At 35.7% G+C, this 57,671-nt stretch carries 57 protein-coding genes and 1 other RNA gene (2 of these 58 only partly in view); 53 read left to right on the plus strand and 5 right to left on the minus strand.

Translation table 11 applies throughout. The features are described 5' to 3' along the window. Nucleotides 1–445, minus strand: the 5' portion of a protein-coding gene (locus OTK00_RS05450) for a GNAT family N-acetyltransferase (RefSeq protein WP_045169383.1). Its footprint begins 44 nt before the window's first position; 445 of the gene's 489 nt are visible here — the first part of the coding sequence; its start codon is at nucleotides 443–445; the stop codon falls past the left edge of the window. Nucleotides 446–505: 60 nt separating this feature from the next. Here OTK00_RS05450 and nth point away from each other — a divergent pair, with 60 nt between their 5' ends. The 29 genes from nth (at nucleotide 506) to uvrA (ending at nucleotide 31,531) form a co-directional block, all read left to right on the plus strand. After that, nucleotides 506–1,147, plus strand: coding sequence for an endonuclease III (gene nth / locus OTK00_RS05455; protein ID WP_045169384.1), 642 nt, complete (start codon nucleotides 506–508; stop codon nucleotides 1,145–1,147). A 192-nt stretch (nucleotides 1,148–1,339) separates the two neighbouring features. Then, a non-coding RNA gene (gene ssrS, locus OTK00_RS05460) (6S RNA) lies at nucleotides 1,340–1,549 on the plus strand. A 118-nt stretch (nucleotides 1,550–1,667) separates the two neighbouring features. Further along, nucleotides 1,668–2,357, plus strand: a complete 690-nt coding sequence (locus OTK00_RS05465) for a tRNA threonylcarbamoyladenosine dehydratase (protein WP_045170161.1) — start codon at nucleotides 1,668–1,670, stop codon at nucleotides 2,355–2,357. 78 nt (nucleotides 2,358–2,435) lie between these two features. Next, entirely contained in the window at nucleotides 2,436–2,864 is a 429-nt protein-coding gene (locus OTK00_RS05470) for a DivIVA domain-containing protein (protein ID WP_045170162.1), read from the plus strand. Between the two features lie 289 nt (nucleotides 2,865–3,153). Beyond that, nucleotides 3,154–3,513: a hypothetical protein gene (locus OTK00_RS05475; protein ID WP_052670884.1), complete on the plus strand. Its 360-nt coding sequence runs from the start codon at nucleotides 3,154–3,156 to the stop codon at nucleotides 3,511–3,513. Between the two features lie 69 nt (nucleotides 3,514–3,582). Then, nucleotides 3,583–4,227 carry a single-stranded DNA-binding protein gene (locus tag OTK00_RS05480; RefSeq protein WP_045169385.1) on the plus strand — a complete coding sequence of 215 codons (645 nt, stop codon included), beginning with the start codon at nucleotides 3,583–3,585 and terminating at the stop codon, nucleotides 4,225–4,227. Between the two features lie 92 nt (nucleotides 4,228–4,319). Then, nucleotides 4,320–4,856: a CDP-diacylglycerol--glycerol-3-phosphate 3-phosphatidyltransferase gene (pgsA, locus tag OTK00_RS05485; protein WP_045169386.1), complete on the plus strand. Its 537-nt coding sequence runs from the start codon at nucleotides 4,320–4,322 to the stop codon at nucleotides 4,854–4,856. 45 nt (nucleotides 4,857–4,901) lie between these two features. After that, nucleotides 4,902–5,264 carry a phage holin family protein gene (locus tag OTK00_RS05490; RefSeq protein WP_045169387.1) on the plus strand — a complete coding sequence of 121 codons (363 nt, stop codon included), beginning with the start codon at nucleotides 4,902–4,904 and terminating at the stop codon, nucleotides 5,262–5,264. A gap of 26 nt (nucleotides 5,265–5,290) precedes the next feature. Continuing rightward, on the plus strand, nucleotides 5,291–6,268 hold the full coding sequence (locus OTK00_RS05495) for an AIR synthase family protein (protein WP_045169388.1): 978 nt from the start codon (nucleotides 5,291–5,293) through the stop codon (nucleotides 6,266–6,268). An 18-nt stretch (nucleotides 6,269–6,286) separates the two neighbouring features. Beyond that, nucleotides 6,287–6,958 (plus strand): response regulator transcription factor, encoded by a 672-nt coding sequence (locus OTK00_RS05500; protein WP_045169389.1) that lies wholly within the window; start codon nucleotides 6,287–6,289, stop codon nucleotides 6,956–6,958. A 28-nt stretch (nucleotides 6,959–6,986) separates the two neighbouring features. Then, a complete protein-coding gene (locus tag OTK00_RS05505) occupies nucleotides 6,987–8,390 on the plus strand; it encodes a sensor histidine kinase (protein ID WP_045169390.1) in 1,404 nt (467 codons plus the stop codon). Between the two features lie 92 nt (nucleotides 8,391–8,482). Beyond that, a complete protein-coding gene (locus OTK00_RS05510) occupies nucleotides 8,483–9,706 on the plus strand; it encodes a S1C family serine protease (protein WP_045169391.1) in 1,224 nt (407 codons plus the stop codon). A 237-nt stretch (nucleotides 9,707–9,943) separates the two neighbouring features. Beyond that, complete coding sequence (locus tag OTK00_RS05515; protein WP_045169392.1) at nucleotides 9,944–11,332, plus strand: NCS2 family permease; 1,389 nt, start codon at nucleotides 9,944–9,946, stop codon at nucleotides 11,330–11,332. A gap of 130 nt (nucleotides 11,333–11,462) precedes the next feature. Next, nucleotides 11,463–12,173: a phosphoribosylaminoimidazolesuccinocarboxamide synthase gene (purC, locus tag OTK00_RS05520; RefSeq protein WP_045169393.1), complete on the plus strand. Its 711-nt coding sequence runs from the start codon at nucleotides 11,463–11,465 to the stop codon at nucleotides 12,171–12,173. A 39-nt stretch (nucleotides 12,174–12,212) separates the two neighbouring features. After that, on the plus strand, nucleotides 12,213–12,461 hold the full coding sequence (gene purS, locus OTK00_RS05525; protein WP_045169394.1) for a phosphoribosylformylglycinamidine synthase subunit PurS: 249 nt from the start codon (nucleotides 12,213–12,215) through the stop codon (nucleotides 12,459–12,461). A 3-nt stretch (nucleotides 12,462–12,464) separates the two neighbouring features. Continuing rightward, a complete protein-coding gene (gene purQ / locus OTK00_RS05530; protein ID WP_045169395.1) occupies nucleotides 12,465–13,160 on the plus strand; it encodes a phosphoribosylformylglycinamidine synthase subunit PurQ in 696 nt (231 codons plus the stop codon). Between the two features lie 6 nt (nucleotides 13,161–13,166). Beyond that, complete coding sequence (gene purL, locus OTK00_RS05535; RefSeq protein WP_082054625.1) at nucleotides 13,167–15,359, plus strand: phosphoribosylformylglycinamidine synthase subunit PurL; 2,193 nt, start codon at nucleotides 13,167–13,169, stop codon at nucleotides 15,357–15,359. Further along, the gene (purF, locus tag OTK00_RS05540; protein ID WP_045169396.1) at nucleotides 15,341–16,765 is read left to right on the plus strand and encodes an amidophosphoribosyltransferase; all 1,425 of its coding nucleotides are present in this window, start codon (nucleotides 15,341–15,343) and stop codon (nucleotides 16,763–16,765) included. Before purL ends, purF begins: the two co-directional genes overlap by 19 nt. A 2-nt stretch (nucleotides 16,766–16,767) precedes the next feature. After that, nucleotides 16,768–17,793 carry a phosphoribosylformylglycinamidine cyclo-ligase gene (gene purM / locus OTK00_RS05545; RefSeq protein ID WP_045169397.1) on the plus strand — a complete coding sequence of 342 codons (1,026 nt, stop codon included), beginning with the start codon at nucleotides 16,768–16,770 and terminating at the stop codon, nucleotides 17,791–17,793. Further along, nucleotides 17,790–18,446: a phosphoribosylglycinamide formyltransferase gene (purN, locus tag OTK00_RS05550; RefSeq protein WP_045169398.1), complete on the plus strand. Its 657-nt coding sequence runs from the start codon at nucleotides 17,790–17,792 to the stop codon at nucleotides 18,444–18,446. The genes purM and purN overlap by 4 nt, the downstream gene beginning before the upstream one ends. Beyond that, on the plus strand, nucleotides 18,443–19,984 hold the full coding sequence (gene purH / locus OTK00_RS05555; RefSeq protein WP_045169399.1) for a bifunctional phosphoribosylaminoimidazolecarboxamide formyltransferase/IMP cyclohydrolase: 1,542 nt from the start codon (nucleotides 18,443–18,445) through the stop codon (nucleotides 19,982–19,984). The genes purN and purH overlap by 4 nt, the downstream gene beginning before the upstream one ends. Nucleotides 19,985–20,002: 18 nt before the next feature. Continuing rightward, nucleotides 20,003–21,268, plus strand: a complete 1,266-nt coding sequence (gene purD / locus OTK00_RS05560) for a phosphoribosylamine--glycine ligase (protein ID WP_045169400.1) — start codon at nucleotides 20,003–20,005, stop codon at nucleotides 21,266–21,268. A 79-nt stretch (nucleotides 21,269–21,347) separates the two neighbouring features. Continuing rightward, nucleotides 21,348–21,506 carry a rubredoxin gene (gene rd, locus OTK00_RS05565; RefSeq protein WP_082054626.1) on the plus strand — a complete coding sequence of 53 codons (159 nt, stop codon included), beginning with the start codon at nucleotides 21,348–21,350 and terminating at the stop codon, nucleotides 21,504–21,506. 109 nt (nucleotides 21,507–21,615) lie between these two features. Next, the gene (locus OTK00_RS05570) at nucleotides 21,616–22,917 is read left to right on the plus strand and encodes a hypothetical protein (RefSeq protein WP_045169402.1); all 1,302 of its coding nucleotides are present in this window, start codon (nucleotides 21,616–21,618) and stop codon (nucleotides 22,915–22,917) included. Next, entirely contained in the window at nucleotides 22,914–25,463 is a 2,550-nt protein-coding gene (gene polA / locus OTK00_RS05575) for a DNA polymerase I (RefSeq protein ID WP_045169403.1), read from the plus strand. The genes OTK00_RS05570 and polA overlap by 4 nt, the downstream gene beginning before the upstream one ends. Continuing rightward, the gene (gene coaE, locus OTK00_RS05580; RefSeq protein ID WP_045169404.1) at nucleotides 25,450–26,049 is read left to right on the plus strand and encodes a dephospho-CoA kinase; all 600 of its coding nucleotides are present in this window, start codon (nucleotides 25,450–25,452) and stop codon (nucleotides 26,047–26,049) included. Before polA ends, coaE begins: the two co-directional genes overlap by 14 nt. Next, entirely contained in the window at nucleotides 26,046–26,609 is a 564-nt protein-coding gene (locus OTK00_RS05585) for a lytic transglycosylase domain-containing protein (protein WP_045169405.1), read from the plus strand. The genes coaE and OTK00_RS05585 overlap by 4 nt, the downstream gene beginning before the upstream one ends. 81 nt (nucleotides 26,610–26,690) lie before the next feature. After that, complete coding sequence (uvrB, locus tag OTK00_RS05590; protein ID WP_045169406.1) at nucleotides 26,691–28,676, plus strand: excinuclease ABC subunit UvrB; 1,986 nt, start codon at nucleotides 26,691–26,693, stop codon at nucleotides 28,674–28,676. A gap of 26 nt (nucleotides 28,677–28,702) precedes the next feature. Continuing rightward, complete coding sequence (uvrA, locus tag OTK00_RS05595) at nucleotides 28,703–31,531, plus strand: excinuclease ABC subunit UvrA (protein ID WP_045169408.1); 2,829 nt, start codon at nucleotides 28,703–28,705, stop codon at nucleotides 31,529–31,531. A 43-nt stretch (nucleotides 31,532–31,574) separates the two neighbouring features. Here the strand turns inward: uvrA and OTK00_RS05600 are convergent, their stop codons facing one another. Further along, complete coding sequence (locus OTK00_RS05600; RefSeq protein ID WP_045169409.1) at nucleotides 31,575–32,759, minus strand: NAD(P)/FAD-dependent oxidoreductase; 1,185 nt, start codon at nucleotides 32,757–32,759, stop codon at nucleotides 31,575–31,577. 15 nt (nucleotides 32,760–32,774) lie between these two features. Continuing rightward, nucleotides 32,775–33,977, minus strand: a complete 1,203-nt coding sequence (locus tag OTK00_RS05605; RefSeq protein WP_045169410.1) for an FprA family A-type flavoprotein — start codon at nucleotides 33,975–33,977, stop codon at nucleotides 32,775–32,777. 150 nt (nucleotides 33,978–34,127) lie between these two features. Here OTK00_RS05605 and OTK00_RS05610 point away from each other — a divergent pair, with 150 nt between their 5' ends. The 11 genes from OTK00_RS05610 (at nucleotide 34,128) to atpC (ending at nucleotide 44,177) form a co-directional block, all read left to right on the plus strand. Further along, complete coding sequence (locus OTK00_RS05610; protein ID WP_045169411.1) at nucleotides 34,128–34,742, plus strand: hypothetical protein; 615 nt, start codon at nucleotides 34,128–34,130, stop codon at nucleotides 34,740–34,742. 81 nt (nucleotides 34,743–34,823) lie between these two features. Continuing rightward, nucleotides 34,824–35,786 carry an AEC family transporter gene (locus tag OTK00_RS05615; RefSeq protein ID WP_045169412.1) on the plus strand — a complete coding sequence of 321 codons (963 nt, stop codon included), beginning with the start codon at nucleotides 34,824–34,826 and terminating at the stop codon, nucleotides 35,784–35,786. Between the two features lie 26 nt (nucleotides 35,787–35,812). Further along, on the plus strand, nucleotides 35,813–37,348 hold the full coding sequence (guaA, locus tag OTK00_RS05620; RefSeq protein WP_045169413.1) for a glutamine-hydrolyzing GMP synthase: 1,536 nt from the start codon (nucleotides 35,813–35,815) through the stop codon (nucleotides 37,346–37,348). 459 nt (nucleotides 37,349–37,807) lie between these two features. Then, the gene (locus OTK00_RS05625) at nucleotides 37,808–38,488 is read left to right on the plus strand and encodes a F0F1 ATP synthase subunit A (protein ID WP_045169415.1); all 681 of its coding nucleotides are present in this window, start codon (nucleotides 37,808–37,810) and stop codon (nucleotides 38,486–38,488) included. Between the two features lie 21 nt (nucleotides 38,489–38,509). After that, nucleotides 38,510–38,722 (plus strand): ATP synthase F0 subunit C, encoded by a 213-nt coding sequence (atpE, locus tag OTK00_RS05630; protein ID WP_045169416.1) that lies wholly within the window; start codon nucleotides 38,510–38,512, stop codon nucleotides 38,720–38,722. Between the two features lie 107 nt (nucleotides 38,723–38,829). After that, nucleotides 38,830–39,321, plus strand: a complete 492-nt coding sequence (atpF, locus tag OTK00_RS05635; protein ID WP_045169417.1) for a F0F1 ATP synthase subunit B — start codon at nucleotides 38,830–38,832, stop codon at nucleotides 39,319–39,321. A gap of 2 nt (nucleotides 39,322–39,323) precedes the next feature. After that, a complete protein-coding gene (gene atpH / locus OTK00_RS05640; protein WP_045169418.1) occupies nucleotides 39,324–39,863 on the plus strand; it encodes an ATP synthase F1 subunit delta in 540 nt (179 codons plus the stop codon). A gap of 15 nt (nucleotides 39,864–39,878) precedes the next feature. Further along, nucleotides 39,879–41,402, plus strand: a complete 1,524-nt coding sequence (gene atpA / locus OTK00_RS05645) for a F0F1 ATP synthase subunit alpha (RefSeq protein WP_045169419.1) — start codon at nucleotides 39,879–39,881, stop codon at nucleotides 41,400–41,402. A 12-nt stretch (nucleotides 41,403–41,414) separates the two neighbouring features. After that, nucleotides 41,415–42,293 carry an ATP synthase F1 subunit gamma gene (gene atpG, locus OTK00_RS05650; protein ID WP_045169420.1) on the plus strand — a complete coding sequence of 293 codons (879 nt, stop codon included), beginning with the start codon at nucleotides 41,415–41,417 and terminating at the stop codon, nucleotides 42,291–42,293. Nucleotides 42,294–42,335: 42 nt separating this feature from the next. Further along, nucleotides 42,336–43,739, plus strand: a complete 1,404-nt coding sequence (gene atpD, locus OTK00_RS05655; protein ID WP_045169421.1) for a F0F1 ATP synthase subunit beta — start codon at nucleotides 42,336–42,338, stop codon at nucleotides 43,737–43,739. Between the two features lie 21 nt (nucleotides 43,740–43,760). After that, complete coding sequence (gene atpC / locus OTK00_RS05660) at nucleotides 43,761–44,177, plus strand: ATP synthase F1 subunit epsilon (RefSeq protein WP_045169422.1); 417 nt, start codon at nucleotides 43,761–43,763, stop codon at nucleotides 44,175–44,177. Between the two features lie 44 nt (nucleotides 44,178–44,221). Here the strand turns inward: atpC and OTK00_RS05665 are convergent, their stop codons facing one another. Continuing rightward, on the minus strand, nucleotides 44,222–44,737 hold the full coding sequence (locus tag OTK00_RS05665) for a hypothetical protein (protein WP_045169423.1): 516 nt from the start codon (nucleotides 44,735–44,737) through the stop codon (nucleotides 44,222–44,224). Nucleotides 44,738–44,893: 156 nt separating this feature from the next. Between OTK00_RS05665 and OTK00_RS05670 the strand changes: the two genes are divergently transcribed. From OTK00_RS05670 to OTK00_RS05705, 8 genes are read left to right on the plus strand one after another with little or no spacing between them, the layout of a single operon-like run. After that, nucleotides 44,894–45,748, plus strand: a complete 855-nt coding sequence (locus tag OTK00_RS05670; protein WP_045169424.1) for a DUF5685 family protein — start codon at nucleotides 44,894–44,896, stop codon at nucleotides 45,746–45,748. Continuing rightward, nucleotides 45,745–46,320: a J domain-containing protein gene (locus OTK00_RS12090; protein ID WP_045169425.1), complete on the plus strand. Its 576-nt coding sequence runs from the start codon at nucleotides 45,745–45,747 to the stop codon at nucleotides 46,318–46,320. The genes OTK00_RS05670 and OTK00_RS12090 overlap by 4 nt, the downstream gene beginning before the upstream one ends. A 15-nt stretch (nucleotides 46,321–46,335) precedes the next feature. Continuing rightward, nucleotides 46,336–47,604, plus strand: a complete 1,269-nt coding sequence (locus OTK00_RS05680) for a M16 family metallopeptidase (RefSeq protein ID WP_045169426.1) — start codon at nucleotides 46,336–46,338, stop codon at nucleotides 47,602–47,604. Nucleotides 47,605–47,627: 23 nt separating this feature from the next. Next, nucleotides 47,628–48,068 carry a dUTP diphosphatase gene (gene dut / locus OTK00_RS05685; RefSeq protein WP_045169427.1) on the plus strand — a complete coding sequence of 147 codons (441 nt, stop codon included), beginning with the start codon at nucleotides 47,628–47,630 and terminating at the stop codon, nucleotides 48,066–48,068. Nucleotides 48,069–48,105: 37 nt separating this feature from the next. Next, the gene (locus OTK00_RS05690; protein WP_241765484.1) at nucleotides 48,106–48,336 is read left to right on the plus strand and encodes a PRC-barrel domain containing protein; all 231 of its coding nucleotides are present in this window, start codon (nucleotides 48,106–48,108) and stop codon (nucleotides 48,334–48,336) included. After that, nucleotides 48,333–48,923 carry a hypothetical protein gene (locus OTK00_RS05695; protein ID WP_045169429.1) on the plus strand — a complete coding sequence of 197 codons (591 nt, stop codon included), beginning with the start codon at nucleotides 48,333–48,335 and terminating at the stop codon, nucleotides 48,921–48,923. Before OTK00_RS05690 ends, OTK00_RS05695 begins: the two co-directional genes overlap by 4 nt. Then, complete coding sequence (locus OTK00_RS05700) at nucleotides 48,920–49,408, plus strand: Lrp/AsnC family transcriptional regulator (RefSeq protein WP_045169430.1); 489 nt, start codon at nucleotides 48,920–48,922, stop codon at nucleotides 49,406–49,408. The genes OTK00_RS05695 and OTK00_RS05700 overlap by 4 nt, the downstream gene beginning before the upstream one ends. Beyond that, a complete protein-coding gene (locus tag OTK00_RS05705; protein ID WP_045169431.1) occupies nucleotides 49,405–50,628 on the plus strand; it encodes an aminotransferase class I/II-fold pyridoxal phosphate-dependent enzyme in 1,224 nt (407 codons plus the stop codon). Before OTK00_RS05700 ends, OTK00_RS05705 begins: the two co-directional genes overlap by 4 nt. Here the strand turns inward: OTK00_RS05705 and OTK00_RS05710 are convergent. After that, on the minus strand, nucleotides 50,570–51,448 hold the full coding sequence (locus tag OTK00_RS05710) for an RluA family pseudouridine synthase (RefSeq protein WP_045169432.1): 879 nt from the start codon (nucleotides 51,446–51,448) through the stop codon (nucleotides 50,570–50,572). The two genes, OTK00_RS05705 and OTK00_RS05710, sit on opposite strands and share 59 nt — an antisense overlap. Before the next feature lie 122 nt (nucleotides 51,449–51,570). Here OTK00_RS05710 and era point away from each other — a divergent pair, with 122 nt between their 5' ends. The 5 genes from era to OTK00_RS05735 all read left to right on the plus strand — a co-directional run. Continuing rightward, nucleotides 51,571–52,473: a GTPase Era gene (era, locus tag OTK00_RS05715; protein ID WP_045169433.1), complete on the plus strand. Its 903-nt coding sequence runs from the start codon at nucleotides 51,571–51,573 to the stop codon at nucleotides 52,471–52,473. Between the two features lie 6 nt (nucleotides 52,474–52,479). Next, nucleotides 52,480–53,214 carry a DNA repair protein RecO gene (gene recO / locus OTK00_RS05720; protein WP_045169434.1) on the plus strand — a complete coding sequence of 245 codons (735 nt, stop codon included), beginning with the start codon at nucleotides 52,480–52,482 and terminating at the stop codon, nucleotides 53,212–53,214. A gap of 54 nt (nucleotides 53,215–53,268) precedes the next feature. Next, a complete protein-coding gene (locus OTK00_RS05725; RefSeq protein WP_307188838.1) occupies nucleotides 53,269–54,564 on the plus strand; it encodes a glycine--tRNA ligase in 1,296 nt (431 codons plus the stop codon). 113 nt (nucleotides 54,565–54,677) lie between these two features. After that, entirely contained in the window at nucleotides 54,678–57,329 is a 2,652-nt protein-coding gene (gene ppdK / locus OTK00_RS05730) for a pyruvate, phosphate dikinase (protein ID WP_082054627.1), read from the plus strand. 165 nt (nucleotides 57,330–57,494) lie between these two features. After that, nucleotides 57,495–57,671, plus strand: partial view of a sugar-binding transcriptional regulator gene (locus OTK00_RS05735; protein WP_045169436.1) — the beginning only. Its footprint extends 846 nt past the window's final position; 177 of the gene's 1,023 nt are visible here — the first part of the coding sequence; it begins with the start codon at nucleotides 57,495–57,497; its stop codon lies beyond the right edge, outside the window.

Raw genomic sequence — 57,671 nt, forward strand, 5'->3', positions numbered from 1 at the left:
ATTTATAGCCCACATGTTTCAGCATTCCAACTTCTGTAAATCCTAAAGATTTGTGAAGATTGAGGCTTGGCTGGTTTTCTGCACAGATTTTGGCAATTATATTTTTGATTTGGTCTTCTTTTGCTTTTTCAATTAAAAATTTCAAAAGCATTTTTCCTATACCTCTTCCTCTGTAAAGATAGTGTATATAAAGAGAATCTTCAACAGTAAGGGAATATCCTTCTTTTTCTGAAAAGGGGGAAAGGTATCCGTATCCAATTATAAGTTTTGAATTGTTCTCAACTACATAAATTGGATTTTTAGGACCGTGCCTATCGAAAATTTTTAAAAAATCTTCGGTGGATTTGGGTCTTATGTCAAATGTTGAAGTTGAGTTTAAGACCTCATAATTATAGATTGATAAAATTTGCGGTATGTCAGAAATTGTAGCTTTTCTTATAACCATTTAAGATCAATGCCTCCTTTGCGATTATTTTAATTTTTTTAAAAAAGGAGTGAGTAAAAGATTACAAAAACACAAAAGGCGATATATGTAGTAGAGAAACTTTTAAAGTTGTACCCTGACCCAAAGTGTACTTTAAAATATAATAAACCATATGAGCTTTTAATAGCAACAATTTTAGCCGCGCAAAGTACAGATGAACGTGTGAATAAGATAACTCCCAAACTCTTTAAAAAATATCCTTCTCTTGAACATATCGCCAATGCTGATTTGGAAGAGTTAGAAGAAGATATAAAATCTGTAGGATTTTATAAGAATAAAGCAAAGAATATAAAAGAAACAGCAAAGCTTCTTCTTGAAAAGTACAATGGTATGTTGCCGGATAATATTGAGGAATTAACAACCCTAAAAGGTGTTGGGAGAAAAACTGCAAATGTTGTAATGGCTAACATCTATGGAGTACCCTCTGTAATTGTTGATACTCATTGTATGAGACTTTCAAACAGAATTGGTTTTGTAAGCAGTAAAGATCCTGATAAAATAGAAATTGAACTAAGAAAAATAGTTCCCCGGGATATGTACACTGTATTTAGTAATCTCATGGTTTATCATGGGAGAGCTGTATGCAAAGCAAGAAAACCAAAGTGCAATGAGTGCGTTATAAATAATGTGTGTGACTTTTACAGTTCTCAAAGTGATTTATGAACCGTTTTTTGAAATTTGTGAGGTAATATTGGAAATAATGAATAATAAGTTAGAATCAAAATGCAATAAGTGAGGAATTTTTTAACAAAATTTTCCTATAAACTCTTGACACTATCCAAAAAAAAAGTTAATATGTTGAAAACTCAAGTAATCTGTGATATACTTAAATTAGAAAATGAAGTAGCCCGAAAAGGAACTCTGCCGTGTACGTTACGAGATGGTGAAGTTCCAGGCCAACACCATCATAAAAGGGAATCCGGAGTCCAATAGTGGCGCATAGGCTTCCCACCCAGGGCTTTTGCTTGGGTGATAAACAGGAAGTAATGCAAAGCTATTGGCAGGATACCCACCTGCTGAGGCAGGGTCTGGGAAACTCCCTGAGGACGGCATGGTGGAGTTCCTGGTAAAAAGACTGCAAAAGGCCCATAAAGTTTAAATGGGTCTTTTATTTTTTGTGCTCTTGAATTTAAATGAAAGGGGAGTTAATGTGGATACAACTGATATATTTCAAAGAACTATAATGCTGATAGGACAGGAAGAGTTTGAAAGGTTATCAAGGGTATGTATTGCTGTATGTGGACTTGGTGGGGTTGGAAGCTTTGCGTTTGAAGCACTTGTAAGATGCGGAATACAAAATTTTGTTATAATAGACAGAGATAATGTGTCAGTTTCAAATTTGAACAGACAGTTAATAGCTACTATGTCTAATATAGGAAAATCAAAGGTTGATGTCTCTTGCAACAGAGCTTTGGATATAAATCCTTTTGTGAATGTAGTTAAAGTAAAAGAGGAAATTACTCCTGATAATGTTGAAAAATTGTTTGGTGATATTAAGGTAGATTATATAGTTGATGCGATTGATGATGTACCCGCAAAGATTGCACTAATAAAATTCGCAACTTCAAGAGGGATTGGAATAATAAGCAGTATGGGAATGGGTAACAGGCTAAATCCAACTTTGTTGAGGATCGCAGATATATACTCTACCAGGAACTGTCCACTTGCTAAGAAGATAAGGAATATACTCAGAAAAGAGGGAATAGCAAAATTAAAAGTGGTCTACTCAGAGGAAAAGCCAATCAAGCCAGATCATAGATTTTTAAAAGAAGAGACACAAAAAAGGCATGTTCCTGGAAGCATTTCATTTGTCCCACCTGTTGCAGGATTTTTAATGGCTTATGAGGTTGTGAAAGATATATTGGGATGGTAGAAAAATTGCTATACAATTGGATGTTTATTTATGTTAAAATATCAAAAAAAGACTGATAAACGGAGGATATGTTTGGCAATGAGTACATATAAATTTGCAAGAACATTTAGAGGATTTAAGCCCAGTTCTGTAATTGAATATATCAGCAACCTTGAGAGGACATATGAAAAAGAAATAAAAGAAAAACAGGAAACAATTTCAGAACTTCAGAGAGAGAATGAGGAGTTAAAAAAGAAACTCAGCAAGCTTGAAGAAGAATTTTCAAAATTAAATGATCAAAAAATTAAGATTGCAGAACTGTTAATTATAGCACAAGAGAAAGCAGAAAGTATTGTTTCCAAGGCTATAGAAGAAGGGGAGAATAAGAAAAAAGCATTGCTTGAGGAGATTGAACAGCATGAAAAAACATTGCAAAGTTTGAAAGAAGAGATTAGGAGAATAAAAAGTGAACTTCAGCTGGTAATAAACAGGTTTGAAAATGAAGCAAAAGAGGAGAGTTTGAATTAAAATTCTCTCCTCTTTTTGCATATTGTTTTTTTTACTTTTATTGACCGATGAGAGGGTATAACAAAGTTGTACGTGTTATCTGATAGAGAGCAGTTAAAAAAGATATTTAAAGATAACTTTGTTGATGCTATTAAAAAAAGGGTAAAAAAATATTAGAAGTAGATTTAGAAAAAAAAACAGAACAAAAAAAGAACATCTTATATTTCTGGAATCTCAGCTTGAATCACTTTTTGATTATATCATTCTGTATTCAGATTGTCCAGATAATCTTGTGAGGTTTTGTAATTTAGTGATGGTTTTGCAAAATGAACTTGGGAATGGTTTAAAAAAGGTTTTAGAAAAGAAGCACCTGATTATACTATTTTTAGATAATGCTATTTATAGAAATCTCAATGAGATCAGTTCAAAGGTTATAGATGTGGGATTTTCACCTCAAAATACTGTAAATATTACTCACTTAGTTCTTGAAAGTAACAGTAAAATTACTTTAAACTTGTTTTTTCAAAGAACTGTTGAAGATATTGAAGGAAATCTTGTGGTTGAAAAAGAGGTTAAAGAAGAAAGTATGTACTGTACTTCAATGGAACCTGATCTTTTGTATGTTTATCCTCTCATTGCTACATTAAAAGTACTGTTTCAGTTAATTTAAAAGTCTAAAAACACAAATTTTTGAATAGGATAAAAATAAACAGAAAAAATACGAAAGGATGGTATTGCCATGCCTCAAAATCCTTTGGATAACAATAAAGTTTACCTGTGCGGCAAAGTTATAACTCCTTTTGCTTTTAGTCACGAAAGTTTTGGTGAAAAGTTTTTTACTTTCAAACTTGAAGTGCCAAGACTTTCTCAGCAGAAGGATATATTAATCATAACTGTATCTGACAGACTTTTGATAAATATTAATCTCGATGAAGGGAGCCTCATAGAAGTAATTGGTCAATTTAGATCTTACAATAATCCATCAAATGTGGGCAACAGGCTTATTCTCACCGTCTTTGCAAGAGATATAAAAAATATAGAAAATGTTGATCCTGCTAAGAATATTAATGAAATATTTTTAAATGGCTATGTTTGTAAAAAACCTCAATATCGAACTACTCCATTGGGAAGAGAAATAACAGACATATTGCTGGCTGTAAACAGACTTTATGGAAAATCCGATTATATTCCCTGTATTGCATGGGGTAGAAACGCAAGATATGCAAGTACTTTCCAAATAGGAGATAATATAAAGGTGTGGGGAAGGGTACAAAGCAGAGACTATCAAAAAAGGTTAGAGAATGGCGAAATTGAAACAAGAACTGCATACGAGGTGTCAATTTTCAAGCTTGAGAAGGTTGAAAGTGACCAGTCAAAAAGCTAAATTTCCTTTAAAAAGATTTTTGATATGGATATTCACATGAAAATGTGATAAAATCTTAAAAAGTGACAAAAGAAAAAAAAGAGGTGTATTGATTGAATTTTCCTAATTCACTTACCATTTTGAGATTTTTATTAATTCCGCTCTTTGTGTTAGCTTTTTTTTCAAACATTAAATACAAATACATGATTGCAATAGGGATCTTTTTACTTTCAGGCTTGACTGATATTCTGGATGGTTTTATTGCACGCCGTTATAATATGGTTACAAAATTTGGTAAACTTTTTGACCCTCTGGCAGACAAATTAATGATACTTACTGTTCTGTGGTGTTTTGTTTATAAAAACTACATTCCATCTATTATCTTTTACATTGTCCTGGTTAAAGAACTTTTTATGATTTTAGGCTCAGCTATTTTGTATGGGCGGATAAAGATAGTGGTATCGGCTAATATATATGGGAAGATTGCTACTTTTTTGTTTTATGTTGCTATAATATCTATTCTTTTAAAAATAAAAATCTCGATATATATTTTAATGATGGCAGTGATATTTGCAATATTTGCATTTGTAGTATATAGTATGAAATATTTAAGTGAATATAAAAAACTGAGGAGCACCTCCAATGAATAAGAAGTATTTAAATGAGAAAAGATAGAAATAGGAGGTGCTTTTGTTATGAGTGAAAAGACAGAAGAAAGAAAATATGCAAGCTGGCTTGGCATTATTGTAAGATTTGTGGTAGCTTCTTTTATGATGCTTTTGATGCAAATAATCTATCCAAACTTCGTTTTTAGCAACTGGATGATAGGAATAGCTTTAATTGCTGCAATATCTGTGATAACATATATAATTGAAAGAATTACTACTCTTTATCGAACACCAATTGGCAGAGGAATTATTGCTTTTTTAGTAACATTTGGAGTGCTGTACTTTGCTAATATGTCAGTTCCAGGGATAAAAGTGCCTTTTGTTGCTAATTTGATAACTTCATTTGTTGTTGGGATGTTTGATATTTTCCTACCGGACAGAGTGTTTTGATTTTTTTGCTAAAGGGGGTCTTTTATTTGGAAATAGGAAAAATACCTATTGAGATATTGAATAAACATGTATTTGAGTCAAAAATAACAAGAGACGATGTTTTACTTGGTCCAGATATCGGAGAAGATTCAGCGGCTGTAGATATAAAAGGCGATATTGCTGTTATCACTACAGATCCAATTACAGCAACAAGCTATATGGCTGGTTATCTTTCAGTGGTTGTTGTTTGCAATGATTTAGCTGCAGCAGGTGCCGAGCCTGTGGGAGTGCTTTCTACCATTCTCATGCCGCCAGAAAGTACTCAGGATGAGTTTGTTCAAATCTTACGGGAGATAAAAGAAGCATGTAGAAGATTCAATGTACAGCTATTGGGTGGGCACAGTGAAGTATCGCCTGTTGTTACCAAACCTTTAATTGTTTCAACAGGCTTTGGCAGGGTGCAGAAGGATTTGCTTATCTCAACTAAAGGCGCAAAAGCAGGTGATAAAATTATCATTACAAAAACGCTGGGGATAGAAGGGACATTAATACTTTACAATAAAGAAAAAGAAAAACTCAGGGAAGTTTTAACTCCTCAAGAAATAACAGAAATAGAAGATTATATAAACAGACTGAGTGTAATAGAAGAAGGGTTGATTGCAAGAAAGTATGCAACTTCTATGCACGACATTACCGAAGGAGGGCTTTTTGGAGCGATCTATGAGGTCTGTAAGGCTTCAAAAAAGGGCGCAAAAATCTATGAGGACAAAATTGTCTTGAGCAGCAGTGTTAAAAAAGTTTCTTCCTTTTTCAATTTAGACTTGTATAGACTTATTTCAAGTGGAAGTATGTTGATTACCACGAATAAAGAGGATATTCTAATTTCTGAACTTAAAGGAAAAGGGATTGAATGCTGTATTATTGGAGAAATTGTTGAAGACCCAAAAATAGAGTTTGTAAGTTCAAATGGTAAAAGTATTCTTATAGATAACTTTCCAGTTGATGAAATTTACAAAGTTGTTTAAGAAGGGGTAGAGAAAAGGATGAAAATACTTGTCATTGATGATGATATAAAAATTTGTGAGGTAATAAAATTATATTTGGAAAAAGAAGGTTTTGATATAATAATGGCTCATAATGGTACTGATGGTATAAATATGTTCAAACAAGAAATGCCTGATTTAGTAATACTTGACATAATGCTGCCTAAGAAAGATGGGTATGAAGTGTGTAGAGAAATCAGAAAAATTAGCAACATTCCAATTATAATGCTCACAGCAAAAGGAGAGACATTTGATAAAGTGCTGGGGTTGGAGCTTGGAGCAGATGATTATATTGTCAAGCCATTTGACCCCAAAGAGCTTATTGCAAGAATAAAGGCTGTGCTCAGAAGAACCCAGGGTGAGGTAAACGACGAAAAGGTGGTGGTCTATCCCAATCTTACTATCAATTTGACTACATATGAGGTGAAACTTGAGGACAGGGTTATAGAAATGCCTCCTAAGGAGATAGAGCTTCTATATTTTTTAGCTTCTCACCCAAATAAAGTATTTACGCGTGAGCAACTTCTTGACAATATTTGGGGATACAACTTTATGGGCGATACCAGAACAGTTGACGTTCATATAAAGAGAATAAGGGAAAAGATAGAAAAGGACAAATATCCTTGGCGTATTAAAACCGTTTGGGGTGTGGGTTATAAGTTTGAGATTTAAATTCATTTTCTCAGGGATGTGAAAAAAATTGAAATCAATATATTTCAGGTTTGTTATTATATACACAATCATAATTGTTATGGGCTTTTTAATCTTTGGCACCATACTTAACAATCTTACCGAGAATTATTTTATTTCTCAAAAGCAGACTCAGCTTGTTCGTGAAGCAGAAAAAATTGCAACAGGTCTTGCCTTGTGGTATATTACAGGTTTTTTAGAAAAGGACAGGCTCAGGTTTGAAATAAACTTTTTACGGGATTACTTAAATGCGTCAATATTGATGATAAATAGAAATGCAAATATTGTTCTGACATCTGATGATCAGGTATTTTTAAATGTTTCCATTCTTCAAAAAATTAGAGATAAAGTTTTTAGTGGTAGTATCTCTGTGGAAAAGATTCTGGTAGGAAATATTGTAAAAAAGGAGTATCTCGTAATTGGATACCCTGTTGTAATAAACAATCAAGTGGTTTCTGGGCTTTTGCTGGTCACCTCTACAGATGATATTCGCAAAGCCCTCAGGATGTACAATAGGATAATATGGATTATTACATTGTTTGAGGTTATACTGGTCCTTATTATAACGTATGCTCTTACCAAGAGAATTATCACCCCGATAAAGAAACTTGCAAGTATCTCCAGAAAGATTGCTGAGGGAGATTTTTCAGAAAAGCCTCCTGTACCACTTAATGGTAATGACGAGATTGCGGAGCTTATAGCTTCTTTTAATTACATGACAGAAAAGTTAGAAAACTTGGAGATGATGAGAAAAAGTTTTATATCAAATGTTTCACATGAGCTCCGGTCTCCACTTACCTCTATAAGAGGGTTTATTGAGGGGATACTTGACAGAACAATACCTGATGACAGGAGAGATTTCTATTTAAATCTGGTAAGAGAAGAAGTCATCAAGCTTAACAACTTAATAAATCAGCTATTAGAATTGTCAAGGCTTGAATGGGGAAAGATAAATTTAAACATGACTGCATTTAAGATTTATTCTGTTGTGGCGGAAGAGTTAATCAAATTTGAACAGAGAATTGAAGAAAAAAACATAGAAGTATTTCTGGAAGTGGATGAAAACCTTGTTGTAAAAGCAGATAAAGATTTAATCAGTAGAGTAGTTCATAATCTGTTGGACAATGCAATAAAGTATAACAAGGTGGGGGGAAAGATATTTATATACTCAGAAGTGGACAATAATAAAGCATATATTACAATTGAAGACACTGGTATTGGCATTCCCGAAAAGCTTCAGAAGCTAATATGGGAAAGATTTTACAAGGTGGATGAATCTCGTAGCCTTGAAAAAGGTGTAGGGCTGGGACTTTCTATTGTGAAAGAAATTATAAAGCTCCACAAACAAAACATATGGGTTGAGAGCCAGGAAGGTGTGGGTACAAAATTTACTTTTACCCTTGATTTAAAATAATTTTTATCATTTGTTAACAGTTCGTTAATAATTTTTTCAAAAACAAGAGGTAAAATTATAATTGAAAATAAAGCATAAGAGGTGAGGATGAGATGTCTGATAAATTTGATTTTGAAACTCCAAACTTTCAGCCATCATACAGCCCTATTAACTTTGAAATTCCCAAGACCATAAGGAAGAAGAAATCTATAAAAGAGTATCTATTTGCAGGTTTTATAGGAGGTTTGATTGGTGCACTTTTGGTTTCAATTATATTTATGGGATATTTTGGAACAAGCTTATCAAATTTCAAAAGTGATGTAAACTCAGTTATAAGCGGTCTTAACTTAGAAGGTTCAAATAACTCAGCACCTGTCACCAAAACAGTGATTTTAAATTCAGGTAGCAGTTCATTTGTCACAGATGTTGCCAAAAAAGTTGGTCCAGCTGTAGTTGGAATCAAAAACAAAGGCACTGTTTACAACTGGTGGACAGATGAAAAACAAGAGATTACAATTGGTGAAGGTTCGGGCGTTATTATCAGCAAGGATGGCTATATTGTCACAAATAACCATGTTGTATCAGGTGCAAAGAACATTTCGGTTATTCTCTCGGGTGAAAAAGAAGTGCCGGCAACAATTATTGGAACAGATGCACTCAGTGACATTGCAGTCGTAAAGATTGACCCAAAATATGTCAAAGCTGTTGCACCACTCGGAGACTCTTCAAAAGTTCAGGTAGGTGAGTTTGTTGTTGCGATAGGAAATCCTCTGGGTCAGGAGTTTGCTGGTACTGTTACATTTGGTGTTGTAAGTGCAGTGAACAGGAAACTTGATATGGGGAACGGTGTCCAAATACCATTGATACAAACCGATGCAGCAATAAATCCGGGAAATAGTGGTGGAGCACTTGTAAATAGTAGTGGGCAGGTAATAGGAATAAATACTGCCAAGATATCTCAAACAGGTGTTGAAGGAATGGGATTTGCTATACCCATCAACTATGTAAAGCCAATTGTTAATGACTTGATTAAATACAAAAAAGTTTTAAGACCTACAATAGGAATTTCTGTTATGGAGTATTATGACAGAAGCGGAAATGTTATGGGTTTGTATATCTCAAAAGTGTATTCGGGGACAGGTGCAGCAAAAGCAGGTCTTAAAGAAGGAGATGTAATTTTGCAGATAGATGGTAAAAAAGTAACCACATTTTCTGATATTCAATCCATCCTCTCTACTCATAAAATTGGAGATGTAATCACTATTAGAGTATTACGGGATGGTCAAACTAAGGATTTCAAAGTAACACTTGGAACACCGGTAAATACAAATGATTAGGCAAATATTTAGAATTGCAATCAAAAAAAACTTATCAGAAAAGAGACCTTCGTTTGAATCAGGACGGAAGGTCTCTTTTTTTGTATATAATTATTTCGAATATTATAAGCTGCTTTTCTAAATTTGTTCACAATTAATTATTGACATACAGGCAATTACTTTGATAATATGTATCTGTAATATCCAAACATTCGGATTTACAATAAAAAAAATGTTCGAGGAAAGGTGGTATGATTTGTGTTAGAAAATCTTTTTAAACTCAGAGAGAGAAATACTGATGTGAAGACAGAAGTCATAGCAGGTTTTACTACATTTATAACAATGGCTTATATAATATTTGTTAATCCTTCAATTTTAAGTGCTACAGGACTTGACAAGCATGCTGTATTTTTTGCAACATGTATCGGTGCTGCTGTGGGTACACTTATAATGGCACTCTATGCAAATCTTCCGTTTGCTCTGGCGCCGGGAATGGGACTTAATGCATTTTTTACATATACTGTGTGCCTTCAGATGAAATACACTCCTCAGCAGGCACTTGCTGCAGTCTTTATATCAGGTATTATATTTGTTATTATTACTGCTGTGGGTCTTCGTCAGGCAATAGTAAGATCAATTCCCCAGGCTCTAAAACATGCAATGACAGCAGGTATAGGACTTTTTATTTCTTTTATAGGTTTTATCAATAGTGGAATAGTGGTTGTTGACACAGGTTCCAAACTACCAAGATTTGGTGATTTTACTTCTGCATTCAAGCCTCTTACAAATAATCCTGATGTAAATAATGTTATTATAGCTTCCCGGGGTGCTTTACTTGCTGCAGTTGGACTTTTGATAATTGGTATTTTGATTGCCAGGAGAGTAAAAGGTGCTATTATAATTGGAATTATAATTACTACAATAATAAGCTTTCCTCTGAAGATTGTTGACCTTTCGAAGTTTAAATTCAGTTCAGAATCCTTTAAAGTTTCAGCTTTCAACTTTGATTTTGCAGGATTGTTTTCTGCTCATAGCCAGGGTGGAGGAATTGGAGCTGTACTTTTGAGTCTGTTTGCAATAATCTTGACATTCACATTAATTGACATGTTTGACAGTATTGGTACATTTGTTGGACTTGCCGATAAAGCAGGAATGCTTGATGAAAAAGGCGATATACCTAATATGGACAGGGCTTTAATGTCAGATGCAATAGCTACAATTGTTGGGGCTGTGTTTGGAACATCTACTGTCACAACCTATATTGAAAGTGCTGCAGGTATAGAAGAAGGTGGGAGGACCGGTCTTACTTCACTTGTAACTGGAATACTCTTTATCCTTGCACTTATTATTGCACCATTTATCGGGCTTGTTCCTTCACAGGCAACAGCTCCGGCACTTATTGCTGTAGGTGTTATGATGATTAGCTCAATAAAGAAGATTGATTTTAATGATTTTGAAGAAGCTCTACCAGCATTCTTGACAATAGTGATAATGCCATTCACATACAGCATTGCGAATGGTATTTCAGCTGGTATTATATTCTACGTTCTGGTTAAACTTTTAAGAGGGAAAGCAAAAGAGGTGCACCCAATTACTTATGTACTTGCTATTCTGTTTATATTAAGATTTATGATTATTGCTCATTAGAAAATATAAAGGGGAGCAAAGATGATGCTCCCCTTTTAAAACTCAAATGTTTGAATAATTATACGGTTTTAAATATCGAAAATAGGTCTTTTTTACCTATGTTAATAAGACTTCGGGAGGTTTTATAATTATGAATTATCAAATAAAGAAACTGCTGTATGAGGGAAAAGCGAAAAAGATTTATGAGACAGACAATCCAGATATTGTTATAGTCGAGTATAAGGATGATGCAACTGCATTTGATGGTACAAAAAAAGGGATAATTAAGGAAAAGGGAATAATCAATAATAGAGTTTCAAATCACTTTTTTAAACTTTTAGAATCAAAAGGTATTCCAACACACTTTGTTGAAGAGATTGATGAGAGGAAGACAGCCGTAAAGAAAGTAGAGATAATACCTGTTGAGGTTATAGTAAGAAATATTGCTGCAGGTTCGCTTTGCAATCGTCTTGGACTTGAGGAAGGAGTAGTATTAAAAAGGCCAGTTTTGGAGTTTTGCTACAAAAATGATGCACTTCATGACCCCCAGATAAATCAGTATCACATCTTAGCGTTGAGACTTGCCACAGAAGAGGAAGTTGATAGAATTACAGAATATTCATTTAAAGTTAATCAAGTTTTGAGGGAATATCTCAAAGAAGTAAATATTGACCTGGTTGACTTTAAACTTGAATTTGGAAGGTATAAAGGCGAAATAATTTTGGCTGATGAGATTTCACCTGATACATGTAGATTCTGGGACATGAATACAAAGGAGAAATTGGATAAAGACAGGTTCAGAAGAGACCTTGGAAATATTGAGGAGGCTTATAAAGAAGTTTTAAGGCGACTGGGATTATAATAAAGAATTATTTATTTAAGAAAGGAGAGGCAATAAAAAGTGCTCAAAGCAGAAATTTTTGTATATTTAAAAAAATCCATATCAGACCCACCGGGAATTGCTGTTTTAAACTCTTTAAAAAGTTTGGGTTTTGAAAATGTTGAAAAGGTAAGGATGGGCAAATATATTGTTGTGTATTTAAATGAAAGTGACATTGAAAAAGCAAAAGAAGAGGTAAAGCTCATGTGCGAAAAGTTGCTTTGCAACCCTGTGATGGAAGAGTATAAGTTTAACATTTCGGAGGAATAGACAATGAAGTTTGGTGTGGTTGTTTTTCCGGGATCAAATTGTGATAGCGACTGCTATCATGTTATCAAAGATGTAGTAAATGAACATGTTGAATATATATGGCATGATTATAATGAAAAGTTGGATTTTGACTGTATAATCTTGCCTGGTGGTTTTTCATATGGAGATTATTTAAGAGCAGGAGCGATAGCAAGGTTTTCTAAAGTTATGCCGAGAATAGAGGAATTTGCTCAAAACGGAGGACTTGTTATAGGTATTTGCAATGGATTTCAGATTTTAACAGAAAGTCATCTTCTGCCAGGAGCTTTAATTAGAAATAAAAATTTGAAATTTATTTGTTCTGATCAGTATGTTAAAGTAGTTAGCAACAAAACGCCATTTACCAATCTTTATAAAGAAAATGAAATAATCAATCTGCCGATTGCTCATGGTGAAGGAAATTATGTGGTGGACGATGATACTTTGCATGAAATGATAAAGAATCAACAGATAATCTTACAATACTGTAACAGAGAAGGCAATGTAAGTGAAGATACAAACCCGAATGGTTCAATTTTGAACATTGCAGGAATTTGCAATAAAGAAAAGAATGTATTTGGACTCATGCCACATCCAGAGAGAAGCAGTGAAAAGCTCTTGGGTTGTGAGGATGGGAAAAGAGTATTTTTGAGTATAATTAATTATTTGAGGTCGAGGTGAGATGTTTTGAAAAAAAACCTATACGAAGAGGTTGGACTGACATATGAAGAATATAAGATGATTATAGATATTTTGGGAAGGGAACCAAATGAATTGGAACTCAATCTTTTTGGTGTTATGTGGTCTGAACACTGCGGATACAAAAATTCAAAGGCGCTTTTAAAACATCTTCCCACAAAAGGTGATCATATCTTACAGGGACCTGGTGAAAACGCTGGTATTGTTGACATTGGTGATGGATATGCAGTGTGCTTTAAGGTAGAAAGCCACAACCATCCTTCAGCAGTAGAACCATACGAAGGAGCAGCAACCGGTGTTGGTGGTATAATTCGCGATATATTTACAATGGGTGCAAGACCAATTGCACTTTTGGACTCACTAAAGTTTGGCAAGCTTGAAGATAGCAGAACAAAGTATCTTTTTGAAGGGGTTGTTTCAGGCATTTCAGGTTATGGTAACTGTGTGGGTATTCCAACAGTTGGTGGAGAGACTACATTTGACCCAATTTACAAAAACAACATTCTTGTGAATGTCATGTGTGTAGGAATTATGAAAAAAGACAGAATCTTCAAAGGTGTTGCACAAGGCGTTGGCAATTCTGTCTTTTATGTTGGACATACAACAGGTAGAGATGGTATGGGCGGCGCCACATTTGCCTCAACCGACCTTACTCAGGAGTCAGAAGAAAAAAGGTCTGCTGTGCAGGTTGGAGACCCGTTTATGGAAAAGCTTTTGCTGGAGGCATGCTTAGAGCTTTTTCAAACAGATGCTGTTGTTGGAATACAGGACATGGGCGCAGCAGGTTTGACTTCATCTACGTGTGAGACAGCCGCAAGAGCAGGGACAGGCATTGAAATAGATGTAGCGCTTGTTCCTAAAAGAGAAGAGGGAATGAATCCGATTGAGGTTATGCTTTCTGAGTCACAGGAAAGGATGCTTGTTATTGTAAAAAAGGAAAGGGAAGAAGAGGTTTACAAGATATTTGAAAAGTGGGGACTTCATGCTGTTAAGATAGGAAGAGTGACAGATGATGGTATGCTGAGAGTTCTTGACAGTGGCAAGGTTGTTGCAGAGGTTCCTGCAAAAGCACTTGCACATGCTCCGGCTTATGTAAGAGAAACAAAGGAGCCGGAAATTGTAAAATTATCCCGGGAGTTTGATATCTATTCAATTCCTCAACCTCAGGATTTGAATGAAGCAATTTTAAAGATGATATCCAATCCAAATCTTGCAAGTAAAGAATACATTTATAAACAGTACGATTACATGGTAAGAACTGATACAGTTATAAGACCAGGGCATGACGCAAGTTTGTTGAGAGTAAAAGGTATTAAAAAAGGAATTGCTATTACAATTGATAGCAACGGTAGGTATTGTTATTTGAACCCTTATGAAGGTGTCCAGCTTGTCTTGGCAGAGAGTTACAGGAATATAGTTGCGGTAGGTGCAAAGCCTCTTGCCATTACCGATGGTTTGAATTTTGGAAATCCACTCTATCCAGAGATTTATTATCAATTTGTAAAAACAATTGAAGGTTTGAGGGATGCATGTGAATATTTTGGAACGCCAGTTACAGGTGGAAATGTATCTTTTTATAACCAATCAGAGGAAGGTGCAATTTATCCAACACCTGTTATTGGAATGGTGGGAGTCATTGAAGATGTTGAAAAGGCTGTTGATATCTCTTTTAAGGACAGTGGAGATGTCATTGCAATAATAGGTGCTACCTCAGATGATATAGGTGCTTCAGAATATTTGAGTTTCTACCACGGAATTGTTTCTGGTAGAGTACCAAAGCTTGATTTGAAAAAACATAAAGACACATGCGATAAGGTCCTTGAATGTATCAATCAGGGTCTATTTAAATCTGTACATGACATCTCAGATGGTGGCTTCATAGTTGCTCTTTTAGAAAGTGCTGTAAGAGGCAAAAAAGGTGCAGAGGTTGAAATAAGTACTTCTTTAAGAGAAGATTTTTACCTTTTCAGTGAAACGCCAGGACGATTTTTGGTGACATTTGATGGAGAAAATCTTTCAAAAATAAAAGAAATTTTAAATGATATTGAATTAGAAATTATTGGCAAGGTGATTGACAGCTTTGAGATGGTTGGACGAATAAATGACAGAAAACTAAAATTAAATTTAGATGAAGTTGAGAGAGTATATCAGGAGGCAATACCATGTGCTTTAAAGAGTTAGAGGAAGCCTTCAAAGACCACTGTGGCATATTTGGTATATACAGCACTGACAAAAAATGTGACAGTGCCAAAATTACCTATTTTGGACTTTATGCCCTCCAGCATAGAGGACAGGAAAGTAGCGGTATTGCTGTAAATGATTCTGGAAGCATCATTTACCATAAAGATAACGGACTTGTCAATGAGGTTTTTAATGAGGTGGTTTTAAATCACCTCAAAGGCCAGTCTGCAATTGGGCATGTCAGGTATTCAACAACCGGAAAAAGTGATAGAGAAAATGCTCAACCACTTGTTGTAAAATACAGGAAAGAGCATATGGCACTTGCTCACAATGGGAATTTAGTAAATGCTCATGCTATCAGAGAAAAACTTGAGCAGGAAGGTGCTATATTTCAAACTACTATTGATTCTGAAGTAATTGCAAACTTGATTTCACGAAACAGAATAAAATCACAAAATATAGAAGAAGCTATACTCAAAACAATGGATGAGATAAAAGGGGCATATTCACTTTTGATCCTCACACCAAATAAACTGATTGCGGTAAGAGATCCGTATGGACTTCGTCCTCTTGTGATGGGAAGAATAAACAACAGTATTTGTTTTGCTTCAGAGACATGTGCTCTGGATACTGTGGGGGCTGAGTATATAAGAGATGTCGAGCCTGGTGAGATAGTTACTGTAACTGCTGATGGAATTAAGAGTATTAAATACAAACAAACTTTTAAACATTTGTGCGTATTTGAGTTTATCTACTTTGCAAGAGCTGATTCATACCTTGATGGTATCAGTGTTTACGAAATCAGAAAAAAACTTGGAAAACAGCTTTGCAGAGAATCTTATGTTGACTGTGATATTGTAATTGGAGTTCCAGACTCAGGGACAACCGCTGCTATTGGGTTTGCAGAAGAGGCTAAAATACCATTCTCAGAGGGGTTTATAAAGAACAGGTATATCGGTAGAACATTTATAAAACCCCAGCAAAGCCAGAGAGAAATAGCTGTCAGGCTAAAACTAAATCCGTTAAAAAGCAATGTAGCCGGGAAGAGGGTTGTGCTCATTGATGACTCAATTGTCAGGGGTACAACATCAAGGAAGATTATAAAGATGCTAAAAGATGCAGGTGCACGTGAGGTGCACTTAAGAATAAGCTCACCACCTGTTCTATTTCCTTGTTATTATGGAATTGATACCCCAGACAGAAATGAATTAATTGCAGCAAACTACACTCCTCAAGAGATTGCCAGGATTCTGGGTGCTGATTCGCTGGAATATCTGAGTTTGGATGGTCTAAATAACGTATTTGACAATAAACTACAAAACTTTTGTACAGCTTGTTTCAGTGGTAAGTATATCACTGAAATACCAGAGAATTTTAATAAATACATTTTTGAAGAGGGTGTTTGAGAATGACCACCTACAGGGATGCGGGTGTTAATATTGAAGAGGGTTATAAAGCAGTAAACCTTATTAAGAACATAGCGAAAGAGACTTTTGATTCAAATGTCATAACTGATATTGGCTCATTTGGAAGTATGTATTTATTGAATATGGACAGCTCAGAGTATATTCTGGTTTCGGGGACAGATGGTGTAGGGACAAAGCTAAAGATTGCTTTTTACATGGACAAGCATGATACAGTTGGAATTGACTGTGTGGCAATGTGTGTAAATGACATCTTGTGTCACGGAGCAAAACCTCTTTTCTTTTTGGACTACCTTGCCTGTGGTAAACTGAGAAGTGAAAAGGTGGCAACTATAGTAAAAGGGGTTGCAGAGGGCTGCAAAATTGCAGGCTGTTCGCTTGTTGGTGGAGAGACGGCTGAAATGCCAGGTTTTTATGAGGATGATGAGTATGATTTAGCGGGGTTTGCGGTAGGTATTGTAAAAAAAGACCTGGCAATCTGTGGTCAGGATGTTGTTCAAGGAGATATTTTAATTGGACTTGCTTCAAGTGGTGTTCACAGCAACGGCTATTCACTTGTGAGAAAGGTCTTTGGAATAGATGAAAATCCCAAAATTCTTACCAGGGTTTATGAAGAGCTGGGTTTGAGCCTTGGTGAAGAGCTTTTGAAGCCGACCAGAATCTATGTAAAGCCAGTTTTAAATGTGTTAGAGAAAGTAAAGGTAAAGGGGATTGCTCATATAACAGGTGGGGGATTTTTCGAAAACATTCCAAGAGCTTTTCCAGAAGGGTTTGTGGCAGTGGTTGAAAAAGGTTCGTGGGATGTTTTGCCAGTATTTAAACTAATTCAGGAGTATGGTAAGGTGGAAGAAAATGAGATGTTCTCCACATTTAATATGGGTATTGGAATGGTTTTGATAGTTTCTAAGGATAATGTTGAAACTGCTATGGAGATTTTAAGTAAAGAAGGTATAAATTCATATGTAATAGGTACAATTGAAAAAGGTGAAGGCGGAGTTGTTATAAAATGAAGAAATTAGCTGTATTTGTTTCGGGGTCGGGTTCTAACCTTTGGGCTATTATTGATGCTATTAAAAACGGTGAGATTTGTGCAACAATATCCTGTGTGATCTCAAATAAAAAGGACGCTTATGCACTTGAGAGAGCAAAACAAAACCAAATAGAAGGGTATTATATCTCCAAAAAGGATTTTCCAAATGAAATTGAATATGAGAAGTATCTTATAAGATTCTTAAAGGACAGGGAAATTGATTTTATCATATTGGCTGGATTTTTGTATATTTTCTCAGAGTATTTTGTAGAGGAATTCAAAAATCGTATTGTAAATATTCATCCATCACTGCTTCCTGCCTTTGGCGGCAAAGGAATGTATGGACTCAATGTCCACAGAAGTGTGATAGAATATGGCATGAAAGTGACAGGTGCCACGGTTCACTTTGTTGATTCTACTACAGACGGTGGACCCATAATATTGCAAAAAGCAATATATGTGAGAGAGGATGACACACCTGAAAGTTTACAAAAGAGAGTTTTAGAAGAGGTGGAGTGGAAGATATACCCTCTTGCGATTAAGCTTCTCTGTGAGGATAAAATAGAAGTCATTGGAAGAAAGGTTATTATTAAAGACAAAGAAATCTTGAAAAAGGTGGGAATTGAGGCATGACCAGAAGAGCTATTATAAGTGTATACAACAAAGATGGTATTGTAGAGTTTGCAAGAGCACTAAAAGATTTTGGCTATGAAATTATCTCAACCGGTGGAACAATGAAGTATCTGAGAGAAAATGGTATTGAGGTAATAAATATAAGTGATATTACAAATTTCCCGGAGATTTTGGATGGAAGAGTTAAGACACTTCACCCAAACATTCATGCAGGAATTCTTGCAATAAAGGACAACCAGGAACATGTAATGACATTAAATGAGCTGAACATATCACCAATTGACATGGTGGTAGTCAATCTCTATCCCTTTAAGGAAACCATTTTTAAAGAAAATGTAACATTTGATGATGTAATTGAAAATATTGACATTGGTGGGCCTACAATGCTTCGCGCTGCAGCTAAAAATTTTAGATATACAACTGTAGTAATAGATCCTGCAGACTATGGGCTTGTAATAGAAGAGATGAAAGAAAAAGGTGATGTTTCTTTTGATACAAGGTTCTATCTTGCAACAAAGGTGTTTGAATATACTGCATATTATGACTCTATGATTTTTAACTATTTCAAATATCTAAGGAATGATAAATCTTTCTCGAATCATTTCACATTTCCACTTGAAAAGATTCAGGAACTCAGGTACGGAGAAAATCCTCATCAGCAAGCAAGCTTTTACAGAATAGTATTGCCATTTATAGAAAAATCTAATATTACAAATGCCCAGCAACTTCATGGTAAGGAACTTTCATTCAACAACATTCTTGATAGTGATAGTGCTATAGAGCTTTTGAAGGAGTTTGATGAGCCAACGTGTGTTGCAATAAAGCATAATAATCCGTGTGCTGTTGCATCAAGTGATAATATCTTTGAGGCGTTCAAGAAAGTAAATAGCAGTGACCCGGTTTCTATATTCGGAGGAATTGTAGCATTTAACAGAAAGGTAGATAGACAAACAGCCGAGGAACTGAAAAAGATTTTCCTTGAGGTGGTTATCGCTCCTGACTTTGATGAAGATGCCCTGGCTTTGCTTTCTTCAAAAAAAGACTTTCGAATACTGAAACTTCCGACTTTAAGCAAAAACGATGTATACTATGATATCAAGTCGGTAAACGGTGGAGTGCTTGTTCAGGAGAGAGACAGGAAATTGCTAAATGAAGATTACCAGGTTGTAACAGAAAGAAAACCTGAAAAAAAGGAATTGGAAGACTTAATATTCGCATGGAAGGTTGTCAAACATGTAAAGTCAAATGCAATAGTTATTGCAAAGGACAAGATGACATTGGGGATAGGTATGGGACAGACGAATAGAATCTGGGCTGTTGAACATGCAATCGCACGTTCACGATTTGATCTGAATGGCTCAGTGCTTGCCTCAGACGCTTTCTTTCCATTTTCTGATAGCGTAGAAGCAGCAGGTAAAGCGGGAATTACAGCTATTATTCAGCCGGGTGGGTCTATCAGAGACAAAGACTCAATTGATGCTGCAAACAAGTATAATATTGCTATGATATTTACAGGTATAAGACACTTTAGGCACTAAAAAGAGGGGAATTGAGGAATGAAGATATTGATCGTAGGAAATGGTGGGCGTGAACATGCTATTGCCTGGAAGATTTACAACGAAGGTTACAGAGATCTGTTCTGTGCGCCTGGAAATGCAGGGATTTGCGAAATTGCAAACTGTGTTGATATAAAGGTAAATGAATTTGGCAAGCTGAAAGACTTTTGTATAGAAAAGGAGATAGACTTTGTGATTGTCGGTCCGGACAATCCGCTTGCAGACGGAATTGTTGATTATCTTGAATCATTTGGCATAAAGACATTTGGTCCGACCAAAGATGCCGCAATGATAGAAAGCAGCAAGGTATTTGCGAAGGATCTTATGAAAAAGTATGGTATAAAAACAGCAGGATACAATGTATTTTACAGCTATGAAGATGCGATTGATTTTGTAAATAAAAACCCAAAATACCCCATTGTCATCAAGGCAGATGGGCTTGCTCTGGGTAAGGGTGTGACAATTGCTCAAGACAGGCTTGAGGCATTAAATGCTCTCAATCTCATGATGAAAGAAAAGGTGTTTGGGGAAGCTGGAGAGAAGGTTGTCATTGAAGACTATTTGAAAGGTGAAGAGGTATCCATTTTTGTCATTTCCGATGGCAAAGACATTGTACCATTAACAGTTGCACGGGACCATAAAAAAGCGTTTGATGGAGATAAAGGGCCAAATACAGGTGGAATGGGAGCTTTTTCGCCATCAAGGCTTGTTGATAAAAGACTTTTTGAGGACATACTTGAAAATATAATGCTAAAAGCAATATACGGAATGAGAAAGGAAGGAAGACCGTTTAAGGGTGTGCTATACGGCGGATTAATTTTAACAGAAGAAGGACCTATGGTTTTGGAGTTTAACTCAAGATTTGGCGACCCTGAAGCACAGGCCATTTTACCACTTATGAAAAGTGAGCTTTTGGAGATTATGGTAAAAGCCACAGAAGGTAATTTAAAAGGTGTTGAGGCAAAATTTTCGGACCAGTTTTCAATTTGTGTTGTGCTTGCCTCAAAAGGCTATCCTGAAAAATATGAAACTGGCTTTGTAATTCAGGGTTTGGATAGACTTGAAAGTGATACAATTGTATTTCATGCCAATACGAAGTTGGATGACAGTGGCAGAATAAAAACAGCCGGCGGCAGAGTGCTGAACATTGTAAGAGTTGATAGCACACTCAAAGATGCAAAGATGAAAGTATATAAAGAAATTAATAAGGTTCACTTTGAGAATATGTTTTACAGAACTGATATAGGTGACAAAGAAATCTTTTAGATTTCCTGTTTAAGGGCAGTTCAAATGAGGTATAAATAATGTGTCAGAAAAATTTTAAGGTAAGGAGTGGAGGTATAAATTGGATATCTGGGTATGTTCAATATGTGGGTATGAGTATGATCCACAAAAAGGAGATCCTGAAAACGGCATTCAACCAGGGACCAGGTTTGAGGACTTACCAGATGATTGGGTTTGTCCTGTTTGTGGTGTTGGTAAGGATATGTTTGAGAAAAAATAAAGAGCTTTTAAAATTTGTTGCCCTGAGTCGTCTTTAAGTTTGATGACTTAGGGCTTTTTTATGGTGTATAATAGTTAATATAAACAGGTATAGAAAGGCAAAAAGAAGAATGGTACTTGAAAATCACTGTTATATAGAGATTGATGGACAAATAAAAGAATTAGGAGAAAAAGTAGATAAAGTTTCATATGAGTTTTTGTACACTCAAAATGGTTTGAATGTAAATATAGATTTTAAAAAGCCTTCATCAGTAAACAGTATAGCATTGGCAATAGATATAAAGGGTTTTGAAGTTCTGTTTATGGAAAAACTTCAAAAAGGTCAAAATGGTCTTGTCTTTTCACCTTCTGATTTTCAGAAAGTAGTTTTAAGAAAAGGAAAAAAATATTTTCTGTTGAAACTTTCGGGATTTTCGAATATAGAAAGTAGATTCTTTAGATTTTGCACAAAAATAAAAAACCGACTTTTGTATATAGGCTTTTTTAGCTCATTTTCTTTAGATGACAATACTGTATGCTTTTACTATCAAAATTTGCTGACATCTGTGTATGCCGGGAAAAACTCTAAAGTTAATATAAATATTGAGATTTTTGAAGGAGACTCTTTATACAACTGTATTTTAAAATCAAGCAGTGCTATCAGATATTATGATATAAAATATGAAATTTTTAAAACCCCATATAAAAATCCTATTAAGATAATTGAAATTGATAAGTGCCAGGAAGAAGATATTGCAAGAAAGTTTGGAATGTCGCTGTTTGTACCCGGCAAGATATTAAAGCTGTTCTTTTTATATTTTTCAAAAAAATCAGCTAATTTTCATTTTATCTATGATTCTACATTGCAGGCATCGAGCATGTATTATTTAAATCTTTTAAAAGTTTCGAAAATACAGCAAACTACTCTGATTTACCTCAAAAAGCAAATTGAAGATCTTGTTTTGAATGAAGATAAAATATATTGCAACTTTTACCGTAAAAATATTATGTTAACTGAACTGAAGACTTATTATCATCTACCTTACATTCTACTTTTGTATTTTCAACTATGTCATTTGAGTTTGAGTGAACCAGTTCAAGAAGTTGAAAGGATAATAGAAGAGATTGAACTTAATGTTGTAAGGCACTTTAAATTTTTTTCTGACAGGACCCTGCTCAATATTGAAAATTTTGAAGAAAGATTTGACAATTTCCTTTTTGCTCAGGAGACAATGACAATTTATATCTGCTATGAACTTTATAAAATGCTTTTTAAATACTATGAATACTCAAGTTATCAGAGGATAGCCGAGGAGTTAAAAGGTTTACTTGTTTTGAATTATAATTTTAATAGTGGACATTTTTACACGAATAACTACTCTTATAACAAAGAAGAATCAATTAAACTTGTTGAAAGGGTAGATAAAAGATGAAATTTGTTATTTTTGATGGGAATAGTATTCTGTATAGAGCTTTTTTTGCCTTGCCACAGCTTACTACCTCAACAGGCATACCTACAAATGCTATATATGGTTTTTTGAATGTGCTGTTGAAATACTTAGATTCTGAAAAACCGGATTACGTAGCAGTGGCTTTTGACAAAAAGGGAAGAGCTGCCCGAAAAAGTGAATATGAAGAATACAAGGCTAACAGAAAACCAATGCCAGATTCTCTTCAGGTTCAGATACCTTACGTAAGAGAAATACTTGCTGCTATGAACATTCCTGTATTAGAATGTGAAGGGTATGAAGCTGATGACGTTATAGGCACACTTGTAAATAGATTTAAAGCCTGGGATTTAGAGATTGTGATAATAACCGGAGACAGAGATACACTTCAGTTACTTGATAAAAATGTAATTGTCAAAATAGTCACAACAAGGTTTGACAGGACAACTAAAGATTTGTATACTGTAGAAAATGTCAAAGAAAAATATGGTGTTTTTGCGCATCAGGTTGTTGACTATAAAGCGTTAGTAGGTGATGCGTCAGACAATATACCAGGTGTTAAGGGAATTGGAGATAAAACTGCTATAAAGCTGTTAGAAGAGTACCAGACTCTGGAGAATATATATCAGAATCTAAATAACATTAAAGGATCGCTAAAAGAGAAGTTAGAGGCAGGAAAAGACATGGCATTTTTATCAAAAAGACTGGCTACTATCATATGCGACTTACCAATTGAGGTGAATCTTGAAGAATTAAAAACCAAAGAATGGGACAAAGAAAGACTTTATCAGATTTTACTTCAACTTGAGTTTAAAAGCTTTATTAAAAGACTGGGCTTTTCAGAAGAGATTAACTATGCAAGGCAGAACTTTCAGCTACCTGAATTTAGTATTAAAGAACTTCGTGATGTTTCAGAAATAGAAGGCAAAGAAATCTATCTATTGTACTCAGATGAAGAAGGACTTTTTTATATTTATGACCATCAAACCTCAACCATTTTTACAACTTCTGATAAAGAAGCTATTAAAGATCTTTTAACAGTCCAAAGCATTCAAAAGGTTGTATATGATTTAAAAAATATACTCCATAAGGTGGACTTTGATGAAGCTAATCAGATAAAAAATTGTAATGATGTTATGTTGGCTTCATATGTTTTGGACAGTACACGCAGTTCGTACGATTTGGAAACATTGTTTATTTCTTATCTCAACACTGATATAGCTGCAATCAAAGAGAATAGATGGGCTGGTGCTACTGTTTTATTAAGAAATCTTTGGGATGAACTTTCAAAACTCATTGATTTAAACTCGGCACAATACGTTTATGAAAGCATAGAGATGCCTCTTGTTCCCATTTTATATGAAATGGAGAAAATCGGTTTTAAGGTTGATAAAAACACTTTGCAGGAGTATACAAAAGAGATTGAGAGCAAGCTTTTAAAGCTGGAATCACAGATTTATCAAATAGCCGGTGAATGGTTTAACATAAACTCGCCAAAACAACTCTCATATATATTATTCGAAAAACTGAAGCTTCCGGTTGTTAAAAAGACCAAAACAGGATATTCAACAGATGCCGAGGTATTGGAAGAGCTGTATGATAAACATGACATAATACCGCTTATTCTGGATTATAGAATGTATACGAAAATACTGACAACTTACTGTCAGGGGCTGGTTCAGGCAATAAATCCTGCAACTGGAAGGATTCATACCAACTTTATTCAGACAGGTACGGCAACTGGAAGACTTGCAAGTGCAGAGCCCAATCTGCAAAATATTCCTGTAAAATATGATGAGGGAAAGCTAATAAGAAAGGCATTTGTTCCAGATAAAGGTTATGTGTTGATAGATGCTGATTATTCTCAGATTGAGCTTAGAATACTTGCACATATCTCTGAGGATGAACGACTGATAAATGCCTTTAAAAATAACCTTGATATTCATTCACAGACGGCGGCAGAGATCTTTGGTGTGGATATAAGTCAGGTTACACCAATTATGCGAAGCCAGGCAAAAGCAGTTAACTTTGGAATTGTATATGGTATATCTGATTATGGACTTTCACGGGATATAAAGATTTCAAGAAAAGAGGCAGCCGAGTTTATTAATCGTTATTTTGAAAAGTATCCCAGAGTAAAAGAATATTTGGACAATGTTGTCAAGTTTGCCCGTGAAAATGGGTTTGTTTTGACAATATTTAACAGGAAAAGATATATTAAGGATATAAAATCTACCAATAAAAACCTGAGAAACTATGCAGAGAGAATAGCAATGAATTCACCTATCCAGGGAAGTGCTGCAGATATTATGAAAATAGCAATGATAAGAGTTTATAAAAAGCTAAAAGAAAACAATTTAAAATCAAGAATTATTCTGCAGGTCCATGACGAACTTTTGATTGAATCACCCTATGAAGAGAAAGAGATAGTAAAGGAAATAGTAAAATCGGAGATGGAAAATGCGGTTTTGTTGAAAGTTCCTTTGGTAGTTGAAGTGAAAGAAGGTTCAAATTGGTATGAAACAAAGTAAGGTTTTGGGAATCACAGGGAAGATTGGCTCTGGCAAGAGTACCGTGAGTAGCATATTGAAGGAATATTATGGTTTTGATATTATAGATGTTGACAGGGAATACCATTGGCTTTTGCAAAACAGCAATGAGCTAAGGTTAGAGTTACTAAAGACCTTTGGAGATGGGATTCTGGTAAACAATCAAATTGATCGAGCTCAATTGAGGAAAATTGTTTTGTCTTCTGATTCAAATATGGAGAAGCTGAACCGTATTACTCATCCTGCCATCTTTGAAAGAATAAAGTTCTTAACTACTGAAAAGTACAAAGACAAACCTGTAGTGGTGGATGCTGCTCTTTTGTTTCAAATTGGACTTGACAGGCTTTGTTCTGTAATCTGGTATATTGAATGTGAAAAAGAAGCTATTATTGAGCGGGTAGTTAGAAGGAATGGATATAATATTGAAGAGATTGAAAAGTTCTTGGAGAGACAGAAAGATATTGAAAAGTACAGGAATTTAGCAAACAGAGTGATTGTAAATAACTCAGATATTGAAAATTTGAAAGCTATTGTAGGAAAATATCTCAAAGAGGATGGTTTGATTTGAAAAAAAAGATTGTAGTAATTATATTGCTTTTGATTTTTCTTTTGTTTTTTGAGCGATTTTACTTTTTTATTTTAAAACAGGTGTATCCATTGAGGTTTACAGACAGTATTAAAAAATATAGCAAAGCGATAAATGTGGACCCATATTTAATATGTGCAATAATAAAAAGTGAAAGCAATTTTAACCAGTTTGCCGTATCCAGAAGAGGTGCAATAGGGCTTATGCAGCTATCACCTCTTACTGCCAAATGGGTTGCTTGTAAACTTGAATTGGATTACAGCAGAGAAAAGCTATATGACCCCGATTACAATATTCTGCTCGGCACATGGTATATAAAATACCTTATAGATTACTACAAAAACGATACAAAGCTTGCGGTTGCGGCATATAATGCCGGCATGTCAAATGTGGATAAATGGCTTTATCAAAAAGACAGAGCTACTTTTGAGATAGATGAAATTCCTTTCAAAGAGACAAACCATTTTGTGAGAAGGGTTTTCAAAAATTACGAAATATACAAAAGGCTATATAAAAGTGAATTTGAAAATGGTGATGATTGAGTTTTAAAGCCTTGCAATTTTTCCCAAACATATGTTTGAAATTCGATTTGCATTATTGTAAAATAAATTTGGTGATAGAGTATGAAAAAATTTAAACTTGTTTCAGATTTCAAGCCGACAGGCGACCAACCCAGAGCTATTGAAATGCTCACTGAAGGTATTCTAAAAGGTGAAAGATTTCAGACCTTGCTTGGCGTTACCGGCTCAGGTAAGACATTTACAATGGCCAAGGTAATAGAAAATGTTCAAAGGCCCACTTTGGTCCTGGCACATAATAAAACGCTGGCTGCTCAGCTTTGCAGTGAGTTCAGAGAGTTTTTTCCTGAAAATGCTGTAGAGTTTTTTGTAAGCTATTATGATTATTACCAGCCAGAAGCTTATATACCCGAGACAGACACATATATTGAAAAGGACTCCTCCATCAATGATGAAATAGATAAACTGCGACACTCTGCGACCTCTGCTTTATTTGAAAGAAGAGATGTAATAATCGTAGCAAGTGTCTCATGTATTTATAGCCTGGGTAGTCCAGAGGACTACTTAAATTTAACACTGTCATTGAGGCCCGGGATGACGAAAGATAGAGATGAAGTGATAAGAGAGCTTATTAGAATGCAATATGAAAGGAATGACATTGATTTTAGAAGAGGCAGGTTTAGAGTACGTGGAGATGTGCTTGAAATATTCCCTGCATCAACTACAGACAGAGCAATCAGAGTAGAATTTTTTGGAGATGAAATAGAGAGAATCACAGAGTTTGATGTGTTAACCGGTGAGATAATTGGAAGAAGAAATCATGTTGCAATATTCCCAGCATCACACTATGTAACAACCTCTGAGAAGCTAAGAAGAGCTATTAAAAGTATTGAAGAGGAACTTGAACAAAGACTTCAAGAGCTAAGAAATATGGGTAAGCTTGTCGAAGCGCAAAGGCTTGAGCAAAGGACACGATACGACATAGAGATGCTTCAGGAAATGGGCTTTTGTAAGGGGATAGAAAACTACTCAAGACATTTGACTGGCAGACCACCCGGAAGTCCTCCTTATACCTTGCTTGATTATTTTCCAAAAGATTTTATAATGTTCATTGATGAATCGCATGTTACAATTCCTCAGGTAAGGGCTATGTATAACGGTGACAGGGCAAGAAAAGATTCACTTGTGGAATACGGCTTTAGACTACCATCTGCTTATGACAATCGCCCTCTTACATTTGAGGAGTTTGAAGAAAAACTCAACCAGGTTATATTTGTAAGTGCAACACCGGGTCCTTATGAACTCAAGAAATCCTCAAGAGTTGTTGAACAGATTATAAGACCCACAGGGCTTGTCGACCCAGAAATTGAGGTGCATCCTGTCAAAGGGCAAATTGACCATTTGATTGGCGAGATAAGAAAAAGAGTGGAGAAGAACCAGAGGGTTTTGATTACAACACTTACAAAGAAGATGGCAGAAAGTCTTACAGATTACTTGAAAGATGCAGGAATAAGAGTGAGGTATATGCACTCGGATATTGACACAATAGAGCGTATGCAGATAATAAGGGATTTGAGACTTGGAAAGTTTGACGTTTTAGTGGGGATAAACTTGCTTCGTGAAGGGCTTGATTTACCTGAAGTGTCACTTGTTGCCATTCTGGATGCCGACAAAGAAGGATTTTTGCGATCAGAGACCTCACTTATTCAGACAATTGGACGGGCTGCACGTAACGTTGATGGTAAAGTGATTATGTACGCTGACAGAATTACGAATGCTATGAAAAAGGCTATTGAAGAGACGAACAGGCGAAGAAAGATTCAAATAGAGTACAATCAGAAGCATGGGATAGTGCCTCAGACTGTAAGAAAGGGAATAAGACAGATTATTGAAGCCACTATTTCTGTTGCAGAAGAGGAAGAAAAGTATGAAAGTATAGAAAAAGACATTTTAAATAACATGTCTAAACAGGAAATAGAAGAATATATAAAAGAGCTTGAACAGCAAATGAAGAAATTGGCAATAGAACTTGAGTTTGAAAAAGCAGCTAAGATAAGAGATAAAATATTCGAATTAAAGAAGCTACTTTAGGGTACTTCCAAAAAGGAGAATGCAAAATGTCTAAGGAATATATCATAATAAAAGGTGCAAAGGAACACAACTTGAAAAATGTAAACCTGAAACTTCCAAGAGATAAGCTTATAGTGTTTACCGGTCTTTCAGGTTCAGGGAAATCTTCTCTGGCTTTTGACACCATTTACGCAGAGGGACAGAGAAGGTACATTGAGTCATTGTCCTCATATGCACGCCAGTTTTTGGGTATGATGGAAAAGCCGGATGTAGAACATATAGAGGGACTGTCGCCTGCTATATCCATTGACCAGAAGACAACATCCAAAAATCCTCGCTCCACAGTTGGTACAATTACAGAGATTTATGATTATCTGAGACTTCTGTTTGCAAGAGTTGGAAAGCCTCACTGCTATAATTGCGGTAAACCCATATCACAGCAGACAGTTGACCAGATGGTTGATGAGATAATGAAGCTTCAAAAAGGGACAAAGATTCAAATTATGTCGCCTGTTGTAAGAGGTAGAAAAGGAGAGTATCAGAAACAATTTGAGGAGCTCAGGAAAAGTGGGTTTGCTCGGGTGAGAGTTGATGGTATAATCTATGAGCTTGAAGAGGAGATAAAGCTTGACAAAAACAAAAAGCATAACATTGATGTTATTGTTGACAGACTTGTGGTCAAAGATGGTATAGAGTCGAGGCTTACAGGTTCGATTGAGACAGCATTGGAACTTTCAGGTGGAATTGTAACTATAGATGTTGTTGGCGAGAGAGAAATTATATTCTCACAGAACTTTGCATGTGTTGACTGTGGAGTTTCGTTTGAAGAGATAACTCCACGTCTTTTTTCATTTAACACTCCCTATGGTGCGTGTCCGACCTGTATGGGGCTCGGGTACTTGCAAAAAGTTGATCCTGACCTGTTAATTCCTGACAAGTCGATGCCTATAGGTCAGGTTGCTATAAATGGATGGAATTTTAGTGAGACAAATTCATATGCCAGAATGGTTTTAGAGTCATTGGCAAAAGAATACAATTTTAGTTTAAACACTCCTGTAAATAAACTTGATAGGAAGATTCTTGATATCTTTTTGTATGGCACAGGAGAGGAGAAAATAAAGATTTACACTCCACGCAGAGTTTATTATGCCAGGTATGAAGGGCTTGTGAATAACCTTGAAAGAAGATATAAAGAGACTCAATCAGAATATGTAAAACAAGAAATCGAAGAGTACATGAGCACATTTACATGCCCTGACTGTCTTGGGAAAAGATTAAAAAAAGAGGCACTGTCAGTATTAATTGAGGGAAAGTCAATTGCAGATGTTGCTGATATGACAATCTTGGAGACAAAAGAATTTTTGCAAAATTTAAATTTACAGGGTAAAGACAAGATTATTGCAGCGCCTATTCTAAAAGAGATTTTAGCAAGACTGGACTTTTTGATAGATGTTGGACTTGATTACTTAACACTTTCACGTTCGGCAGGTACTCTTTCAGGGGGGGAAGCACAGAGAATAAGACTTGCAACACAGATTGGTTCTGGACTTGTAGGAGTTTTGTATATCCTTGATGAGCCAAGTATTGGTCTTCATCAACGTGATAACCACAGGCTTATAAAAACTTTGCAGAGGCTCAGAGACCTGGGCAATACGTTAATTGTTGTTGAGCATGATGAAGATACAATAAGGTCGGCTGATTATATAGTCGACATAGGACCGGGGGCAGGGGAGCATGGTGGCAGAATTGTCGCAGCTGGTACATTGGAAGACATAATTTCCTGTGAAGAGTCCATCACAGGTCAGTATCTTTCGGGTAAAAAGAGAATAGAGATTCCTCAGGAAAGAAGAAAACCGGATGGTAGATGGCTTACAATAAAGGGGGCCTGTGAAAACAATCTAAAAAATATTGATGTTAGCTTTCCAGTTGGGCTTTTTACCTGCGTGACGGGAGTTTCAGGATCCGGTAAAAGCACATTGATAAATGAGATACTTTACAAAGCTGCAAGTTCTATACTGAATAAATCAAAGGAAAAGCCGGGCAGGTACAAAGAGATAATTGGGCTTGAACATTTTGATAAAGTAATCAATATAGACCAGTCGCCAATTGGAAGAACTCCACGTTCTAATCCTGCAACTTATACAGGTGTTTTTGACTTTATAAGGGAGATATTTGCCCAGACACCCGAGGCAAAAATGCGTGGATACAAAGCAGGAAGGTTTAGTTTTAATCTCAAAGGTGGAAGATGTGAGGCTTGTGGTGGAGATGGAATTATAAAAATTGAAATGCACTTTTTGCCCGATGTATATGTTCCCTGCGAAGTGTGCAAGGGTAAGAGATACAATAGAGAGACTTTAGAGGTAAAATACAAAGACAAGACAATAGCCGATGTTTTAGAGATGACTGTTGAAGAAGCGCTTGAATTTTTCAAAAATATTCCAAGGATTAAGGCAAAACTTCAAACACTCTATGATGTGGGACTTGGCTACATCAAACTTGGTCAGCCATCAACAACACTTTCCGGTGGTGAGGCACAAAGGGTAAAACTTGCAACAGAGCTTTCTAAAAAGGCAACGGGTAGAACTTTGTATATTTTGGATGAGCCAACAACTGGACTTCATATGGATGATGTGAACAAGCTTATAAATGTCCTGCAGAGGCTTGTAGATATGGGTAACACGGTTATTGTTATTGAGCACAACATGGATGTTATAAAGGTTGCTGACTATATAATTGATTTAGGACCGGAAGGTGGAGACAGAGGCGGTGAGGTTGTCGTGGCTGGTTCGCCAGAAGAGGTTGCAATGTGTGAGAAATCTTACACAGGTATGTTTTTAAGAGAAATTCTAAAAGACAGGATTTTTGCAAAAAAATAAAGGGGTATTTACACCGTTTAATAAAAGGTGTAAAGCCCCTTGTTTATTTTATGTCAAGGTACCTTTCTATCCACTTTTGATCAACTTCCTGATTTAAAAATTTACTTATCTGGAAGTGTGTTTTTGTATCATTTATGAGCAGATACCCAATCAATTTGTTTTCTCTGACCACAAATTTTTTATAGATTATCTTTTCTTTGTTAAGAAATTCAAAAAGATTTGAATCTTTTACGTCATTTATAATACCAGCAGAGACTATCTCCATTCCGAATGCTTTCAGAAAGTATGGTGTTAGTTTTCTTTGATATTCGACATTTTGTCCAAGGATGTTTTTACCAACCACCCTGGCACTTTCAACTGCAAAAGTCCATGTTCCAGGATTTTGGTTATCAAGATATGCTACATCTCCACATGCAAATACATCTTCTATTGAGGTTTGCATTTTGTTATTTACACCAATGCCATTTCTGTAGCTCAGTATTTGTTTGTTGTTGACAAAATCTGTATTTGGTATGACACCTGCCGAAAAAATCACAATGTCCGAGAAAATCTCTTTATTGTTTGAAAGAAAAATTTTCAACTTACCGCTGTTTTTTTCTATTTTCTCAACCCTGGAATCAAGAATTACATTTATCCCTTTTCTTTTTATCTCTTCTTCGAAAAGGGTAGCACCTATTTCATCCAACTGTTTTGGCAAAAGTTGTTTTGCCATTTCAATCAAAGACACTCTTTTACCTTCAAGCATTGAAGAAAGTTCTAATCCTAAAAGACCTGCGCCTATAATAGTTATATCAGAGACTTTCGGGATGGTTTCCTTCAATCGTAAAAGGTCTTCATATGTTCTCAAATAAAAAACATCATCTCTTGCTGTGATGTCAACCACATCATCGCCGCCATATGCTCTGGCACCAGAAGCAATTACAAGCTTTTTATACTCAATTTTATCGTTTGAGTATGATACAACTTTTCTGTCAAAATCAACTCCAGTCACAGGTGATTTTAGATAGATTTTTATATTGTTATTTTCAAACCACTTTTTAGGTTTTATAAAAAATTTTTCATCGATAGAACTGAAAATATAATAAGGCAGTTTCAATCTGTAATAGGGCAACACCTTTTCATCACTTAACATACATATTGAAAGCTTGAAATCCTCTTTTCTTATCTCTTCTGCAACCGTTAACGCAGAAACCCCACCACCAACAATCACTACATCAAATTTCTCCATTTTTAACACCAGCTTTTACTCTTTTATCTTTTCAGCAAATAGTATACCAAATTCATATGCCTTTTTTAACTCCTCATCGTTTGGTTTGAAGTTTACTTTCAGACCAGGTTCAATTACTTTGAACCTTAGCTGTTTTAATCTTGCTTCAATGTTCGAAACAGCTTCTCCACTCCAGCCATATGACCCAAAGGCAGCAGCAATTTTGCCTTTATGAACTATTGGGTTTAGCCTTATCAATATTTCATATATTGGTAAAAGAGCATCTGAGTTTATAGTGGGTGAACCAAACAGAACACCTTTTGCTCCATATATCTTTTCCAGGATTTCTTCCATTTTGTGCTGGATGGCATTGAATATAAACACATCTATACCAGCATCTTCTATAGCTTTAGAAATCTTTTCGGCAAGCATTTCTGTGTATCCATATGCCGAAACGTAGACAATTACAACATAGGGTTTTTCAGGTGTTTTTAGGAGTTCTTCTGACCATGACCTGTAAAGACCAATAAGCTGGTCTTTATAATTTGTCAAAACTGGACCGTGACCTGTTGCAATGACATCAATTTTCAAATCTTTTATCTTTTCAATCGCTTGAAGTACATAACTTTTAAATGGAGACATAATCACATCATAGTAGTACTTATAAGCATCCATAAATCCTTCTCTGTCATTATTCATTACCCAGTTTATGTCAAGATTTTCTGTACTGTAATGACAGCCAAAAGAATCACAGGTAAAGAGTATACTATCCTCTACAAGGTAAGTGTAAATGGAATCAGGCCAGTGTAAAAAAGGAGCAGAGATAAATTTCAATGTTTTGTCACCCAGGGATATTTGATCTCTGTCATTGACAATTTGAAATTCATAATCTTTGTTCGTAATCTTTTTTAGAAATTTCATGGCAGAGCTACTACCCAGTATTTTTATCTTCGGATTTATCTCAAGCAATCTTTCAATTGAACCTGAGTGATCTGGTTCTGTGTGATTTACTATAAGATAATCAATCCTTGCAGGGTCAATTATTTCTTTGATATTGTCCAGAAACTGATCAAAAAACTTATATTTTACATTTTCAATAAGCGCAACTTTTTCACTCCCAATTACAAGATAAGAGTTGTATGTTGTTCCATACTTTGTATACATTACAATATCAAATATTCTAAGTTCAGGGTCTTTTACCCCCACCGAGTATACATTTTCTTTTAATTCTGTATACATTGTGATTTCACTCCCCTTGTCAAAAAAGTTTCATATTCAAAATTATTTATACCCCGCAATTTTTTTTGTAAACAAATTAGGTTATATAAAATTTTGCTTAGTAATATATTGTAGTATAGAAACACTAATTATTAAAGGAGACAGGGGAAGATGCTAAGTAAAGTCTCAAATCGATTTTTAGCTGTTACAATCTTAGCCATATTTGTAATTGCATTGGTTGGTATAATTTTAAACAAAAGCCTGGAAAATGCAAAGATAACATCTACTGAAATACAAAAAACTGCACAAACTCAAACACAAGAGGTTGCAAAAGTAGATAATCTTAAAGGTTATCTTCAAGTAATGGTAGTGGACAGCAAGACCGGAACACCTGTTGAGGGGGCAAATGTAGTCTTTTCTAACCTGGATCAATTATATACAACAGGCAAAGACGGAAAAACGCAGGTTATTCCAATGAACATAAAATCAACAGGAGATGGAGGAATTACATCCCAGCCCTATGAGGAGGTAGTGATCGGGGTTTTTAAACAAGGATATGCAGATTATCTCTTATTTAATGCAAAGGTAAGACCCACAACACAAGACAAGCCGCAGCTCAAAGTTATACGAATTGTAAAAGCTTCAACTGCATATGCTTCTCCTGTTTTTGCAATGGAAAAGTATTCATCAGACATGGCAAAAGAGGTAATGAACAAAATGAAGGCAAAGCTAAATTCACTTGCAAATTCAGCACAGGAAATTGAGGAGATAGAAATTAGTGAATAAAGCGCCTTGTAAAATGGCACTTTTTTTTTATATAATAGAGCTTGTACAGAAATCTCTTTTATCGGAAAGGTTATAGCAGAGATGAACCAGGAAGTTTTGATTCTTTTAAAAAACATTTTATACCTTTTTGCAGTTATATTTATTGGTTTTATTGGAACTAAAACAAGATTGTTTTCATCAACCATAAAAGATGCTGTAAGTGAACTGATAATAAAAGTGACTGCTCCGATTCTGTTATTTACAACCATAAGCAGCAAACCCTATTCTTCAGAAGTGGTTAAGAATGTTTTTACATTGATAATTTCAGCTTTCATTGGAATTATGTTGCTGCTCGGTGTAGGATACATAACAGCAAGGTTTTTTAAACTTCAGGGGAAAACATTTTACACACATATTTTTTGTTCAGCTTTTGGAAATACTGGTTTTCTGTCTTTTCCGCTGTTGTATTCAATCTTTGGTGAAAAAGGTGTATTTTATGCTGCAAGTTATAATATAATGCATGATTTTCTGGCCTGGTCACTGGGACTTTCAATAATAACAAAACATAGTAATGAAAAAACTAAATTTGGCTTTATAAATGCAAATTCAATTGCTATTTTTTCGGCATTTATAGTCTATCTTTTAAAAGGGGTTTTATCCAGTGAAGTTTTAACCTGCTACAATAAAATTTTTTTCACTATTTATGATGCTTTAAATCCTTTTGGGAAAACCACCATCTATTTGTCCATGTTTTTTATTGGCTGTCTTTTAGCAGATGTCTCTTTTAAAGATACAATAAAGACATATCCTGCCTATGGAATTGTTGCACTCAAAATGGTAATTATTCCTGTGCTATTTATGTATCTTACAAAATATATGCACCTTGATAACTTTACAAGACTTATTATTGTGCTGCAGACAGGGATGCCAACAGCGATTATAAGTTCAGTGCTTTCATACAGGTATAAAGCGGATAGTTCATATGCTACACGTACAATATTTATAACAACACTCTTTTCTCTGTTGACAATTCCTATCCTTGTGTTTATATATTATCATATTTAAAAATTCTGAAGAAAGGATGGTTAATTTTGCAACATGAAATTGTTATTGTACTTGATTTTGGAGGGCAATACAATCAACTGATTGCAAGAAGGGTTCGTGAATCTGGTGTTTATTGTGAAATCTGGCCATATGACACACCCATAGATAGGATAATTGAAAAAAGACCAAAGGGAATAATCTTTACAGGTGGACCATCAAGTGTGTATGAAAAGAATGCTCCAATTGTTGATAAGAAAATATTTGAAACTGGCATTCCGATTCTTGGCATATGCTATGGGAATCAGCTTATTGCACATCTTTTAGGGGGAAAGGTATCAACTGCTCTTTTCAGGGAATATGGAAAAACACATATAAAATACAACACAAATTCGCCTTTATTTGCGGGCTTACCAGAGCATTCAGTCTGCTGGATGAGCCATACTGACTTTGTGGAAGAACTTCCGGAGGGCTTTGAGATTCTGGCTTCTACAGAAAACTGTGCTATTGCTGCATTTGGCAGCAGAGAAAAGAGAATTTATGGTGTTCAGTTCCATCCGGAGGTTGTTCATACTGAACATGGGCAGGAGATAATAAAGAACTTTCTGTATAATATCTGCGGATGCAAAGGTGACTGGAAGACCTCATCTTTTATAGAAGAAAAAATAGATGAGATAAGAAGAATTGTTGGCAATCAAAAGGTTGTATGCGCACTTTCCGGTGGTGTTGACTCTTCTGTTGCGGCAGTACTTGTTCACAAAGCCATTGGCAAAAATCTTTTTTGTATATTTGTGGACCATGGGCTTTTGAGGAAAGGAGAAGCAGAAGAGGTCATAAACACATTCAGAGGGCAGTTTGATATGAATGTAATTATGGTTGATGCAAAGGACAGATTTTTAAAAGCGCTTGCCGGTGTAAAAGACCCTGAAAAAAAGAGGAAAATAATAGGAGAAGAGTTTATACGTGTTTTTGAAGAGGAAGCAGCAAAATTGGGAGATATAAAGATTTTAGTTCAGGGTACAATCTATCCTGACGTGGTTGAAAGTGGAGTTGGAAAAGCTGCTACAATAAAAAGTCATCACAATGTAGGTGGTCTTCCACAACAAATGAAGTTTGAAAAGATAATTGAACCCCTGAGAGAGTTGTTTAAAGATGAGGTGAGAAGGGTAGGAATAGAATTAGGAATTCCTGAAAGGATTGTATATCGTCAGCCGTTTCCCGGACCTGGTCTTGCAATAAGGATAATTGGTGAGGTTACTGAGGAAAAGCTTGAAATACTCCGGGAGGTTGATTGGATTTTCAGGAGAGAAATTGAAGCTTGTGGACTTGACAGGGAGATTTGGCAGTACTTTGCGGTACTTACTGACATGAAAAGTGTTGGTGTGATGGGTGATGAGAGAACATATGATTACACTGTTGCGCTCAGAGCTGTTACAAGTGTTGATGGAATGACAGCTGATTGGGCGAGGATTCCCTATGATGTTTTAGAAAGAGTTTCAAACGAGATTGTGAATACTGTAAGAAAGGTAAACAGAGTTGTATATGACATTACTTCAAAACCGCCTGCTACAATTGAGTGGGAGTGATGTCAAAAAATTTTTTATAAAAGCTTGAATTTTGTAGCAAATGGGTGTAAAATATTTAATAAGTGGATTTGTGTGATGTGATATGAAGGATATTGTAAGCTTTGCTTTTAAGGTGTTGTGGATTGTAAATTTCATATTCTATGTGATAATATTTGCTTTCTCCAGAAGTATATCTGCTTTTGTTACAGTAGTTCTCAGCAGCTTGATACTGTTATGTATTTTATATTCTCTGTTATCTCTTTTAAAATTTGCACTAAAAGGCAAAATTAACTTTGGTTATTTTTTGATTCATAATTTTGCTATTGCAGGCTTGATACTGTTTTCAGGTTTTATTTTTAAATTCTATAAAAGAGAGTTTTTATATCTTATTTATGCCTTAATAAGCTATCCTTTGTTTATTGTAATTTCATTTATTATAGCTTACACCTATAAAACACTGTCAAGGAAGTGAAAAGTAAAATGGGCGAAGGTGTGATGAAGGTTTTATTCACTATACCGATTGGCAAGGGGATTCCTGTGAGGGTAGCTGTTGTTGAAATGTGGGGAGTAATGGCATTTTTAATTATACTGGCATTTTATCTCACATCCAACATGAAGTTGGTTCCCACAAAAAAACAAATGGTAGCTGAATTCATAGTTGACTCAATAAACAAGATTACCAAAAGTTTTTTGGGTCATTACTGGCATATATTTGCTCCTTATTTGGGTACGCTATTTTTGTTCTTGCTTTGTCTTAACCTGTTAGGACTAATAGGACTTCAGCCACCCACAAGTAATCTAAACGTAACTGCAAGTTTTGGTGTTATGTCAATCTTGGTATTGCTAATTTCAACCATTATTCTAAAAAACCCGGTCAGATGGTTTTTGGACCATTTCAAACCCATGCCAGTAATATTTCCTTTTAAGTTCTTGGACTATTTCACAAGAACTCTTTCACTTTCTGCCCGATTGTTTGGCAACATCCTTGCTGGTGTTACCATAATGGAATTAGTATATCACGGGCTTATAAAGGCTCATATACCTCCTGTTGGTATACCAGCAGCGTTGAGTTTATATTTTGACATCTTTGATAGTGTTCTACAGGCAGTAATCTTTACATTTTTGTCCATGATTTATTTATATGAAGCATTGGAAGAATAAAAAATTTGGAGGTGTTCTGTTATGACAGCATTGGCAGCAGCTATAGCAATGCTTGCAGGAGTGGGTGTAGGTATTGGTATTGGTATCGCAACTGCTAAGGCAGCCGAGTCTGTGGGAAGACAGCCAGAGGCATTTGGACGAATCTTTCCACTGTTCTTGCTTGGTGCTGCTTTGGCAGAAGCTGTTGCAATCTACAGTTTTGTTATTGCGTTTATGTTAATTACAAAAATTTAAGCGCTCTCCAGATAGCTTGGGGAGCGTTGTCTCTTATTTTCAAAATTGGATTTTAGATTTATAGTAAAACATTTGGTAGAGAGACAGAGAAGGAGATGATCAAATAGATGTTTGATCTTGCTATCTTTGAAAACATGTTTTTCTGGGCTGTTATAAACTTTTTGATACTTTATCTGGTTTATAGAATATTCTTTTTCAAAAAAGTAACTGCTTTTATGGAAAAACGTTCACAGATAATTCAAGAACAGCTTGACTTTGCTGCAAAGTCAAAAGAAGAGGCTGTAAAATTAAAGGAAGAATATGAAAACATCTTATCTCAGGCACATGCGAAGGCAAACGAGATAGTCCAGAATGCCATGATTGAAGCACAAAAACAGGCTGATAAAATTATTGAAGATGCCAGACTTGAGGCAAACAAGATTATAGAGAATGCTCTCAAGCAGCTTGAAATTGAGAAGAAAAAACAAATCAATGAGCTCAAAAATCAGTTTGTCTCGATTGCTCTTCTTGCTGCATCAAAGGTGATTGAAAAGAATTTAAATACAGAAGAAAATAAGAAAATGGTTGAAAATATATTTGATGAGGCAGGGGTTGCTTAAAAATGTTGCCAGCAAAAAGATATGCCGAAGGGCTAATTAAGCTTGCTGAAGAAGAGCATAAGCTTGAGAAGTTTTTTGAGGATCTCTTTAAAATATACGAGCTGTTTAGGACAAATAGACAGTTTGTAGATACTTTGTTTGACCTTGAAATGAAAATATCGCAGAAGAAAGAAAAGATTAAACAATTCCTTGATGAAAGCATTGATAGATACATTATCAATCTCGTCTGTTTGCTAATCGATAAACGAAGAGAGATTTTACTTCCGTATATACCTTTTTACTATAAAGAAATGTATGACAGGATAATGGGCAATGTAGATGTTGAAATTATTATATCAGAGCAAATTGATGAGAATGCTTTGAAAAAAATATCCAAGTGGCTTTTAAAAAGGTATGGTGTTAAGAATCCTCGTTTTAAAATTAGGATTGATAAAAGTATCATTGGTGGGATAAAGCTTCTGTTCAACAATATTGAGGTTGACGCTACAGTTAAAGGTGCATTAGATTCCATAAGAAAAGAACTTATCCAGAACGCTGTGTAGGGGTGATGATTTAAGATGGTCGATGTAACAATAAGACCAGATGAAATTGCTTCAATTATTAAGGAGCAAATAAAAAACTATGAAAAGAAAATAGAAACAAGTGACATTGGCGTTGTAATTATGTCCGGTGATGGTATTGCAAGAATACATGGCCTTGATAATTGCATGGCTGGTGAGCTTTTAGAATTTCCTAACAATGTTTATGGAATGGCACTTAATTTGGAGGAAGACAATGTTGGATGTGTAATCCTGGGTAATGACAAAGAAATCAAAGAAGGAACAGTTGTCAAAAGGACAGGTAGGGTAGTAGAAGTACCTGTGGGAGAAGAGCTTTTGGGTAGAGTAGTGAATGCTCTGGGTCAGCCTATTGACGGTTTGGGTCCCATCAATGCAAAAAAATACAGACCGGTTGAAAGGATAGCACCTGGCGTTATTGAAAGAGAACCTGTTAAAACCCCTCTTCAAACAGGTATTATGGCGATTGATGCTATGATTCCAATCGGAAGAGGTCAAAGAGAGCTTATTATTGGGGATAGACAAACAGGTAAAACAGCCATAGCAATTGATACAATTATCAACCAGAAAGACCAGGGAGTATACTGTATCTATGTAGCGATTGGTCAAAAGGCGTCAACTGTCGCACAGATAGTACACACCCTAAAAGAATATGGTGCAATGGATTATACCATTGTTGTCAGTGCAACTGCAAGCGATTCAGCACCGCTTCAGTTTTTAGCGCCGTATGCAGGGTGTGCGATGGGAGAAGAGTTTATGGAATTTGGCAAAGATGCACTGATAATCTATGATGATTTGTCAAAGCATGCAGTTGCATACAGAGCAATGTCACTTCTTTTAAGACGTCCACCTGGTCGCGAAGCATATCCCGGGGATGTTTTTTATCTTCATTCAAGACTTCTGGAAAGAGCTGCAAAGTTAAATAGCCAGCGTGGTGGTGGTTCGCTTACTGCACTACCCATTATTGAAACCCAGGCTGGTGATGTTTCGGCATATATTCCTACCAATGTAATTTCAATCACTGATGGTCAGATATATCTTGAAAGCGAGCTGTTTTATGCTGGTATAAGACCTGCAATAAATCCAGGTATATCGGTCTCAAGGGTGGGTGGCAATGCCCAGATAAAGGCTATGAAAAAAGTTGCTGGACGACTCAGACTTGACTTAGCTCAGTACAGAGAGCTTGAAGCTTTTGCTCAGTTTGGTTCAGAACTTGACAAATCCACCCGTGAAAGACTTGCTCAGGGTCAGCGAATAGTGGAGACGCTAAAACAACCTCAATACAGGCCACTGCCTGTCTGGTATCAGGTTGTCATACTCTACAGTGCAGTAAATGGATATTTAATGGATATAGAAGTAAATAAAGTTAGAGAATTTAGCGAAAAACTGGTTCAGTATATTTCTGCAAACTATCCACAAATATTTGATTTTATAAAGGAGACAAAAGACCTGACACCTGAAAATGAAGAGCTTTTAAAGAAGGTAATTGTTGAATTCAAGGATAGATTCAAAAGCAGTAAGTAGGTGAAACAGAAGATGGCAAACAAGACAAGATGGATAAAGTCAAGAATTAGAAGTGTAAGTGAGACAAAGAAGATTACAAGAGCTATGTATTTGATTTCTGCATCAAAAATGAAAAGAGCGCGGGACAGGCTTGACTCAACAAGACCTTATTTTGAGAAGATACAGGAATTTATGAAAGATCTTGTCGTACATGGTATAAAGGCAAATCATATACTCTTTGAAGGGTCGTACAAAGAGGGGCAGAAAAGAATAGGTGTAATTGTCATCAGTGGTGACAAGGGCTTGTGTGGAGGTTATAATGCCAATGTATTGAAAAACATGTTGAATTTATACGAAAAGATTTCAAAAGACAAAGATGTATTATTCTTTCCTATAGGTAATGTTGGGAAAAACTTTTTGGAAAGACATGGTTACAAAGTAGCAGACAATTTTAACTATCAAACCCAGTTAGTATCTGTAAAAGTTGTAAAGTTAATTGCCCAGGAGGTTATAAGAAGGTATTATAAAGGGGATATTCATGAGCTTTATATCATCTATACCAAACTAATTTCCACAATTAAACAGGATGTGATTGTAAAAAAACTTCTTCCTCTTGATGCAGCTGAATTTGTCACCGGCGAGGTCAAAACAAATGAATCAATAAAATATGAACCAAGTCTTACAGATGTACTTGATGTTGTTATATATGAATACCTGAAAGGGATAATATTTGGAGCAATGATGGACTCGTATGTAAGCGAACTTGTAGCAAGGATGACTGCAATGGACAATGCAACCAAGAGTGCCGATGAAATGATTCAGAAGCTGATTTTGAAGCTCAACCGTGAACGCCAGGCAGTGATTACCCAGGAGATATCAGAAATAATAAGCGGTGCAGCTGCTTTGAAATAAATAACCATTTTAAACTTGATTTTAAAAGGAGTGTAGCCCGAGATGAAACAAAATGTTGGTTATGTAGTTCAGATTATAGGTCCTGTTGTGGACATAAGATTTGAAAGTGGAAATCTTCCAGCCATTAACAATGCAATAGAAATTAATTTTGATGGTAAGACACTCGTTGCCGAAGTGGCCCAGCATCTGGGCAACGACACAGTACGTTGTGTTGCTCTGGGTTCAACTGATGGACTTAAAAGAGGTGTGAAGGCAATTGACACAGGCTCTCCTATTAAGGTGCCTGTTGGAAGAGGAACGTTGGGAAGAATCTTCAATGTTCTGGGACAGCCAATTGACAATAAAGGCGAGGTACAGGCAACAGATTACTGGCCCATTCACAGAAGTGCACCTTCGTTTGAAGAGCAGGTGCCTGCAGTGGAGATTTTTGAAACAGGGATTAAAGTAATAGATCTTTTAGCACCATATGCAAAAGGTGGAAAGATTGGGCTTTTCGGTGGTGCAGGTGTTGGTAAGACTGTTCTCATTATGGAGCTTATCAGAAACATTGCAACAGAACATGGTGGATTTTCTATTTTTACTGGTGTTGGTGAGCGAACAAGAGAAGGGAATGAACTGTGGCTGGAGATGAACGAATCAGGTGTCATAGAAAAGACAGTTTTGGTTTTTGGTCAGATGAATGAGCCACCGGGTTCAAGAATGAGAGTTGCGCTCACTGGTCTTACAATGGCTGAGTATTTCCGTGATGTAGAAGGACAGGATGTGCTTTTGTTCATTGACAATATCTTCAGGTTCATCCAGGCTGGTTCCGAGGTATCAGCACTTTTGGGGAGAATTCCATCGGCGGTTGGTTATCAGCCAACACTTGCCAATGAGGTGGGTGCTTTGCAGGAGCGAATAACCTCTACAAAAAGAGGTTCAATAACCTCTGTTCAGGCAATTTATGTTCCTGCTGACGACCTCACTGACCCGGCTCCTTCTACTACATTTGCTCACCTTGATGCAACAACTGTTTTGTCAAGACAGATTGCTGAACTTGGTATATATCCGGCTGTTGATCCGCTTGACTCTACATCCCGAATACTCGACCCACGCATTGTTGGTGAAGAACACTATTATGTTGCAAGAACAGTCCAGCAGATTTTGCAAAGGTATAAAGAGCTGCAGGATATTATTGCAATATTGGGTATGGATGAACTGTCTGAAGAGGACAAACTGATTGTTTATAGAGCAAGAAAGATTCAGAGATTCCTTTCTCAGCCATTTTTTGTTGCTGAGGCTTTTACAGGAAGACCGGGAAGGTATGTTAAGCTAAAGGACACAATAAGAGGCTTTAAAGAAATAATTGAAGGCAAAATGGACCATATTCCTGAGCAATACTTCTACATGGTAGGGACAATTGATGAGGTTTATGAAAACTATGAGAAAGATATGAAAGGTAAATAAACTTTGAGGTGATATTCTAAAATGGCTGAATTTGAATTAGAAGTTTTGCAACCTGAGAGAATTTTTTTTAAAGACAGAGTGGAGATGATAGTTGTTCGGGCAATTGATGGCGAAATAGGCGTGATGGCAGGGCATGAGCCGATTATCACACCAATAGGAATTGGGAAGCTTAAAATAAAAAAAGATGGGAAGTGGCGTGAGGCAGCCATCGCAGGAGGTATACTTGAAGTTAACCAGAACAGGGTGGTTATCCTGAGTGATGCTGTTGAATGGCCAGAGGAAATAGACAGACAAAGGGCCTTGGCTGCAAAAGAAAGAGCTGAGAGAAAGCTTCAACAGAAACTTCCACCTGATGAATTTGAAGGGTACCAGGCAGCGTTGTATAGAGCACTAAACCGGCTCAGAATGGTTGAAGAAAAAAGAGAAAATGCCAAATAAAAAGGTGGGCTACCAGAAAGAAAAATAGCCCACCTTTTTCTGTTTTACTCTGTTTTTTTCTTTTTACTCTTCTTTTTCTCGCTTTTTCCTTTTTTCTTATTTTTTTTTGGGCTTTCTTCTTTTGAAGAATCGCTGTGTTCTTCCACCTCTTCTTGTTCTTTAATCTCTTCATCTTCTAACAGAACTTCCTCATCTATATCTATTTCTTCAAAATCCAGTGGTGCATCTCCAAGGTCTATTTCTTCATCTGGTAGCTCTGTAAGAATGTCTGGCTCTATGTCTACAAAGTCATTTTCAAAAACTTCTGTTTCGACTTCTTTCAGGGTTTCTTCTTCTATCTCAGAGTCGTCAACAACACCTGTTAAAAGTCTTTCTTCAAAACAGGACTCACACATGTCCTGGTCCTCAGGAATATATTCCTCATGGCAATATGGGCAAAGCTTCATATTTTCTTCGGTCACTTTCTTTAGTTGTTCTAAATCCTTTTTACAGATAGGGCAGAGTTCTTCTTCTTCAGGTATTCTGTTCAGTTCACATCTTGGACAGTATTTATAACCCATCTTCTTTTTCCCCCTAAATTGAAGTTGATCTGCTATCAAAATAATATTAATTAGTCTTTTAAAAAAAATCAACTAAATTTTACTTAACAATGAGCTTTATTTTTGCTACTATAAAAACATAAAGAAAATAAAAGACATAAGGGGAAGCTTCTGAAGTTGTTTGGATATGTTGTACCTTACAAGCCTGAACTCAAAATACGTGAGTACGAATATTACAAAGCAGTGTATTGTGGAATATGCCTGCAGACAAAAAAGATTGGCAATATTCCACGAATATTTTTAAATTACGACTTTGTATTTTTGTATTTGGTTTTGAAAGAACATTTTGATATTAAGGAAGAGTTTGCCACAACAAGATGTATTGCTCATCCAAAGAACAAAAAAGTGGTTGTAAAATCAAACCGGGTATTGGAATATGTAAGCAATCAGATGGTAGTATTAACATTTCTAAAATTATATGATGATTACATTGACGAAAAGCATTTTATGAACTTTGGCCTGTATAAATTACTGAACCTGTATATAAAAAAGATAACAGAGTATTATTCTGCCCAGTTTAATAAAATCAAAGAACTTTTTAAAAATCAGATCTTTCTTGAGAAGAAAGAATGTAGCAATATGGATATGGTAGCACACAATTTTGGTCAGATTCTATCAGAGATTTTTTCATACAATGGTGATAGGACTCTGAAAGAGATAGGTTTTTACACTGGTGTGTGGATTTACTTTGTTGATGCCATTGATGACTATATTGAGGACGTAAAGAAAAAAAGATATAATGTTTTGAAATATTATTTTCAAAAATGTAAGGACGACAGAGATTTGTTCGAAAGAGAAATAAATATCTTGAAGGTGAGTTTAGATAATTATCTTGCCAGATTGAGTGATCTTATAAAAGGGTATAATAATCAATTGTTAGACAATATAGTTCAGCTTGGGATGTACTCAAAAACACAGGAGGTTATAGATAAATTAAAAGCAAACTATTTCAAGGAGTTGAAAGCAACATGAGAGACCCGTATGAGGTTTTAGGTGTAAGAAAGGGTGCAACAAAAGAAGAGATTAAAAAAGCTTATCTTGAGCTTGTCAAAAAGTATCATCCTGATAAATTTAAAGACAATCCACTGCGTGAACTTGCAGAAGAGAAATTAAAAGAAATCAATGAAGCATATAATATTCTTATGAATGACAGGTATACAGAATATGAATATTCTACATATGATGAGACTTCCATTTATAAACAGGTAAGAGATCTAATTATGCAGGGTAATTTAACTGCAGCAGAAAGCTTACTTAATCAGAATCCACAAAATGATGCAGAATGGTTTTATTTAATGGGAATAATATATCAGAAAAGAGGATGGATAAACCAGGCTTACAGGTATTTTGTTGAGGCATATAGTCGTGACCCAAATAATTTTGAATACAGGCGTGCAAAAGAACAGTTTGAAACAACCTCAAGAAATTATGAATGGTCTGCATATAACAGAGGTTACAGACCACACAATAATTGTGATATATGTACAATATGCCAGATAATTGTTTGCTGGGAATGCTGTTGTGACAATGACGTTGGTTGCTGAGGAGGGTAGCCTGATTTGATAAATCTCTGGACACTTGACAACAGGCTTCGGCTGGTTTATGAGAAGATTGAAACTGTTAAAACAGTAAGTGTAGGAGTGTGGATTTTAGCAGGTTCAAGATATGAAACTAAAAGTGAGAATGGAATTTCACATTTCATTGAGCACATTCTTTTTAAAGGGACAGAGAATAGAAGTGCAAAAGAGATAGTATATGAAATAGAATCAATAGGTGGGCAGATTAATGCATTCACTGCGAAGGAATATACGTGTTTTTATGTAAGAGTGTTGGATGAGTTTTTGGAAAAGGCGTTTGAAATTCTATCTGACATAATTCTGAACCCTTTAATTAGTCAAGAAGACATTGAAAAAGAAAAAACTGTAATAATTGAGGAAATTAATATGTCAAAAGATGATCCGGAAGAGATTTTGTATCAATCACTAAATGATTTGATATGGAAAGGAGAGGCATTGTCTTATCCGATAATTGGTAAAGAGACTACTGTAAAGAAGGTTGATAAGGATAGGATTCTGAATTTCATGAACAAGAGGTATAGACCCGAAAATGCAGTCATTTCAGTTGCGGGCAATTTTGATGAAAAATTTCTTGTGAGTTTGTGCGAGAAGTATTTCGGCAGGTGGGAAAACAATACAAGAGCAACAGATGAGAACAAAACAAAGCCTGCATTTAATAGAGGCATAGCAATAAAGTCAAAAAAGGGTGATCAGGTTCAAATTGCGATAGCCTTTGAGGGTTTTGGACAACAACACGAAGATGTTTACAAACTGTTAATAGTTTCGAACATTCTTGGTGGTGGGATGAGTTCAAGGCTTTTTCAAAAAATAAGAGAAGACCTCGGACTGGTGTACAGTGTAAGTTCTTTTGTTAGCACCTACAAAGATGTGGGAAGTCTAATAATTTATGCTGGAACCAACCCTAAAAATTTGGAGGTTGTTTATAAAGAAATTCTCAATCAGATTGGTCTTCTGGTGAAAGGTAATTTGAAACCTGAGGAGGTGGAGGTTGCAAAACAACAGATAAAAGGAAGCATTATTTTTGGTTTGGAGAATACAAGCAGTAGAATGTCCAATATCGGTAAGAATATGTTGCTCTTGAACAAAGTAATTGATTTAAATGAAATAATTGATAAAATTAATTCCATCAGATTTGACCAGGTTATGGAAATTATACAGGGAGTACTGACAAAGGAGTTTTCTGTGGCTGTTGTAGGAAACAAAAAAGAGATAAATAGCAGTATTTTTGAGCAAAGAATTGTTGTAAGGTAAATTAAAAAGGAGATGGTAGACAGATGATTCTGAAAATAAAAAGAGCAGATGATGCATGGGATTTGCCACTGCCGCAGTATGCTTCATCTGGTTCTGCAGGGATGGATCTTTTTGCTTGTGTGGATGGTGAAATGGTAATAAACCCAGGAGAGATAAGGCTTATTAGAACGGGAATATATATAGAACTTCCGGATGGATATGAAGCACAAATAAGACCAAGAAGCGGACTTGCATTAAAGTACGGTATTACTATTCTAAACTCTCCTGGAACAATTGACAGTGATTATAGAGGGGAGGTTTGTGTAATTTTGATTAATCTTGGGAATAATCCCTTTGTTATAAAAAGAGGTGACAGAATAGCTCAAATGGTAATATGCAAGTACGAAAAGGCGAAAATTGAAGAAGTTCAGGAACTTTCTGAAACAGATCGTGGGGATGGTGGATTTGGATCAACAGGCATTTAAGAAGTTTTTTAATGAAGAGGTGTTATAAAGCTTGCTTTTGAGTAATATAAAAAATTCAAAACCTATTATTTGTCAGAATTCAGGTAAGATCATAGGCAGTTCAGATACTGTAGAGCTGTTGATTGATGATAATGGGAATATTTGCAGTATTGAGATTAAGAAAAGAAGGAATTTTCGGTGGGATACAGAAGTAATTAACTGGGAAGACATAGTTATAATTGGGGATGATGTGATAATTGTAAATATGAAAGAGGGGGAACAAGAGTGATACTTCCAACCTCTTTTTTTGGATACTCAAAAGCTGAAGTGAGAACTTATATTGAAAGGCTAAATGAAGATTTTGAAAACCGTTTTAACAGGCTTGAAAAGCAAGAGGAACTGTTGATGGCGGAAAATGAGAGGATAAAAAGAGAAATTGAGAGATTGAATCATCAGTTGTCTGTGATAAATATAAAGGATATTAGCTGTTACCAAAAGTTTATTGATGAGTATTTTTTTAGTGAGTGGGAAAAATACTATTTACAAAAGGCTTTAGAAATAGAGTCAGAGTATTCAAAAAGTTTAGAAGAATTGGAAAAAATCAGAGATAATATCTTTAACAATATCTCATACATAAAAAAGCAGAAAGAAAAATTATTAAAAAAATTAAAAGATACGTTAAATGAAGTAGAGAACCTACTTACAAATGAAGATGATGTCCCTCATAGGAAATTGCAAAAGGACTTTTATGTGGATGGAAATTTGATATTGCCAGCAGGTATTGTTGTCAATCATGAGGTTATTGAAAGTATGAAAGAGAAAGGGATATTGATAGAATTTTTAAAACATCTTGCGAAGGAGGATGAAGATATATGAGTATTGAAGTAAAGGTTTTAGAGATTCTTGAACAGAATCCAAAGCTTTCTGCCGAGGAAATTGCTATTATGCTGAATGAAAATAAAGAGAATATCGAAATGATAATAAAAAAGCTTGAAAACGAGAAGGTGATAGTAAAATACCACACAATTGTTGACTGGGAAAAGACAGAAAAAGAAGTGGTTGAAGCAATAATTGAGGTAAAAGTAACTCCTCAAAGAGGATTTGGATATGACGCAATTGCAAAGCGGATATACAAGTTTCCTGAAGTAAAGGCTGTTTATCTTCTCTCTGGTGATTATGATCTGCATGTAATTGTTGAAGGTAAGAGTATGAAAGACATTGCACACTTTGTAGGTTCAAAACTTGCACCGCTTGAATATGTTTTGTCTACAGCAACTCATTTTATAATGAAGAAGTACAAAGATGCAGGAGTAATTCTGGAAGATGGTGAGAAGGACGACAGGGAGGTAATAACACCGTGAATAATTTAGAAAGATTTTTATCAAGGTCTGTCCAGAGTGTCCCACCTTCGGGTATCAGGAAATTTTTTGACATTGTATCTGAAATGAAGGATGCACTTTCACTTGGTGTTGGTGAACCGGACTTTGTAACGCCATGGAGTATAAGAGAGATGGGTATATACTCTATTGAGGAAGGGCATACACATTACACATCCAATTTTGGTCTTCTTGAACTTAGAAAAGAAATAAGTAGTTACTTGAAAAGGAGATTTGACCTTGATTATCCCAATTACAGAGATCAGATTTTGGTTACAGTCGGAGCAAGTGAAGCAATTGACATTGCACTTAGAAGTATTGTAAATCCAGGTGACGAGGTTTTAATTCCTGAGCCCTGTTTTGTTTCTTACAAACCCTGTACAATCTTTGCAGGTGGGGTTCCGGTTGCAGTTTCCACAAAGTCAGAAAATGACTTTAAACTTCGTCCGGAGGATATAATATCTAAAATTACACCAAGAACAAAAGTTTTAATACTTTCATATCCAAATAATCCAACAGGCGCGATTATGACCAGGGAAGACTTAAAAGAGCTTGTGGATGTTTTAAAGGATAGGGATATCATTGTAATTTCAGATGAGATTTACGCTGAGCTTACATATGAGGGTGATCATGTTTCTGTTGCAAATTTTCCGGAGATGAAGGACAAAACAATACTAATAAATGGGTTTTCAAAAGCATTTGCAATGACAGGCTGGAGACTCGGGTTTGTGGCAGCAAATGAAATTTTTATCAAAGCAATGGCGAAGGTTCATCAGTACATTATTATGAGTGCACCTACATTTTCTCAGTATGCAGCAATTGAAGCCTTGCGAAATGGTGAAGCAGAAGTTGAAAAGATGAGAGAAGAATACAATCGGAGAAGACGCTATATGGTGAATAGATTCAATAAAATGGGACTTGAGTGTTTTGAACCAAAAGGGGCATTTTATGTTTTTCCCTCAATAAAGTCCACAGGTCTTTCATCAGAAGAATTTGCCGAAAGGCTTTTATATCAGCAAAAGGTTGCAGTTGTACCGGGAACTGCATTTGGAGAATGTGGGGAAGGTTTTATAAGATGTTCCTACGCATACTCCTTAGAAACTATTAAAGAGGCTCTGGATAGAATAGAAATATTTGTTAAAAATCTTAAATATCCAAATGAGAGCCAAGGAATTCAGAAAAATAGTATGGTAGTGGAGCAGTGATTTTGTATTCTTTTTCTGTTAGTTTGAATTTAAAACATATAGAATAGTCATGAAGCAATAAAGGAGCATGTGTATATTTTTCAATGCCATACAAAGAGTCCCCTACAATAGGATGGTCTATTGAAGCCAGGTGGACTCTTATCTGATGTGTTCGTCCGGTTATAGGCTTTAGCTTTAAAACTGAAAAATTTTCGTTTTGCTCAATTACTTCAAACATTGTGACTGCATACTTTCCTCTTTCATTGATTTCTCTTTTAATACCATCGCCTGATCTTTTGATGGGTTTTTCTATGAACCCACTTTTTTTTGTCAATTTTCCATGTACTACTGCAATATATGTCTTTTCAACACACCTTTTTTCAAACTCCTGGGAAATTATGCTGTGAAAGTACGAGTTTTTGGCAAACACCACAATGCCAGAGGTATCTTTGTCAAGCCTGTTTATTATATGTGAAGTAAGGCCTTGAAGATTTAAATATGCTTCTACATAATTTGCAAGCGTATCAAAATAATGTCCTTTTGAAGGATGTGAAGGAATACCGGATGGCTTGTTAACAAACAAAAAAAATTGGTCTTCAAATAAAATGTCAATGTTACCTTTTGCAGGCACTATATTTGAAGGTGAATCTTCAAGTTGAATATCTATAACTGAGTTTTCAAGAGGATACTCATTTATAGAAAATACCGGTGGGATAAATTTTATTCTGTTATTGAATTTTAATCTGCTCAACATAGTTGATGATAAAAATAGTTTTTTTCTTAAAATTTGCCTGTAAGTCATATTTAGATCCTCTTTTTTTACTATATATACCAGTCTCATTGTAAAATTTTCTTTCTCCCTTCCTGTTAAAAGTTGAGCACATATGATATGATAATTTAAAGACATAATAAATACAATGGGTATTTTGAAACCAAAAAAAGAAACTGAGGTGGTATTGAGATATGGCTTTCAAATCAGGGTTTGTAGCTCTAATAGGACGTCCCAATGTTGGCAAGTCTACGCTTATGAACTATTTTGTAGGCAAGAAGATATCAATAATTTCGCCAAAACCACAAACAACAAGAAATAGTATAAAGGGTATATTGACACTTGATGATGCTCAGATAATATTCATCGACACTCCAGGTGTACATCCGCCCAAAAATAAACTTGGAGAATATATGGTGAAGGTTTCTGAAAAAACCTTAAAAGAGGTTGATTTGATCCTGTATATTGTTGAAGCTATCGATAGCGGTATAGGTCCATGGGATGAGACAATTTTAGAGAAGTTAAAAGAAGTACAAACACCCAAGATACTTGTTCTGAACAAAGCTGATTTGGCTTCAAAAGAAAACATTGAAATTTTAAAGAGTCTTTTTTCAAGCAGGTTAAATTTCGAATTTATAATTGAAATAGCAGCTATAAACGGGTATAACTGTGATGTATTGTTAGAAAAAATCAAGTCATTGCTTCCCGAGGGACCAAAATATTATCTTGATGATATGACAACAGATGTGAGAGAAAGTTTTATTGTTGCAGAGATAATAAGAGAAAAACTTTTGTTAAATCTTTCTGAAGAAGTACCGCACGGGGTTGGAGTTTCAGTCGAAAAGTTTTCTGAAAGAGAAAACAAGGATATTCTGGACATAGAAGCCACTATTTACTGTGAAAAGGAGTCCCACAAAGCAATAATTATTGGCAAGGGTGGACAGATGCTCAAAAAAATAGGAATACAGGCTCGAGAAGAGCTTGAAATGTTATTTGGAATAAAAGTCAATCTTCAGCTATGGGTAAAGGTAAAGAAGAATTGGCGAGATGATATAACAGCAATGAAAATGCTTGGATATAACATAAAAGAGGTTTGATGAATAATGAAATTTATAAAGGCAAGGGGTATTGTGCTAAAAGACATAAATTTCGAAGAGTCAAGTAAGATATTGACCATTTTGACTGCCGAGATAGGAAAGATTCAGGCACTTTCAAAAAATTGCAGGCGAACCCTAAGTCCTTTGAGTGCTTGTTCGCAGCCGCTAATATATTCTGAGTTTGTACTTACAAAGACAAAAGATGTCTATTCTATATCGTCGGCAAGTGTAATTGAATCCTTTTTTGACCTTACACATGATGTTGGACTTACAATTTACTCCAGTTATTTGATAGAACTTGTAGACAACTTTATTGAATTAGAACAGAAGAACGAGGACGTATTGAGGCTTTTATTAAATTCACTGTATATGCTGAAAAAGGGGGCAGACCCGGAGACTATTTGCAGAATTTTTGAGATTAAAATCTTAATCTTTACAGGTTTTTTTCCACAGTTTACTCAATGTGTAAAATGTCATAATTCAAGTTTGAGTCAGATTTTTTTCTCTTTCAAAAATTCGGGAATTGTTTGTCCGGATTGTAAAGAAGAAGGAGATGTAAAAATTGATCTTAAAACTGTTGAGAAAATTCTAATAATTGCAGCAACTGATTTGAAAAAATTAAGCAGAATAAAAATTGACAGAGAGCTAAACACTATTTTAAAAAATTTGATGACCACATATATAAAGCTGGTTTTACAAAAAGATTTCAAGATTCTTGATTTTTTTAGATTTATAAAATAAAATAAAGTCGACTGCACAAAATAAATTGAAGGTGGTAATGATAGTATGGTGACAATGGATGAGATAGTTTCGCTTTGTAAACGTCGAGGCTTTATATTCCAATCAAGTGAGATATATGGTGGACTAAATAGTTGCTGGGATTATGGACCACTGGGCGTTGAGATGAAAAACAATATAAAAAGACTCTGGTGGAAGGCAAATGTTCAGCTCAGAGATGACGTTGTTGGTATTGACTCGAGTATATTAATGAATCCCAAGGTATGGGAAGCAAGCGGACATTTACAAAATTTTGCTGATCCCATGGCTGATTGTAAGGTTTGCAAAAAAAGATGGAGGACAGATCAGCTTTCTGAGTACAAATGCCCTGAGTGTGGAGGAGAATTGACAGAACCTCGAATGTTCAATCTCATGTTTAAAACATTTATGGGACCTGTCGAGGATGAATCTGCTGTGGTTTACCTTAGACCTGAAACTGCCCAGGGCATATTTGTAAACTTTTTGAACGTTCAGCAAACAATGAGAAAAAAGCTTCCATTTGGAATTGCGCAAATAGGAAAATCATTTCGGAATGAAATAACACCTGGCAATTTTATTTTTAGAACAAGAGAATTTGAGCAAATGGAGATAGAATATTTTGTAAAACCTGGAACCGATGAATACTGGCACAAACACTGGATTGAACAGCGAATAAACTGGTACTACAAACTTGGTATTAGAAAAGAAAATATTAGAATAAGAGAGCATGGCAAAGATGAACTTGCACATTATGCGAAGGCATGTGTCGATATTGAATATTTATTCCCGATGGGCTGGTCAGAACTTGAAGGAATTGCAAATAGAACAGACTTTGATTTATCAAGACATCAGGAGCATAGCGGACAAAATCTAACTTATTTTGATGATGAAACAAAGCAGAGATATATTCCATATGTAATTGAGCCGTCGGCCGGTGTTGACAGGTCACTTCTTGCCTTCTTGATTGATGCCTATGAAAACCAGAAGATTGATGAAAATGATACAAGAGTGGTACTGCACCTTCATCCTGCCATTGCACCGGTTAAAGCAGCCATTTTCCCGCTTTTGAAAAAAGAAGAACTTATAAACAAAGCTAAAGAAATTTACAGTAATCTAAAGTACAGGTGGATTGTTCAGTATGACGAAAGTGGAAGTATAGGGCGAAGATACAGACGCCAGGACGAAATTGGTACGCCATTTGGAATAACTGTGGACTATCAGACCTTAGAAGACAACACAGTGACCATCAGAGACAGAGATACAATGGAACAGGTAAGAGTTCATATTGAAGAAATAGTTCCATATTTAGAAGAAAAAATAGAGGTAAAATTTTAAATAAAATGTGTTCTCAAATTGCAAAAATATGCTATAATATTTTATGTTGTGGCATGCCAAGTTTCCCCTTTATATATTTTTTCCAAATAAATTTCACATAGGAGGGATTTTAATTGAGCAAAAAGAAATACGTCTACATGTTCTACGAAGGAAATAAAGATATGAGAGAGCTTCTTGGAGGAAAAGGTGCAAATCTCGCTGAGATGACCAATCTTGGACTTCCGGTTCCTCCTGGCTTCACTGTTACCACAGAAGCATGTACAAGATATTATGATGAGGGCGAGAAGATAGCTGATGAGATTGTAGAAGAAATCTTCGAAAAACTTGCAGAGCTTGAAAAAATTACAGGAAAGAAATTCGGCGACCCATCCAACCCACTTCTTGTTTCAGTTAGAAGTGGTGCAAGAGTTTCAATGCCAGGAATGATGGATACAATCTTGAATCTTGGTATCAATGATCAAGTTGTAGAAGGTTTGGCTAAACTTACAAATAATGAGAGATTTGCATATGATTCCTATCGCAGATTTATTCAGATGTTCTCAGATGTTGTTATGGGAATTGAAAAGAACAAATTTGAAAAGATACTTGATGAGATAAAAGAGAAATATGGAGCAAAATATGATACTGATTTAACAGCTGAACATTTGAAAGAAGTGGTTGCAAGATACAAAGAGCTGTACAAAGCTGAAAAAGGCGAAGACTTTCCACAGGATCCCAAAGTACAGCTTTTAGAGGCAGTCAAAGCAGTTTTCAGATCATGGAACAACCCAAGGGCAATTGTGTACAGAAGACTTAATGAAATTCCTCATGACTGGGGAACAGCAGTAAACGTTCAGATGATGGCATATGGTAATATGGGCAATGACTCTGGTACAGGAGTTGCTTTCACAAGAAATCCGGCAACTGGTGAAAAAGAACTCTATGGCGAGTTTTTGATGAACGCGCAGGGTGAAGATGTTGTTGCAGGTATCAGAACACCACAGCCAATTTCAGCTTTGAAAGAGACAATGCCAGAGGTTTATCAACAGCTTGCTGACATTGCAAAGAAGCTTGAGACATACTATAAAGACATGCAGGATATGGAGTTTACAATCGAAAGAGGAAAGCTCTATATGCTCCAGACAAGAAATGGTAAGAGAACAGCACAGGCTGCTCTCAAGATTGCAGTTGACATGGTTGAAGAGGGTCTTATCACAAAAGAAGAGGCTATGCTGAAGGTTGATCCAAAGCAGCTTGATACATTGCTTCACCCAACATTTGAACAGAATGCATTAAAAGCTGCTAAACCGATTGCAAAGGGTCTTCCTGCATCACCAGGTGCTGCAACTGGTAAGATTTACTTCACAGCCGAAGAGGCAAAGGCAGCAGTTGAAAGAGGCGAAAAGAAAGTAATTCTCGTTAGAACAGAAACTTCACCAGAGGATATTGAAGGTATGGTTGCTGCACAGGGTATTCTCACGTCACGCGGTGGTATGACATCTCATGCAGCTGTTGTTGCAAGAGGTATGGGTAAGTGCTGTGTTGCAGGATGCGGAGATATCTCAATCAATGAGGAAGAGAAATATTTCACAACACCAGATGGTAAAGTATATCGTGAAGGTGACTGGATCTCTCTTGATGGTTCTACAGGTTATGTATATGAAGGCGAACTTCCAACAAAAGAACCAGAGCTCACAGGTTACTTTGCAACCTTTATGCAATGGGCTGATGAAATCAGAAGACTGAAGGTAAGAGCAAATGCTGATACACCAAGGGATGCTGCACAGGCAAGGAAGTTTGGTGCAGAAGGTATTGGTCTTTGCAGAACAGAGCATATGTTCTTTGAAGAAGACAGAATTCCTGCAATGAGAGAGATGATAGTTGCAAGAACAGAGGAGCAGAGAAGAAAAGCATTGGACAAACTCCTTCCAATGCAAAGAGGCGATTTTGAAGCACTCTTTAGAGAAATGAAAGGTTATCCTGTTACTATAAGACTTCTGGATCCACCACTTCATGAGTTCTTACCAAAAGAAGATGATGCTATAAGAGAACTTGCAAAAGAAATGGGTATCACCTTTGAAGAACTCAAGGGTATTGTTCAGAGCTTGCACGAGCTCAACCCAATGCTTGGTCACAGAGGTTGCCGTTTGGCAGTAACATATCCAGAGATTGCCGAGATGCAGACAAGGGCTATAATTGAAGCAGCAATCAATGTGAAGAACGAAGGCATAGATGTTGTACCTGAAATAATGGTTCCACTTGTTGGTGAAGTTAAGGAGTTAAAATTTATAAAAGATATTATTGTAAAGACTGCTGAAAAGGTTATGGAAGAAAAAGGTGTTAAGATTGAGTACAAAGTTGGTACAATGATTGAAGTACCAAGAGCAGCTTTAACAGCTGATGAGATAGCAAAAGAAGCTGAGTTCTTCTCATTTGGTACAAATGACCTTACACAGATGACATTTGGATTCTCCAGAGATGATATTGGTAAGTTCCTGAACGATTACTTCGAGAAGAAGATTTTCGAAACAGACCCATTTGCAAGACTTGACGAAAAAGGTGTTGGAAAACTCATTAAGATGGCAGCAGAGCTTGGAAGATCAACAAGACCTGATATCAAACTTGGTATATGCGGTGAGCATGGCGGTGACCCATCAAGCATTGAATTCTGCCACAACGCAGGGCTTGATTATGTATCATGTTCACCGTTCAGAGTGCCAATTGCAAGACTGGCGGCTGCTCAAGCTCAGGTAAAATCAAAAATGAAGGCATTTATTGATAAATAATATTAAAGGTACAGCAAAAAAGCAGAGGGAGGAATTTACAGGTTACCTTCCTCTGCTTTTTTTGCATGTATACACTTGAATAAAGATGTAAAAATGATATAATAATTACTGGGACAAAAATATACGATGGGTGGATAAAACTGTCCCTGATGGAGTAATGGTGAAATGGATGATTTTATTGAAATTTTAAAAAAGATAACTCCTGAAGTTGTAGAGATATTAGAAAGAAGATATGATGTTTTAAAAAATGTAAAATATCATCAACCCATTGGAAGAAGAATGCTTTCAGAAAAGCTAAAACTTTCTGAAAGAATTGTCAGGAACGAAGTAGATATTTTACGA

It is taken from the genome of Caldicellulosiruptor morganii (assembly GCF_026810225.1).
Lineage (GTDB): Bacteria > Bacillota > Thermoanaerobacteria > Caldicellulosiruptorales > Caldicellulosiruptoraceae > Caldicellulosiruptor > Caldicellulosiruptor morganii.

Bases quoted from the DNA above. Each gene is read 5' to 3' on its own strand.
- purQ (WP_045169395.1), top strand. From the start codon at position 12,465: ATGAAGTTTGGTGTGGTTGTTTTTCCGGGATCAAATTGTGATAGCGAC.
- OTK00_RS05610 (WP_045169411.1), top strand. From the start codon at position 34,128: ATGCTAAGTAAAGTCTCAAATCGATTTTTAGCTGTTACAATCTTAGCC.
- atpG (WP_045169420.1), top strand. From the start codon at position 41,415: ATGGCAAACAAGACAAGATGGATAAAGTCAAGAATTAGAAGTGTAAGT.
- OTK00_RS05480 (WP_045169385.1), top strand. From the start codon at position 3,583: ATGCCTCAAAATCCTTTGGATAACAATAAAGTTTACCTGTGCGGCAAA.
- OTK00_RS05470 (WP_045170162.1), top strand. From the start codon at position 2,436: ATGAGTACATATAAATTTGCAAGAACATTTAGAGGATTTAAGCCCAGT.
- atpC (WP_045169422.1), top strand. From the start codon at position 43,761: ATGGCTGAATTTGAATTAGAAGTTTTGCAACCTGAGAGAATTTTTTTT.
- OTK00_RS12090 (WP_045169425.1), top strand. From the start codon at position 45,745: ATGAGAGACCCGTATGAGGTTTTAGGTGTAAGAAAGGGTGCAACAAAA.
- OTK00_RS05725 (WP_307188838.1), top strand. From the start codon at position 53,269: ATGGATGAGATAGTTTCGCTTTGTAAACGTCGAGGCTTTATATTCCAA.
- OTK00_RS05625 (WP_045169415.1), top strand. From the start codon at position 37,808: ATGGGCGAAGGTGTGATGAAGGTTTTATTCACTATACCGATTGGCAAG.
- OTK00_RS05615 (WP_045169412.1), top strand. From the start codon at position 34,824: ATGAACCAGGAAGTTTTGATTCTTTTAAAAAACATTTTATACCTTTTT.
- atpF (WP_045169417.1), top strand. From the start codon at position 38,830: ATGTTTGATCTTGCTATCTTTGAAAACATGTTTTTCTGGGCTGTTATA.
- OTK00_RS05490 (WP_045169387.1), top strand. From the start codon at position 4,902: ATGAGTGAAAAGACAGAAGAAAGAAAATATGCAAGCTGGCTTGGCATT.
- recO (WP_045169434.1), top strand. From the start codon at position 52,480: ATGAAATTTATAAAGGCAAGGGGTATTGTGCTAAAAGACATAAATTTC.
- dut (WP_045169427.1), top strand. From the start codon at position 47,628: ATGATTCTGAAAATAAAAAGAGCAGATGATGCATGGGATTTGCCACTG.
- OTK00_RS05605 (WP_045169410.1), bottom strand. From the start codon at position 33,977: ATGTATACAGAATTAAAAGAAAATGTATACTCGGTGGGGGTAAAAGAC.
- purC (WP_045169393.1), top strand. From the start codon at position 11,463: ATGAATTATCAAATAAAGAAACTGCTGTATGAGGGAAAAGCGAAAAAG.
- polA (WP_045169403.1), top strand. From the start codon at position 22,914: ATGAAATTTGTTATTTTTGATGGGAATAGTATTCTGTATAGAGCTTTT.
- uvrB (WP_045169406.1), top strand. From the start codon at position 26,691: ATGAAAAAATTTAAACTTGTTTCAGATTTCAAGCCGACAGGCGACCAA.
- coaE (WP_045169404.1), top strand. From the start codon at position 25,450: ATGAAACAAAGTAAGGTTTTGGGAATCACAGGGAAGATTGGCTCTGGC.
- OTK00_RS05500 (WP_045169389.1), top strand. From the start codon at position 6,287: ATGAAAATACTTGTCATTGATGATGATATAAAAATTTGTGAGGTAATA.
- purH (WP_045169399.1), top strand. From the start codon at position 18,443: ATGACCAGAAGAGCTATTATAAGTGTATACAACAAAGATGGTATTGTA.
- uvrA (WP_045169408.1), top strand. From the start codon at position 28,703: ATGTCTAAGGAATATATCATAATAAAAGGTGCAAAGGAACACAACTTG.
- purF (WP_045169396.1), top strand. From the start codon at position 15,341: ATGTGCTTTAAAGAGTTAGAGGAAGCCTTCAAAGACCACTGTGGCATA.
- atpH (WP_045169418.1), top strand. From the start codon at position 39,324: ATGTTGCCAGCAAAAAGATATGCCGAAGGGCTAATTAAGCTTGCTGAA.
- purD (WP_045169400.1), top strand. From the start codon at position 20,003: ATGAAGATATTGATCGTAGGAAATGGTGGGCGTGAACATGCTATTGCC.
- OTK00_RS05665 (WP_045169423.1), bottom strand. From the start codon at position 44,737: ATGGGTTATAAATACTGTCCAAGATGTGAACTGAACAGAATACCTGAA.
- purM (WP_045169397.1), top strand. From the start codon at position 16,768: ATGACCACCTACAGGGATGCGGGTGTTAATATTGAAGAGGGTTATAAA.
- atpD (WP_045169421.1), top strand. From the start codon at position 42,336: ATGAAACAAAATGTTGGTTATGTAGTTCAGATTATAGGTCCTGTTGTG.
- purN (WP_045169398.1), top strand. From the start codon at position 17,790: ATGAAGAAATTAGCTGTATTTGTTTCGGGGTCGGGTTCTAACCTTTGG.
- atpA (WP_045169419.1), top strand. From the start codon at position 39,879: ATGGTCGATGTAACAATAAGACCAGATGAAATTGCTTCAATTATTAAG.
- OTK00_RS05710 (WP_045169432.1), bottom strand. From the start codon at position 51,448: ATGAGACTGGTATATATAGTAAAAAAAGAGGATCTAAATATGACTTAC.
- OTK00_RS05570 (WP_045169402.1), top strand. From the start codon at position 21,616: ATGGTACTTGAAAATCACTGTTATATAGAGATTGATGGACAAATAAAA.
- OTK00_RS05600 (WP_045169409.1), bottom strand. From the start codon at position 32,759: ATGGAGAAATTTGATGTAGTGATTGTTGGTGGTGGGGTTTCTGCGTTA.
- OTK00_RS05465 (WP_045170161.1), top strand. From the start codon at position 1,668: ATGCTGATAGGACAGGAAGAGTTTGAAAGGTTATCAAGGGTATGTATT.
- OTK00_RS05700 (WP_045169430.1), top strand. From the start codon at position 48,920: ATGAGTATTGAAGTAAAGGTTTTAGAGATTCTTGAACAGAATCCAAAG.
- era (WP_045169433.1), top strand. From the start codon at position 51,571: ATGGCTTTCAAATCAGGGTTTGTAGCTCTAATAGGACGTCCCAATGTT.
- atpE (WP_045169416.1), top strand. From the start codon at position 38,510: ATGACAGCATTGGCAGCAGCTATAGCAATGCTTGCAGGAGTGGGTGTA.
- OTK00_RS05510 (WP_045169391.1), top strand. From the start codon at position 8,483: ATGTCTGATAAATTTGATTTTGAAACTCCAAACTTTCAGCCATCATAC.